This window comes from Paenibacillus sp. FSL L8-0708 (genome assembly GCF_038009325.1).
Classification (GTDB): domain Bacteria; phylum Bacillota; class Bacilli; order Paenibacillales; family Paenibacillaceae; genus Paenibacillus_AQ; species Paenibacillus_AQ odorifer.
The window spans coordinates 115344-173014 of the sequence record NZ_JBBPBC010000002.1 but is presented as its reverse complement, the minus strand read 5'-3'; the positions used below and the strand labels follow the sequence as shown (position 1 = coordinate 173014).

The 57671-nt window shown below is 39.0% G+C and carries 55 protein-coding genes (2 of these 55 cut by a window edge); 13 read left to right on the top strand and 42 right to left on the bottom strand.

Annotated elements, in window-relative coordinates; all coding sequences use genetic code 11:
* The 3 genes from NYE58_RS36820 to NYE58_RS36810 form a co-directional block, all read right to left on the bottom strand.
* Nucleotides 1-221 carry the 5' portion of a heavy-metal-associated domain-containing protein gene (locus NYE58_RS36820; protein ID WP_033827363.1) on the bottom strand. Its footprint begins 13 nt before the window's first position, so only the first 221 of its 234 coding nucleotides appear in the window; its start codon is at nucleotides 219-221; its stop codon lies off the left edge, out of view.
* A gap of 193 nt (nucleotides 222-414) precedes the next feature.
* Nucleotides 415-2268 (bottom strand): heavy metal translocating P-type ATPase, encoded by a 1854-nt coding sequence (locus NYE58_RS36815; RefSeq protein WP_031538010.1) that lies wholly within the window; start codon nucleotides 2266-2268, stop codon nucleotides 415-417.
* 295 nt (nucleotides 2269-2563) lie between these two features.
* Nucleotides 2564-2860, bottom strand: a complete 297-nt coding sequence (locus NYE58_RS36810) for a DUF3231 family protein (protein WP_076179621.1) — start codon at nucleotides 2858-2860, stop codon at nucleotides 2564-2566.
* 259 nt (nucleotides 2861-3119) lie between these two features.
* Here NYE58_RS36810 and NYE58_RS36805 point away from each other — a divergent pair, with 259 nt between their 5' ends.
* Nucleotides 3120-3674, top strand: a complete 555-nt coding sequence (locus NYE58_RS36805) for a recombinase family protein (RefSeq protein WP_076316038.1) — start codon at nucleotides 3120-3122, stop codon at nucleotides 3672-3674.
* Between the two features lie 27 nt (nucleotides 3675-3701).
* Entirely contained in the window at nucleotides 3702-6656 is a 2955-nt protein-coding gene (locus tag NYE58_RS36800; RefSeq protein WP_076179619.1) for a Tn3 family transposase, read from the top strand.
* A gap of 117 nt (nucleotides 6657-6773) precedes the next feature.
* Here the strand turns inward: NYE58_RS36800 and NYE58_RS36795 are convergent, their stop codons facing one another.
* The 4 genes from NYE58_RS36795 to NYE58_RS36780 form a co-directional block, all read right to left on the bottom strand.
* Nucleotides 6774-7358: a phosphotransferase gene (locus NYE58_RS36795; RefSeq protein WP_081383708.1), complete on the bottom strand. Its 585-nt coding sequence runs from the start codon at nucleotides 7356-7358 to the stop codon at nucleotides 6774-6776.
* A 150-nt stretch (nucleotides 7359-7508) separates the two neighbouring features.
* A complete protein-coding gene (locus NYE58_RS36790; RefSeq protein ID WP_076179617.1) occupies nucleotides 7509-8759 on the bottom strand; it encodes a replication initiation protein in 1251 nt (416 codons plus the stop codon).
* Between the two features lie 1362 nt (nucleotides 8760-10121).
* Nucleotides 10122-10289, bottom strand: a complete 168-nt coding sequence (locus NYE58_RS36785) for a hypothetical protein (RefSeq protein WP_179086927.1) — start codon at nucleotides 10287-10289, stop codon at nucleotides 10122-10124.
* 68 nt (nucleotides 10290-10357) lie between these two features.
* Entirely contained in the window at nucleotides 10358-10720 is a 363-nt protein-coding gene (locus NYE58_RS36780; protein ID WP_256715960.1) for a hypothetical protein, read from the bottom strand.
* A 274-nt stretch (nucleotides 10721-10994) separates the two neighbouring features.
* Here NYE58_RS36780 and NYE58_RS36775 point away from each other — a divergent pair, with 274 nt between their 5' ends.
* Nucleotides 10995-11531, top strand: a complete 537-nt coding sequence (locus NYE58_RS36775) for a DUF3267 domain-containing protein (protein WP_076179616.1) — start codon at nucleotides 10995-10997, stop codon at nucleotides 11529-11531.
* A 97-nt stretch (nucleotides 11532-11628) separates the two neighbouring features.
* Here the strand turns inward: NYE58_RS36775 and NYE58_RS36770 are convergent, their stop codons facing one another.
* The 11 genes from NYE58_RS36770 to NYE58_RS36720 form a co-directional block, all read right to left on the bottom strand.
* Nucleotides 11629-14550 (bottom strand): hypothetical protein, encoded by a 2922-nt coding sequence (locus tag NYE58_RS36770; protein ID WP_256715959.1) that lies wholly within the window; start codon nucleotides 14548-14550, stop codon nucleotides 11629-11631.
* A gap of 1 nt (nucleotide 14551) precedes the next feature.
* Entirely contained in the window at nucleotides 14552-15202 is a 651-nt protein-coding gene (locus tag NYE58_RS36765; RefSeq protein ID WP_076179615.1) for a hypothetical protein, read from the bottom strand.
* A gap of 29 nt (nucleotides 15203-15231) precedes the next feature.
* Nucleotides 15232-16278: a DUF6094 domain-containing protein gene (locus tag NYE58_RS36760; protein WP_076179614.1), complete on the bottom strand. Its 1047-nt coding sequence runs from the start codon at nucleotides 16276-16278 to the stop codon at nucleotides 15232-15234.
* 111 nt (nucleotides 16279-16389) lie between these two features.
* The gene (dnaN, locus tag NYE58_RS36755) at nucleotides 16390-17577 is read right to left on the bottom strand and encodes a DNA polymerase III subunit beta (RefSeq protein WP_076179613.1); all 1188 of its coding nucleotides are present in this window, start codon (nucleotides 17575-17577) and stop codon (nucleotides 16390-16392) included.
* Between the two features lie 284 nt (nucleotides 17578-17861).
* Entirely contained in the window at nucleotides 17862-18785 is a 924-nt protein-coding gene (locus tag NYE58_RS36750; protein ID WP_143766590.1) for a hypothetical protein, read from the bottom strand.
* 187 nt (nucleotides 18786-18972) lie between these two features.
* Nucleotides 18973-19383 (bottom strand): hypothetical protein, encoded by a 411-nt coding sequence (locus NYE58_RS36745; protein ID WP_076179611.1) that lies wholly within the window; start codon nucleotides 19381-19383, stop codon nucleotides 18973-18975.
* Nucleotides 19384-19413: 30 nt separating this feature from the next.
* Entirely contained in the window at nucleotides 19414-19701 is a 288-nt protein-coding gene (locus NYE58_RS36740; protein WP_076179610.1) for a hypothetical protein, read from the bottom strand.
* Between the two features lie 87 nt (nucleotides 19702-19788).
* Nucleotides 19789-20082, bottom strand: a complete 294-nt coding sequence (locus tag NYE58_RS36735) for a hypothetical protein (RefSeq protein WP_076179609.1) — start codon at nucleotides 20080-20082, stop codon at nucleotides 19789-19791.
* Nucleotides 20083-20359: 277 nt separating this feature from the next.
* Nucleotides 20360-20824: a single-stranded DNA-binding protein gene (gene ssb / locus NYE58_RS36730; RefSeq protein WP_076179608.1), complete on the bottom strand. Its 465-nt coding sequence runs from the start codon at nucleotides 20822-20824 to the stop codon at nucleotides 20360-20362.
* Nucleotides 20825-20847: 23 nt separating this feature from the next.
* Nucleotides 20848-22104, bottom strand: coding sequence for a hypothetical protein (locus tag NYE58_RS36725; RefSeq protein ID WP_076179607.1), 1257 nt, complete (start codon nucleotides 22102-22104; stop codon nucleotides 20848-20850).
* A 2-nt stretch (nucleotides 22105-22106) separates the two neighbouring features.
* Complete coding sequence (locus NYE58_RS36720; RefSeq protein ID WP_340901292.1) at nucleotides 22107-22292, bottom strand: hypothetical protein; 186 nt, start codon at nucleotides 22290-22292, stop codon at nucleotides 22107-22109.
* A 767-nt stretch (nucleotides 22293-23059) separates the two neighbouring features.
* Here NYE58_RS36720 and NYE58_RS36715 point away from each other — a divergent pair.
* Nucleotides 23060-24052, top strand: coding sequence for a helix-turn-helix domain-containing protein (locus NYE58_RS36715; protein WP_076179604.1), 993 nt, complete (start codon nucleotides 23060-23062; stop codon nucleotides 24050-24052).
* A gap of 114 nt (nucleotides 24053-24166) precedes the next feature.
* On the opposite strand, the gene NYE58_RS36710 is transcribed toward NYE58_RS36715, so the two are convergent.
* From NYE58_RS36710 to NYE58_RS36695, 4 genes are all read right to left on the bottom strand, one after another.
* Complete coding sequence (locus tag NYE58_RS36710; RefSeq protein WP_081383706.1) at nucleotides 24167-25204, bottom strand: protein kinase domain-containing protein; 1038 nt, start codon at nucleotides 25202-25204, stop codon at nucleotides 24167-24169.
* A gap of 682 nt (nucleotides 25205-25886) precedes the next feature.
* On the bottom strand, nucleotides 25887-26054 hold the full coding sequence (locus tag NYE58_RS36705) for an aspartyl-phosphate phosphatase Spo0E family protein (RefSeq protein WP_143766591.1): 168 nt from the start codon (nucleotides 26052-26054) through the stop codon (nucleotides 25887-25889).
* A gap of 53 nt (nucleotides 26055-26107) precedes the next feature.
* Nucleotides 26108-27823, bottom strand: coding sequence for an LPD1 domain-containing protein (locus tag NYE58_RS36700; protein WP_076179602.1), 1716 nt, complete (start codon nucleotides 27821-27823; stop codon nucleotides 26108-26110).
* Nucleotides 27824-27928: 105 nt separating this feature from the next.
* The gene (locus NYE58_RS36695; protein WP_341004419.1) at nucleotides 27929-29794 is read right to left on the bottom strand and encodes a phosphoadenosine phosphosulfate reductase domain-containing protein; all 1866 of its coding nucleotides are present in this window, start codon (nucleotides 29792-29794) and stop codon (nucleotides 27929-27931) included.
* Between the two features lie 888 nt (nucleotides 29795-30682).
* On the opposite strand from NYE58_RS36695, the gene NYE58_RS36690 reads away from it, so the two are divergent.
* On the top strand, nucleotides 30683-31612 hold the full coding sequence (locus NYE58_RS36690; RefSeq protein ID WP_341004418.1) for a hypothetical protein: 930 nt from the start codon (nucleotides 30683-30685) through the stop codon (nucleotides 31610-31612).
* A 757-nt stretch (nucleotides 31613-32369) separates the two neighbouring features.
* Here NYE58_RS36690 and NYE58_RS36685 read toward each other — a convergent pair.
* On the bottom strand, nucleotides 32370-34541 hold the full coding sequence (locus NYE58_RS36685; RefSeq protein ID WP_341004417.1) for a serine hydrolase domain-containing protein: 2172 nt from the start codon (nucleotides 34539-34541) through the stop codon (nucleotides 32370-32372).
* Nucleotides 34542-34951: 410 nt separating this feature from the next.
* Here NYE58_RS36685 and NYE58_RS36680 point away from each other — a divergent pair, with 410 nt between their 5' ends.
* From NYE58_RS36680 to NYE58_RS36670, 3 genes are all read left to right on the top strand, one after another.
* Nucleotides 34952-35563, top strand: a complete 612-nt coding sequence (locus tag NYE58_RS36680) for a DUF2239 family protein (RefSeq protein WP_341004416.1) — start codon at nucleotides 34952-34954, stop codon at nucleotides 35561-35563.
* 156 nt (nucleotides 35564-35719) lie between these two features.
* Nucleotides 35720-36028 carry a hypothetical protein gene (locus NYE58_RS36675; protein WP_341004415.1) on the top strand — a complete coding sequence of 103 codons (309 nt, stop codon included), beginning with the start codon at nucleotides 35720-35722 and terminating at the stop codon, nucleotides 36026-36028.
* A gap of 41 nt (nucleotides 36029-36069) precedes the next feature.
* The gene (locus NYE58_RS36670) at nucleotides 36070-36960 is read left to right on the top strand and encodes an alpha/beta fold hydrolase (RefSeq protein ID WP_341004414.1); all 891 of its coding nucleotides are present in this window, start codon (nucleotides 36070-36072) and stop codon (nucleotides 36958-36960) included.
* Nucleotides 36961-37249: 289 nt separating this feature from the next.
* On the opposite strand, the gene NYE58_RS36665 is transcribed toward NYE58_RS36670, so the two are convergent.
* The 5 genes from NYE58_RS36665 to NYE58_RS36645 form a co-directional block, all read right to left on the bottom strand.
* Nucleotides 37250-38710, bottom strand: coding sequence for a DNA cytosine methyltransferase (locus NYE58_RS36665; protein WP_341004412.1), 1461 nt, complete (start codon nucleotides 38708-38710; stop codon nucleotides 37250-37252).
* A gap of 75 nt (nucleotides 38711-38785) precedes the next feature.
* Nucleotides 38786-39655, bottom strand: coding sequence for an N-6 DNA methylase (locus tag NYE58_RS36660; protein ID WP_341004411.1), 870 nt, complete (start codon nucleotides 39653-39655; stop codon nucleotides 38786-38788).
* Between the two features lie 374 nt (nucleotides 39656-40029).
* The gene (locus NYE58_RS36655) at nucleotides 40030-40710 is read right to left on the bottom strand and encodes a hypothetical protein (protein WP_076179597.1); all 681 of its coding nucleotides are present in this window, start codon (nucleotides 40708-40710) and stop codon (nucleotides 40030-40032) included.
* A gap of 74 nt (nucleotides 40711-40784) precedes the next feature.
* Entirely contained in the window at nucleotides 40785-41771 is a 987-nt protein-coding gene (locus tag NYE58_RS36650) for a DNA cytosine methyltransferase (RefSeq protein ID WP_341004410.1), read from the bottom strand.
* A gap of 206 nt (nucleotides 41772-41977) precedes the next feature.
* Nucleotides 41978-42466 carry a hypothetical protein gene (locus NYE58_RS36645; protein ID WP_076179595.1) on the bottom strand — a complete coding sequence of 163 codons (489 nt, stop codon included), beginning with the start codon at nucleotides 42464-42466 and terminating at the stop codon, nucleotides 41978-41980.
* A 451-nt stretch (nucleotides 42467-42917) separates the two neighbouring features.
* Between NYE58_RS36645 and NYE58_RS36640 the strand changes: the two genes are divergently transcribed.
* The gene (locus NYE58_RS36640) at nucleotides 42918-43364 is read left to right on the top strand and encodes a hypothetical protein (RefSeq protein WP_076179594.1); all 447 of its coding nucleotides are present in this window, start codon (nucleotides 42918-42920) and stop codon (nucleotides 43362-43364) included.
* Between the two features lie 887 nt (nucleotides 43365-44251).
* Here the strand turns inward: NYE58_RS36640 and NYE58_RS36635 are convergent.
* Complete coding sequence (locus NYE58_RS36635) at nucleotides 44252-44431, bottom strand: hypothetical protein (RefSeq protein WP_076179592.1); 180 nt, start codon at nucleotides 44429-44431, stop codon at nucleotides 44252-44254.
* A gap of 176 nt (nucleotides 44432-44607) precedes the next feature.
* Between NYE58_RS36635 and NYE58_RS36630 the strand changes: the two genes are divergently transcribed.
* Together NYE58_RS36630 and NYE58_RS36625 are read left to right on the top strand one after the other, a co-directional pair.
* Nucleotides 44608-44946, top strand: a complete 339-nt coding sequence (locus tag NYE58_RS36630; RefSeq protein ID WP_256720308.1) for a sigma-70 family RNA polymerase sigma factor — start codon at nucleotides 44608-44610, stop codon at nucleotides 44944-44946.
* Entirely contained in the window at nucleotides 44898-45140 is a 243-nt protein-coding gene (locus NYE58_RS36625; protein WP_076179590.1) for a helix-turn-helix domain-containing protein, read from the top strand. Before NYE58_RS36630 ends, NYE58_RS36625 begins: the two co-directional genes overlap by 49 nt.
* Here NYE58_RS36625 and NYE58_RS36620 read toward each other — a convergent pair.
* The 3 genes from NYE58_RS36620 to NYE58_RS36610 all read right to left on the bottom strand — a co-directional run bounded on the left by NYE58_RS36620 (nucleotide 45137) and on the right by NYE58_RS36610 (nucleotide 46329).
* Entirely contained in the window at nucleotides 45137-45409 is a 273-nt protein-coding gene (locus NYE58_RS36620) for a hypothetical protein (protein WP_143766592.1), read from the bottom strand. The genes NYE58_RS36625 and NYE58_RS36620 overlap by 4 nt on opposite strands.
* 427 nt (nucleotides 45410-45836) lie before the next feature.
* On the bottom strand, nucleotides 45837-46091 hold the full coding sequence (locus NYE58_RS36615; RefSeq protein WP_076179588.1) for a hypothetical protein: 255 nt from the start codon (nucleotides 46089-46091) through the stop codon (nucleotides 45837-45839).
* Nucleotides 46084-46329 carry a hypothetical protein gene (locus NYE58_RS36610; RefSeq protein ID WP_076179587.1) on the bottom strand — a complete coding sequence of 82 codons (246 nt, stop codon included), beginning with the start codon at nucleotides 46327-46329 and terminating at the stop codon, nucleotides 46084-46086. Before NYE58_RS36610 ends, NYE58_RS36615 begins: the two co-directional genes overlap by 8 nt.
* A gap of 455 nt (nucleotides 46330-46784) precedes the next feature.
* On the opposite strand from NYE58_RS36610, the gene NYE58_RS36605 reads away from it, so the two are divergent.
* The gene (locus tag NYE58_RS36605) at nucleotides 46785-47936 is read left to right on the top strand and encodes a hypothetical protein (protein WP_341004409.1); all 1152 of its coding nucleotides are present in this window, start codon (nucleotides 46785-46787) and stop codon (nucleotides 47934-47936) included.
* Between the two features lie 80 nt (nucleotides 47937-48016).
* Here NYE58_RS36605 and NYE58_RS36600 read toward each other — a convergent pair whose 3' ends face one another.
* The 8 genes from NYE58_RS36600 to NYE58_RS36565 all read right to left on the bottom strand — a co-directional run bounded on the left by NYE58_RS36600 (nucleotide 48017) and on the right by NYE58_RS36565 (nucleotide 54887).
* The gene (locus NYE58_RS36600) at nucleotides 48017-48892 is read right to left on the bottom strand and encodes a stalk domain-containing protein (protein ID WP_076179585.1); all 876 of its coding nucleotides are present in this window, start codon (nucleotides 48890-48892) and stop codon (nucleotides 48017-48019) included.
* A gap of 205 nt (nucleotides 48893-49097) precedes the next feature.
* A complete protein-coding gene (locus NYE58_RS36595) occupies nucleotides 49098-49235 on the bottom strand; it encodes a hypothetical protein (protein ID WP_179086929.1) in 138 nt (45 codons plus the stop codon).
* Nucleotides 49236-49347: 112 nt separating this feature from the next.
* Complete coding sequence (locus tag NYE58_RS36590; protein ID WP_179086930.1) at nucleotides 49348-49500, bottom strand: hypothetical protein; 153 nt, start codon at nucleotides 49498-49500, stop codon at nucleotides 49348-49350.
* Complete coding sequence (locus NYE58_RS36585; RefSeq protein ID WP_076179584.1) at nucleotides 49478-50608, bottom strand: TMF family protein; 1131 nt, start codon at nucleotides 50606-50608, stop codon at nucleotides 49478-49480. The genes NYE58_RS36590 and NYE58_RS36585 overlap by 23 nt, the downstream gene beginning before the upstream one ends.
* 70 nt (nucleotides 50609-50678) lie before the next feature.
* Nucleotides 50679-51530: a DNA adenine methylase gene (locus NYE58_RS36580; protein ID WP_076179583.1), complete on the bottom strand. Its 852-nt coding sequence runs from the start codon at nucleotides 51528-51530 to the stop codon at nucleotides 50679-50681.
* Nucleotides 51531-51766: 236 nt separating this feature from the next.
* Nucleotides 51767-52654, bottom strand: coding sequence for a hypothetical protein (locus tag NYE58_RS36575; RefSeq protein ID WP_076179582.1), 888 nt, complete (start codon nucleotides 52652-52654; stop codon nucleotides 51767-51769).
* A gap of 112 nt (nucleotides 52655-52766) precedes the next feature.
* The gene (locus tag NYE58_RS36570) at nucleotides 52767-52964 is read right to left on the bottom strand and encodes a hypothetical protein (RefSeq protein ID WP_076179581.1); all 198 of its coding nucleotides are present in this window, start codon (nucleotides 52962-52964) and stop codon (nucleotides 52767-52769) included.
* Nucleotides 52965-54035: 1071 nt separating this feature from the next.
* Nucleotides 54036-54887 carry a GNAT family N-acetyltransferase gene (locus tag NYE58_RS36565; protein WP_341004408.1) on the bottom strand — a complete coding sequence of 284 codons (852 nt, stop codon included), beginning with the start codon at nucleotides 54885-54887 and terminating at the stop codon, nucleotides 54036-54038.
* A 432-nt stretch (nucleotides 54888-55319) separates the two neighbouring features.
* Here NYE58_RS36565 and NYE58_RS36560 point away from each other — a divergent pair, with 432 nt between their 5' ends.
* The gene (locus NYE58_RS36560) at nucleotides 55320-56522 is read left to right on the top strand and encodes an IS110 family transposase (RefSeq protein WP_076121959.1); all 1203 of its coding nucleotides are present in this window, start codon (nucleotides 55320-55322) and stop codon (nucleotides 56520-56522) included.
* 392 nt (nucleotides 56523-56914) lie between these two features.
* Here NYE58_RS36560 and NYE58_RS36555 read toward each other — a convergent pair whose 3' ends face one another.
* Nucleotides 56915-57247 carry a BC1872 family protein gene (locus NYE58_RS36555; RefSeq protein ID WP_341004407.1) on the bottom strand — a complete coding sequence of 111 codons (333 nt, stop codon included), beginning with the start codon at nucleotides 57245-57247 and terminating at the stop codon, nucleotides 56915-56917.
* Between the two features lie 348 nt (nucleotides 57248-57595).
* Nucleotides 57596-57671, bottom strand: partial view of a hypothetical protein gene (locus tag NYE58_RS36550; protein WP_341004406.1) — the end only. Its footprint extends 611 nt past the window's final position; the window shows 76 of its 687 coding nt (coding positions 612-687); its start codon lies off the right edge, out of view; the stop codon is at nucleotides 57596-57598.

Here is a 57671-nt window from a genome sequence, read left to right as displayed (position 1 = left end):
ACTTTTGATTTAACGACGGGGTATCCTAAGTCTTCAATTGCCTTTTTGATATCGTTAATGGTGATCGTTTCTGAATCAAAATCTACTTTTACTTTACTGGCATTGAATAATACTTTTAAGCTATCTTGATTAACCCCGTTTAATCCTTTCACCGCATTTTCAATCTTTTGCATACAAGATGGACAAGATAATGTTTCTAATTGAATAACTGCTTTTTGCATGAATTATTTCTCCTTTCATCTTATCTTTGATTTTTTTGTTTTCCCTCTTCTTCTTTACAATTTAAGTATAGCTCAGGTTCAACGAAATGAAATTGACGCAAATCAAGTTTTAAGAAAAAAGTAGGGGAGTATTTTGTTCTTCCTACCTGAATACTTCCCCTTTATCATTCATCAAGACCGCTTTCTATTAAAATTATTCTCTCAACCGGTATCGAAGCAATCTCATACCATTCAAGATGACTACTAAGATACTTGCTTCGTGAACCAACATCCCGATTGACATATTCATCCATTCACTAAATAGTAGGCTGGCAAGTAAGACTACTACCACACCAACTGCTATGGTAATGTTCTGTTTCATGTTTCTTGAAGTTGATTTTGTCAAGCCTAATGCGTGTGGTAAACGACTAAAGTCAGAATTCATTAAAACGACATCCGATGTTTCAATTGCAACATCTGTTCCACTTCCCATGGCGATTCCGATATCCGCTAAGGCTAATGAAGGACTATCATTCACTCCGTCACCGACAAAGGCAATGATTTGGCCTTTTGCTTGCATTTTTTCAATATATGCTGATTTTCCTTCTGGAAGCATATGACCGTGTGCTTCTGTTAATCCAAGTTCTCGAGCAACTAAATCTACGGTTCCTTGGTTGTCCCCTGAAAGAACGACTAGGTTTTTGACTCCAAGTTTTTTTAGGTTTTGAAGATTTTTTTTAACACCTGGGCGGATTTGATCCCGAATACCCATCAGAACTTTTAATTCTCCGTCGACCGCAGTTAACACAAGAGAATTCCCATTTTTCTCAAAGCGTTCGACATCTTTTTTAGCTTTTTCACTTAATTTCACATTATCTTTTTCCATTAAAGCTACGTTACCAACGGCTATACGATGAACACCTATTTTTGCTACAATTCCGCCACCTTTAACGACTTCGGTTTCTTCAACAGTAGATAAAGTTGTCTCGCCAATATCCTGTAGGACAGCTTTTGCTAGTGGGTGGTCCGATTCACGCTCCACACTTGCTAAGTAACCTAGAACTTCTTCAGTATTGTTTCCGTAAAATTCTTTTTCGGCAACTTCAGGGTTTCCTACTGTCAATGTTCCTGTTTTATCAAAAACGATAGTATCTACTCTGCTAAAGTCATTGATAACTTCACTACCTTTTAGGAGGACACCATTACGTGCACCGTTTCCGATACCGGCAACGTTGGATACAGGAACCCCGATAACTAATGCACCTGGACATCCTAAAACAAGAATCGTGATAGCTAGTTCAATATCTTTTGAGAATAGCCAAACAATAAAACCAAGGACTAAAACAGCTGGTGTATAATATTTAGAGAATCGATCAATAAACCGCTCTGCTTCTGATTTGGAATCCTGTGCTTCTTCAACTAATTCGATAATTCTACCAAATGTTGTATCTTCCCCTACACGGTCAGATTGAATTTGAATCGTTCCATTTTCTAAGATTGTTCCCGCAAATACTTCAGAATCAACCTTTTTGCTTACTGGAACTGACTCTCCGGTAATACTTGCTTCATTGATGTGACCTTCACCTGTTAACACGGTTCCATCTACGGGGACTTTTGCACCCGTTTTGACTAATAAAATGTCACCTTCACCTACATCATCGACATCAACTTCTTCAAATTCTCCATTTTCCATTTGCTTTAAAGCACTTTCTGGTGCCAGCTCTGTTAATTCTTTAATGGCAGAACGTGTTTTGTTCAAGGTACGTTGCTCCAAGTAAGAACCAAATAAGAATAAGAAAGTAACGATGGCTGATTCCTCATAATTTTGAATCAATACTGCCCCAATTACTGCAATGGTAACTAAAACATCAATACTGACAACTTTTACTTTTAATGCCTGATAGGCTAGAATCGCAATTGGTGCTACACCAAGAATAGATGCAATGATGAGCGACCAATTGAAAATGGCCATGTTGTCTAAGGAAAATCGTCCGAAGAATGCAAGTGCAATCAAAATTGCACTGATCAGTGTAATGGAATTCTTTTTACTTAATATATATCTTTGCATGTTGATTCCCTCCAATTTCATTTTCATTTGTATTCCTTGTTGATGACTCTAGTATAGGATGTTTCTATGAAATAAAAATTGATTCGGATCAAGTTCTATTGTAAAAGTGAAAAATTATAAAAGAACAGCAAACTAAAACGCTCAGAAAATATTCTGAGCATCTTTATCTTAATATTTAATTTTTCTTCTTCAACTAAACTGCACCGTTAGTTTAAGTAGAAACCTTCACAATCTCAATAGAGTAAAGACTATTGAGACATATCCAAAATACCTCTAAATTAGGATTTACAATGTCTCATAAGACTTGTATCAAATTGCTTAACGTTGTAAATTCGCATTTTCCTGACGCTACCCCATTTACTGAAAATCCGTCTGGAATGGGATGTTGTTCCTCGGTGAAAATAGATTGTAACTTTTGAACGTGCGCTTGAGAAAGCTGTATTGCAAATTCAAGAATGGAACGAATTTCTGTATCGTCCACATGGGACAAGAAGCTTCCAATTGTGCAGATTGCTGAGGTGTCACTCATATAATTCGACCAAAGGTTCGCAATTTCAGCCGATGTTAATTCTATCTTATGGTTTGTTACCAATACCATAACCTCCCAAAAGCAATTTAATCTTAATTTCCCCTCCCAAAGCATTATTATTCATTTATGTAAATAAGAACATGAGAAGTTACTATTAAATCAAACTTCCCTTTAACGAACGTTTTAGGGATGAATTTTTATTTATCAGTAATTCACTAATTTTTGTTGTTTTACCTTCCCTAAAACCTTCCCTTTAACATCTTCCCTAAAATTGACGATTTATCCGAATTAGGGAATAATTGTTTCAGAAGGAGAGGATAAAATGGGGAAAATTTTTGGGTATGCACGTGTTTCTACTCAAGACCAAAACTTAGATCTTCAAATTGACTCTTTAGAGAAAGCAGGCGCAGCTGTTATTTACAAAGAGAAAATGACCGGAACGAAAAAAGAACGCCCAGAATTAGAGCAACTTCTTAAGGCTATAAGTGAAGGAGATTCTGTGGTCGTTTATAAATTGGACCGTATTTCAAGATCTACAAAGCACCTTATTGAGTTGGCCGAAACCTTTGAAGACAAAAAGGTCAATTTTATTTCTATACAGGATAGCATTGACACATCAACAGCTATGGGACGCTTTTTCTTCCGAACAATGGCGAGCATCGCTGAATTAGAACGGGATATTATCAGTGAACGTACAAAATCCGGATTACAATCTGCAAAAATGCGAGGTCGGAACGGTGGAAGACCCTCAAAGGATCCTAAGTTGGTGGAACGTGCTTTAAAACTACATTCTTCAAATCAATATAGCATCAAAGAAATTACAGATATGACGGGTGTAAGTAAATCTGTTTTGTATCGAGCTTTGGAAAAAATTTAAATCTTTGATGAATAGGGGGCATTTCCTATGTACCTGAGAGCAAGAGAACTACTTACACCTGATCAAAGAAAGGATTTTTTGACAATCCCTTCTACTTTAAGTAATTGGGAACTGGCCTACTACTATACCCTTACACAAGATGATATTGAGGTAATAAGGCGTAGAAGAAGAGATCATAATCGATTGGGATTCGCTATTCAAATCTGTCTTTTTCGTTATCCAGGTTGGACAATTTCAGATATTAAAAGTATTCCTGATAAAGTGATAAACTATGTTGCTAAACAGCTACAAGTAGACCCAAATGAATTTAAACTATATTCCGAACGAGAGCAAACGAAACATGAACATATGGAAGAAATACGAAAATATTATGGCTTTACCAATTTTTCTGTCCATTTATATCGTGTTATTTCACAGACACTGCTCCCCCATGCAATTGAAAATGGTAACTCCATGTTCTTAATAAGGATGACTTTAGAGGAAATGAGAAAGCGAAAAATCATATTGCCAGCTATGACAACGATTGAAAGGTTAGTATGGGAAACACGCCGAAGGGCAGAGGAAAAAGTATACAACTCACTATATAAACCGTTATCTCAATGGCAAAAACAACAATTGGAGAAATTAATTGATACCCCATCTGATAAATCAAAAACTAAGCTTGGATGGCTCAGGGAAATACCAGGTCAATCATCGCCAGATGCCTTTCTAAAAGTAATCGAGAGATTAGAACTTGTCCGTTTATTCAATCTTTCAAAAGGGAGAGAAACTATTCACTCGAATAGGCTTCTTCAGCTTGCTAGGCTGGGCGCGCGATATGAACCTCATTCTTTTCGAAGATTTAATGAGAATAAAAGATACGCTATTCTTGTAGCTCACATTTTAACTCTTAGTCAGGATTTAATCGATCAAGCTATTGAAATTCATGACCGACAAATTATGATCTTACAATCAAAGGGTAGAAAAGCACAAGAAGAACTGCAAAAGCAGAATGGGAAATCTATCAATGAAAAGATATTGCACTTTGCGGATATTGGAGAAGCTTTAGTAAAAGCACGAAATGAAGGGCTAGATCCATTTAAAGTATTAGAGAAGATAATGCCTTGGGAAAAGATCGTTGATTCTATAGAAGAAGCAAAACGTTTAGCTCGTCCTATGGACTACGATTACTTAGATTTGTTAGTCACCCGGTTTACTTACCTTAGAAAGTATACACCTATACTACTTAGCAAATTGGACTTCCATACAACTCAGGCTTCTGAACCTTTATTTCGCGCTATTAATGTCTTACGTGAAATGAACGAAAATAAGAAACGCCATGTTCCCGAAGGCGCACCATTGGATTTTGTACCAAAGAGATGGAAAAAATATGTGTATGATGAAGATGGAAATATTAATCGAAAGTATTATGAATTAGCAGCATTAACCGAATTAAAAAATCATATCCGTTCAGGAGATATATGGGTTGTGGGAAGCAGGTTACATAAGGATTTTGAGGAATACTTGGTCTCCAAAGATAATTGGGATGAAACTAAGAATACAGGCAACAGGTTAGCCGTTGGTATGTCTGCTCAAGAATATATAATTGAGAGAAATGCATCTTTAAATGAAAGATTAGATTATATCCTGGAAAACCTTGATTCTCTTGAGGGGATAAGTATTGACAAATCAAGGATACGGCTAGACCGTTTAGAGAAAGATACACCGGAAGAAGCCAAATCTCTTAGCCAAACTTTATATAACATGTTACCTCGGGTAAAACTTACTGATTTATTGATGGAAGTTTCCAATTGGACAGGATTTGATGAACACCTAACTCATGCATCTAATAACCGCCCTCCTAAGGGGGAAGAAAAGTCTATTGTAATGGCTGCGATTATGGCTATGGGGACGAATATCGGCCTGACTAAAATGGCTGAAGCGACACCGGGAATCACCTATCATCAGTTAGCTAATGCAGCCCAATGGCGATTACATGAGGATTCTTTAAGTAAAGCTCAAGCAACTTTGGTAAATTTTCAACATCACCTTTCTTTATCAAAACATTGGGGAGATGGTACTACCTCTTCTTCAGATGGAATGCGTGTACAAGTTGGCGTTTCTTCTCTTCATGCTGATGCTAACCCACACTATGGAACAGGGAAAGGCACTACTATCTATAGATTCACCAGTGATCAATTTTCTTCTTTTTATACAAAGGTTATTAACACAAACGCTCGAGATGCCGTCCATGTTATAGATGGGTTGCTTCATCATGAATCAGAATTATCCATTGAAGAGCATTATACGGATACAGCTGGTTATACTGATCAGGTTTTTGGATTAAGCCATATATTAGGTTTTCGCTTTGCTCCTAGAATGCGAGATCTATCAGACTCTAAACTTTATGTCATGGATAAATTCAATGATTATTCAAAGATTGATAGCATTCTACGAGGGAAAATCAACATTAAGGTTATTCAAGATAACTATGATGATGTCTTACGATTAGCACATTCCATACGTGAAGGTAAAGTGTCGGCTTCACTTATTTTAGGAAAGTTAGGGTCTTATTCTCGACAAAATAAAATGGCAACAGCATTGCGTGAGATGGGCAGAATTGAAAAAACAATCTTTATATTAGACTATATTTCAAATGAAACCTTACGTCGGCGTGTCCAAAGAGGATTAAATAAGGGCGAAGCTATGAATGGATTGGCAAGAGCCTTATTTTTTGGGAAACGTGGAGAGTTAAGGGAAAGAGGATTGCAAGATCAACTTCAACGGGCTAGTGCCTTAAATATTCTTATAAATGCTATCACAGTTTGGAATACAGTTTATCTCACAGAAGCCACAAAGATATTAAAAGCAAAGGGATTATTAAAAGAGCAGTTATTACCTCACATTTCTCCATTAGGTTGGGAACACATTAATTTGTTAGGAGAATATACATTTGATGAAAAAAAGGTACCTTCAAATGAATTGCGTCCATTAAAGATATAAAGATTCGGCTGATTTTTCCTTAGAGTTGGATAAATCAGCTTTCCATTTCCATTTATTGTCTTACCGTGGGTTTTATGTCAAAATGTTGGCGCTACCCCTTCATCTCCAAAAAATCAATCAGTTGCTCAATAGTATGGTTGGAAATGAGTTATTAATAGCCTCTATGACTTCATGTTTTCTCTCATTAATATTGTTTTTGACCATATCAATCAGTTTTTCTGGCAAAAAATCATTGAAAAAGCAATTATCAATGGGAACATTGTGTATTGTTCTTAAACCTTCTCCTAAAATATAGCCTAGACTTTTATCTCCCTCTTCCTGCTGGTATTCTTCCGCAGTACAACCTTCTATATAGGTCATAACTAAATATTCCTTTCCATTCTCCACCTGATAACTTATTACTTTAGGAGAAGGAATCACATCATTTACCCATTTTAGCCTATCTGCTTCGTCCATTAAACTTCCAGAATCTTTAACGTTTTTTTCTTTCAGCACATATTTTACAGAATTATCAAACTCTAAAATGTACAAAGATTGATAATGTCTTCCTTTTTCAATGATTGTAGTTTTAAGTAATTCTGAATGACTTACTAATTTACTTGGTATTGAGAATAGGTTATTCATCATTTTGTACTCCTCATTTGTGTATCTTGGCGTTATTTCCAATAACGTCTTATTCACAGACTCTATAAATAATTTCATATGTAGGGTATTCGCGAAATTTTTATACTAACCTGCCAGTTAGCTTAATGCTATTCCCATTCTAACAATTAACTCAGACTACTAGTTTATATTCGTTTAACAACAATATTGAGTTCCTTTAAAAAAGACCCCACCACATTGGTAGGGACTCTAAAGTAATATTTGTTCTTCCTTTTCTGATTCTACATATTTAAATACCTCTTTTGCTTTACCATCTGTGAAGTCTTCGATCTGCAAAGGTCTTTTATTGTTCATGGAGCGACGATCTGAAGTGGCCACAATGTCTTCCATAATTTTTTGTCTCATGGAAAGCATCCCTTCAGCTTTCGTCGTGATTTCCTCTCGAATACACTGCTCATAAAAGAATATCGTTTTGCCGATCCTATCATTTAACCATTTCAGCGAAGTGGTTTTATCATCTTCATCTTCCGGATCATACTCACGCTTAGTATCTGCGTAATTATCTTCAATGGCGCGTATTATGTAGCCGGCTAAATTACTTACATCCATATTACGTTTTTTATCGTATACATACTGTACGTTCTCACGTATAAGTACCTCACCATACTTATGGATCAGCTCTTTAGCTGTCTTTTTATTAATTTCAAAACGGGCTAACAAAGCGATGAGATCTTCTTGCGCGATATATTCCGCATCATTTAATCCTTCACGTCCTCCACGAGGGTTCGGGAAGATATGAAACACGATACCAACCACCTTAGCACCTTTTTTGATCTCTTCGAACGTAAATTTTATATCTGTCTTAGCTTCTAGTTCCATTTGAGAGGATAGTAAAATACGATTTTTCAAATGACTGTATTTCACATACTTACCTTCTTCCAGCTCAAGCATATCCCGTAACTGTTCCAGCGTAAATCTTCTCTTTTGGAGCGGGAGATACTGTTTAAGTAGCTTGTACAACTTGGAAGAGTAAAAGCTTTTCAAATAAAGCACATTCCACATTTTAAACTTCGTAAAGTTTTGCTGGAGCTGTAGTAAATAAGGGCGAAGCATTGAAGAAAACTCAAGTTCTATCGTACCTTTACCATGATAGTATCTTGCCGCAGCCAACCAGTGTGCTGACAGAGTGGATTGCATGCTCTTTTCTTCGATTATCACCTTTTTATCCTGTAAACCCTCAACAATATCACGAACGCGTTTATAGAAATTCTTCTCAGTAAGGTCTAGCTTCTCAGCAATATCCTTAACCTTGAAAAAATGAGTCTTAAATTGTGTATCATCTGGATGAATCCTAGATGCTAGTATGTATATTAGTCTCTCTTCGTATAGTGTGAGATTAGTCCTGGCCTCAATTAATGCATTAGATTCCGAAACGATGTAATGATCCGAGATGGCGTCATGTTCGAAATCGAACTCTAACTGCTGCTCTTTCTCTATCATGCGTTACCCTCACTAAACTTTATTTAATATATAGATTGTATTGTACCTTGAAAGTATTATCTACTCCCTTCGATGTGGCATTTTTTTCATGAATCTTACCCACTATCAGAGTTGTAACTCTAATAAATGCCACATCATAAGGAGTCTGAGTACTCAAAATATCAAATTTGATGGTGTTTCTATTAAAGTGCCACATGAAAAGGAGTCCAATGACGTTAAAAGTGGCATATAGTCGACTGTTTACTCCCGCAAGTGTGGCATTTTAACTAAAGTGCCACATGAAAAGGAGTCCAATGACGTTAAAAAGTGGCATATAATCGATTGTTCACTCCCGTAAGTGTGGCATTTAACTAAAGTGCCACATGAAAAGGAGTCCAATGACGTTAAAAGTGGCATATAATCGATTGTTCACTCCCGTAAGTGTGGCATTTTAACTAAAGGCCACATGAAAAGGAGTCAAATGACGTTAAAAGTGGCATATAATCGATTGTTACTCCCATAAGTGTGGCATTCTAACTAAAAGCCTCACTTATGGGAGTACTATAGTAACTTGTTTATTGCTATCTCAATAAACACTCCTTTTTATGTGGCACTTAGGCTAAAATGCTCTTAGAACAGACTTATTTCGGATGTAAATCAAAGGTGATTTCACTCAAATTCATGAAATCACCTTTGATTTTTAGAAAAGCTACAGTACAAAATGCCACACAAAAAGGATTAACTAAACCATATACAGCGGATCTTGTAATGACTCCCTTGTAAGTGGCACCTATACTCCCTTTAATGTGGCATTAGACTCCCTTCTATGTGGTACCTAGTACTCCTTTTTTTGTGGTCATAGACTCCCTTTGATGTGGCATTTAACTCCCTTCTTAGTGGCACTAATCTATGTTTAACCCTTACAGGTACTAGCATTTCAGCCTCTTAAAACAATAAACATATTAATAAAATAAAAGAATATAAACACATTAATAAATAACTATGTATATCACTTAAGAGATTAAGAGAATCTTCATCAATAAATCTCCAATTTTAAACCTTCTCTATACTCTATTCTCCTAGACTCTAATTAAGAACACTGAAACCCTTCATATAGAGTAATTCTAACCTCTAAAAACACAAAAAAAGCAACTTAGCTGGTTTTAAGTTGCTCCTACGCTATCGATAACCAAATGGTTAATTAACAGATACCTCAAACACACTAAACTTCAAAAGATCATTTTATTCAGGTAATAATCCTGATCACAACGATAAATTTTTTTTCATAAATTCTCTCTGAACCAACACTTTATTAATGGTTTGGATCACTTTAAATTGAATTTTATCTTCAGCAATAAATAAACTATCATTTTTTTAAAACTCTTATAAACTCACTAATCGCGACACTGATAAATCCCATAGTTTTCTTTCAATAGCATCACCAATTTCAATGACTCTTTTCCCGCTTCTTCCCACGGATATCTCATGAGAATACACTGAAAGTACATGTTTTCCATCAACCATAAGTTTAGTTTCTGATTCTTCATACATCGGTTAGCCTCACACAATTAATAATATATATATTATTATATTATTTAAGAAATATAATTGTCTGATTATTAATTCTCAGTTTCATTCTTAGAAATAGATCTTTTTATAAAAAAAGAGTTTGCCCATTGTTCCAAAGTAATCCCATGTTTCTCTATAAATTTATCAGTTTCATCTTTCTTATCATAAATAAATAACTCACTATCCTCTTCCTCATCTACTGATTTACCACCTGGTAAACGACCATAATTGTATTCATTAGGCGAAGCATGAAGCAATCGTACATACTCACCAGAAAGAGAACAAGCTCCAGCAAGAGCAGTATTATTAATATTCTCTGGAGCAAGCGCACCATAGATCGCACAATGAGTCATTTCTGCATTAAGCTTGTCACATAATCGGCACGTCGGGTATATTTTCTGTTTCATTATCATTTGGATAAAACCTCCATTATTTGTTCTGTTGAGATTATCATATAACGGAATTTCTAAAACTCAAAATATTTTATTCGTAAAAAGTATACGAATATATATAAGAAATTATCTTATATTCATAACGAAAATAAACAATATTAAACATTGCAGATTTGAAATCGTAGGATAGAACCTACTTAAACCGATCACATATAGCATTTAAAATTAGATAGCCTAGAATATTCAATAAAGGACAAGTTCCCTAATACAAGTCCCACAGAGGAGAGATAAATTTATGTATACTATCAATCAAAAAGAAAAACGGACAAAAGCTATCTATTTTAAGATAGGAGTAGCTTCAATAATTCTTATGTTATTTATGACTTTGGTTGTAATGGGACTTAATAATTTTTGCGAACGGCTTATAGATTTTGATAACATCAATTTGCAAACAATTGTTTTCTTTATTTTGCTCTTAATTGTTCTGCCTCTATTTCATGAAAGTATACACTGGGTTCTACTTAAAAGAGGTAACGAATCAGGAAATATTAAATTCCGTTATAAATCAGTTACTTTTGACGGGAAAGTATCCAAACTAAGATATACCTGTCAGATTATATCTCCGTTCATATGGATATCATTCTTTCTAGCGCTCATTACGTTTTATTCTCCAGGCTATGAAGGGATCTTTGCTTCATTCATCCTTGCTTCACATGCCGCAGGTTGCAATAGTGATTTATACTCTTTTTATATTTCGCTAAAACATTGGAATCAAATTTCTTATGTCACTGATGATGATGATCATGTGTATTTTCATTTTCATGAGGATTAGTAATCAAGCGTTACGCTGCCATTAGCTTAACAACAATAAAAAAGGGAAAGCTATGAATTCAGCTTTCCCTTTTTTTTGTTTCTACATAGTAATTTATCTAAAAATTAAATACCATCTGTCCTTCTGACACATTATATGATTTCTTCCTCTTAGATACCGGCGTTTTCCCTTCAACAAGGAGTTCCAGCTTCCATTCGTTTTCTCTCATAACATTTGATTCAACTGGTTTAGTTGTCAATGCTAACAACCACCGGCGGAAATCGATATCGTTTAACTGTACCTTAGTAGGATCCCAATGCAGTTCATATGGTTCAAGAAATGATGTTCTTGATACAGTTATACCATCGACCCCTAGATCAATGTTATTGGCTACATATATGATCTGTTGTTCAAACCGCCCATGCATGTCTTCTGGAACGATGGAGTGTACCCAAGATACTAACGCGTCTTCCAAAGTTGTTCCAAAATACGTAGAGGTAGTAGGAACTTTATCAATGATATTATCCACTTCCAAATCTGTTATTACTGCTGTAGGAGAAATAGGAACCAAATGTGTAGGCGTAACAGACATCTTGCCCCAAATGGATTCAGCACTCTCTACTCCAGCAATATTGTTCCCTACAAAGCGTTTAGCAAGCTCATTCGCCAAACTTCCTCCGGAACTTTCCGTTAAGGCAGCAAGACCATCCTGACTAAACTGTCCTTCTAAAGCAAGCGCTGTAACCATTTTCGTGGCCATAAGATTGATCGCTAATTCCTGCATCGTACCTTTATAACCGCTATACACAGTTTCACACAGCGCCTGCTGACCAATTCTCCAATGTCGCCGGCTTGCTTGACGAACAATAGATAATCGATAACCCGTTTGATAAAAATAGAGAGACGGGAAATTCAGAAGATCTAAACCTGTACTCACCAAAATTGGATTCGTGAGCATAACTTGAATTCCTTCTTGTTCCCGCTCCGCAATCCAAGCTTCCCGTAGAGGCCCATCTACACTGGATTCTAGAACACCTGTTTTGATTCCGCGCTCCTCAAATAAGGTTTGTAAGCGCTCGAGTGTACCCAGCTTTCCAGTGTACGTAGCATAGACTCCAACTTTCCGTCCCGCTTTGATCCTTGCCCTAGCGAATTTGATCAGCTGCAGTTCTTTTGGATATAACAACCGATCGCTAAGTCGATATCGCGGCGAGACAATCTCTTCTCCTGTGTCAGGATGATAGACACCTTGAAAGTTGAATGGTACATCTGGATAAGATAAAAGTGTATTAAGTAAACTTCCGAGTAAGACAGGTTGTCCACCTGCCTCAATTTCTTTCTGTACAGCTTTACGCAATAGATCAGATACTTCATTCAAGTTCTTTTCCAAATACCACGAGGGAGCCAATAATCGAATACCCTTCTTCACTATTCGTTTAGTTCGTCCTGGCTTTCGGTGAATTCGCGTTGTACAGGATACAAAGGTTCTTTCTCCCCCAAGCTTAACGTTCAAGGGCCCTTCCTGCAGCTCAGGTAAAACTTCGAACATATCAGACATCTGAATAAAGCAGGCGACGTCACTTAGCATGTCCGTGAAAAGCTGAGGTGCAGCTGCCGGCAATTCCTTTACACTAGTTCGAACAGGAGATCCATTACTGGATGAATTCAATGCATTATCCTTACGAATTTTGGTTACCCTTTCTCGTACGCCATAAAGATCGATCCATTTCCCAACATCACCCCAATTAAACCCCATTTGCTTCAATCGCTGTGGAAACATACGAAAAATAAGCTCAAATAGGTTACTAGCATATCCATTGAGCAGTGTCCCCGTCATTGCAATGGACTTCTTCGCACAACCAATTAATACATGAAAAGCATGCGCTTGAGCGCTTCCACCCGTAAGTTCGTGGCATTCATCTCCAATAGCTAGATCAAATTTATTTTTGAAATAACGCTTAAAGAGGTTCGCTGGCGACACTTTACGAGGAGCTGGACCTACTGGCTTTTTCGCTAGCCCTGAGTAGCTGCTTTGATCATGATTCTTCGCCGTCCACAAGGAAGCATTACATTTACGATTTCCCATCTCATAAATAGGTCTCTTTTTAATAGATCCATCCAACTGTGACTCCTCTACATGCCGTGTGGCCTTAACATAAGAAACCAAATTGGAACAATATAGATTATTTTTACGCCGAGTCGGCTTTCCCTGTTTATTAAAGAAATCTTCGTACTCCATCGGTACTAGATCTCTCTCTTCTTCTTTCATGAGTAAACCACCACAGTCCGGACAAACCCATCCCTTAAAGGCTGTTTTTGTAATAGCTTTATCCTCGCTACCTCCCTTTGGGATACAGATATACGTACGATCTACCCACTTAGCTGCAGGAGTATTAACATATCCTAATTTGGCTGTATCCCTTGCAATAATATAGACCTCTATCTTTGTAGGAGCAGTCTCCATTTTTTTGCTATCTCTTAAGTGGATAACATCAACATAATTATTCAAAAACTGGACTTCAAATAACTCTTTATTTAGGAGAAGTCCGACTTCACGCTTTGTTTTCTCAATGAGATGGTTTGGAACCATATATATTACGCGACCTCGACCATGCAGAACTTCTGAGAGCAGTGCGAAAAAGGTAGCAATACTCATAGCCGTTTTACCGGTGCCTGGCTCACCAATAAGGAAAAGATTACGTGATTTACGTAGACCTTTAATCAAAGCAGTTACAAGGTGAGCTTGGGACTTAAACAAAGGCCGCTTAAAATGATTGAGGATCTCAAGTGGTTCATCTCTCCCTGGGTGATGGATCGGCACATACTCTTTATCCAAGCGCCGGATTAAATCCGCTCCGAACATGGATAAATAATCCCCTATGTTTTCAATGTCCATCAGTGTAATGAGTTCTCCCGCTCCTATAACCCCATCTTCTGTCTCAAGCTCTGCTTCGTTTCCCTGCTCTTGAACACCTGACTGCTGATCATTGATCTCTAATAGCTCATCTTGGCTTTTTTCCATAACCGCAGGATAATTCAAATTAGACAACCTCCTGTACTTGTTCATCTTCTGTGAGTATTAATGCGCCAGTCTGAAGACCAAATGAAATACAGCCATCAAGCACATCTTCCTCAACCAGTAATTCATAAACGACCAATTCAGGATTATCATTTGAAAAATCATGTACGTTCAAAGGAACTAAGCCTTTACTTTTTATTAGCTGCTCATAGAGATAAGGTGTCCACTCTTCAAGCAATGGTGTCTCATAATACGAATCAATGGTCCAAAAAAGCTTCTCATGAATGTTCCCATCCCATGCGAATATGATATAGCCATCTTTTTGGCGTTCTAATACCTTTTCACTCACGACTAACCCAGTAACAAAAGTATCATCCTCGCGTAAAGACATATGCTTATATTTTCCGGATGGATATACATAAAGTGAGCTCTTATCATAATCTTTTTCACCAATCCGTGGTGCATGAGATATTCGGAAGAAAACATCACTTTTCTTCCGAGAATGATGAAATTGAGCAAACATCGCCTGCACTCTGGAATCAATATCAATGACGTTTGCATACACCAACTCATTCTGTTGCTTTCGATCTTTCTCATTTACTTCACGGGTTACAATAATAGAAGTATGTGTTTTTACATAAATATCTTTATGCTTAAACTCCATGAATTTCATATTTTCTATTCCTCCAGATTCGTTCTTTTTTAGCTTTGAATAGTACGAATGTTGCCATACCGATCTACAATTTTAAAAGTAATCGTAAACTTTTCACGTTCGGTAATTACGGTTTCATTGTCTGTTACCTCGGTAGTACTAATACTCTCTTTTTTGACAACCCCTTTAAGAACATGAAGAAGTTTCCCACTTCCCACTTTTCCGTTCAGTTTTCCAGAAGCCATTCTAAGTACTCTGTGCATTTCTTTGTCTGGGAGGAGCGGCTGCAGTCGTTCTGCAGGCTTCTTAGGGGTTGACCATTCCATCCCTTTACGAGTGAGTGAAGATAGGCGTGATACCTCTCTCACATGGTCTACGTCGATATGACTCGAGCGAAATAGCTTAGGGCTAATGTTTCCAGGAAACACTTTATATAGTGGGGTCTCTGCCATCGGAATACGTTGTAGTTCGCTTCCCTCAAGCATTAATCCCAAGATTCGCTGTACCTCATTCCTATCAATATATTTAGTAGCCCTCTTTCTTCCGATCGTATACACCTGATTGAAGGTATCATCATGGGAGGCATATACACGGATATCATCCAAGTTGGCCACCAAAATATTCACTATATCTTTGGTCATACGACCACGAGGGATATTAAATATTAGGATTCCATCCACAGCAACATAAGGGAAAAGCTGCCGAAGAAACCGCTTTTCTTTACGCTCCATCTTCGATTCTAACGTCTCGCTATCGTTATCATAGGGAGGATTAAGGTACATGAGTCTAAAGGTATCTCTGCTGATACGACACTCTTCATATCCCCCGTATAGAGCGTAGTTCGCACGTTCTCGAAGTTCGAGATACTTCTCTTCATTTGGCTCAATCCCGAAGGTTACCGCCTCAGTGCCTTCTGTCATGACATTCAATGCATTTCCACTGCCGGCACAAAAGTCGGCTACAGAAAATGCGGATTTCGGAAATTGAAGAAGACTACGAATACACAGCGTATCCTGATCTTTAGTCTCAAAATTGCCCATTCTCACTTTGTTATGAATAACCCGGTCAAACATATCTTTCATCTGATTGGACGACATCTATTTCCCTCCTAATTTTTAGCCAAAAAAAAGAGCTGCAGCATGACGCGCAACTCTTTTAGGCATCCTGTTATAGTAATCCCACACACCATTGCTACTACTAAGCCCTTGTCATAGGCACGGAAGTAAAACTGCAGTTACCGATGGATCACCTTCTAATGTCAGATACCCAGGGCTCTTCGAACCACTCACTCGGATCTGAACATTTTTGGTTTCTCGGTTGCCCAGAAGTAAAGCTTCACGTAGATACTTTCCATTAAATTTCATGACGGGGAAAGAAGCATTAGCATCTAAAATAGCTGTAGGAAATCCTTCTGTCAGTGCACTGTTTTTTGATTGAGTATGAACAACAAATTCTCCTGTTGTATCAACTTCAAGCGTCACACGATTATTTTGAGCATCCAGTGACAAAGCACGATAAAGTGTCTTATCCAGCTCCTCTTTAGATAAAGTAATCGTGATTCCCTGATCTATCCCCTTAAAAGCTACAGAAAGATCTGGAAAAGTCGCATCAATCAATCTACCAAAATAGACAATGTTCTTATCTCTTAGGATTAAGTAAGTACTCGTTACTGCGAGTTGAATCGCAACCGAGTCTTTTAATGAATCCACAATCTGTTTAAAGTTCTGTGCAGGGACAATTGAGGACAGAAACGTTTCCGGAGTATCTATAGGGATGTCCGAAACAAATCTACTAATCCGATGACGATCCGTTGCTTGGAATCCTAATTTCCCCTCATGATTATAGATATGTATACCATTCAGTGCGGGTGTTTTTTCATCCGTAGCTGTAAAAAGTGATGTAACAGCAGCTCTTCGAAGAGTCTCTAATGAAATAGGGATCATATCTGTTTTCCCCAAGACGGGAAGCGCAGGGAATTCATCAGAGTCTAAGACACTAAGATTAGCCTTACCACTCTTTCCATATTGAACATGCACTGATGATTCCTTTCTTGTCAGCGTCAAACTACCAGCAGGCAACCGCTTAATAAGTTCGATCCCTTCTTTTGCTGGGAACAAATAACTCCCCTTTACCCCGCCTGTATTTTTCACCTCCATCATCTGCAGCACGGATTGACTAACGTCTACAGCCGTGATGAACAGAGTATCACCATTCAAGTCAAACTTTATCGTTTGCATGATAGGGATAGCGCTCGATTTAGGTATAACCTTCCCGCAGATTGTTAGTGCATTCATGAGGGCACCGTGATCTACTACAAAAGCCATCTCACTCGTTACCGCTACTTCTTCTTTTTCATCCACATGATTTTCATGACGCTGCTCCAAAAGTATTTCCATTAGTATCTTCCTCCCAGTTTTTAGGCACAAAAAAAGCCATGGAAAATAAAAAAAACATACCTGTGGCATGCTTCTTAATCTCCATGGCAAATTCTATGCCTGTTATTTTTTATCCGTTAACCGGATATACTCCTTCACTCGCCGAAAAGGTAGACGGCGGTGAAAATAAATACCTTTCGTAATATCCGTATTATAACAGTTCAACGTCTTTACAATCAATATAAATGGTTCTCATACCTATAAAATAAAGATACCCTCTTTTTGAAGAAGGTATCTTTATTAATTTATGAGTTACCAATGATTCTCTTGGGTAGTTCTAATCCTTCCGGAATCGAAATGTAACAGCGCGTTAGAAGAAATCCAATACAATTGACCTGCATGCCTTCTAACAGACTGTACCCATTTTTAGTAGATACCAGTGAATATACATGATATTCTTTGAACTCTTCGAGAATCATTTTTAAATGTTGCTGTGTTAAGCCAGTCCATACATTCCCGAAAAAACTTTGATCGTAACTCACCCGCTTCACGAAAAGTGGATGTGTCACCGCTGTTTTGTTCGAAGATGGAGGTATGACTACGCTAGCTTTGTTAATGAATGTGTCAAAATGGTACTCGATAACCAACTCTTGTATCAAGGATTCTGTCATTTCCCCATAAAAGTTGAATAACCTTCCATGACAATACTCAGTTAATACAGTGATACCATCCATAGTACACCAGATCATAACATTCTCACTAACCTCTAAACCTCTTGACCGGAGCATCCCCTCACATATAAATCCAAAACGTCCTAACTCGAATCCAGAAGAGACTTGTGAAGCAAAATCGATCAGTTGACGCTTGGAATCATCGGCGGCTTGCTGGACACTGAGTGGATCAGTAGAGCGAGGTAGATATAGCGTGATTTCACTTTCACTTTCATTCTCTTTAATATCATAGTAGATATTTAATTTTTGACAGAGAGCACGAACGGCATGAACTGAAGGATCATCTATACCATAATCTATATGGCAAATCGACCAGTCCCCTTCGTGATAGGCAGAAACAAATGTTGTGAGAATGTCAGCTACATCTTCATCTACAATATCAAATCCGAATTTAAAATCAGCTGATAGGAACATTCTTTCTAATTGCTTTATATGTTCTTTACTTATATAAGTCTTGGGTAACTCTTTAATTTCTATATTTTCTATGGTCATTGACACTATTATCACTCCTGCTTCTTTTTATCACTCCAGCTTAAATCTCGTTTACAGATTCTTTTCCATTTCCCTCCGAAATACAGCTACTCGAAGTGCCTGTAACTCTTGACGAGAAATGTAATCAGGGATTGCCTGAGGAAGGGCGTTTGATTACCAACGCCTCTCCATAGGGGGAAAGTTAAGATGAAATCTAATAAAACTCAATCACTCTTAGTTCATTCACTACCAGTTTAATTTTTCTATCTCGAATAATAAGACGATACTTAAGCATCGAAGTTGAGCTATGCTCAGTGTTGTCGCCAACTTCATATTCCCAGAATCCATCTTCATGCTCGCTTATGGTTCTAAAAATATCTTTCACTACATCCTTTTCCTTAATTAATTTTTTCAGTCTGGATATAGACAACGGATATCTAACAATCACGGGATGCACTCTCGAGAATGGAACTAAATCCTTTATTAAGGTATTAGCATTTTCTAGTCCTACGTTATGAGCTGTATTGGTTTCCTGTGAGATATTAGAGCATAAACCCCGTTCTACCCTTTTATTTTTATCTGAGCTAATGCCAACAATCTTCATGACCATATTCAAAAGTGTCATCAGCGTTCACATCCTTTCATATTTACTATTTCAGTTGAGATCAATTGCACTCTTATCACTCCATGAACCCCAGCTATGCAAAAGCGCTACCGGTCCATATGTACTCTTTCCGTCAATTCCCATATACAGCAGATATCGAATTCCTTCTACGGTACCTTTATAGTCACTCGGCTGTTTCTCATATTCTGAGTACAACATGATGGGTTTGATTTGTAGATCTTCAACCTGGTTATTCATGTTCATCTCTTGAGCTGCTGCAGTTCCTACGCAGATATCAATAATCTCTCCATATGTACTAACTAAAGCATAGATATACATGTTTTCCCCCTAGAATGTTCGATTATTTAATCCAGCAGCAAAAATTATTTGCTTGTCACAGAAGTAGCTTCTGATCCTTTTTATTCATTAACTCCAATCATTACGAAGCTTTTGTAATGATTCTGAAAAGGACTCAATCCCATCGAAAGCGTACGCCCATATTTCTTCACTAAACACTAATACCTCTCCGTCAACGGCTAAATGATAAAGGGTGGCGGATCCATCCTCGGTTGTATATTCACTACTCTCTTCATCCAAGGAACCATGCTCTTTAAGATAATTGGTAATGATGATTTCAACAGTGGATGTGAAAGGAATGAGTTCTAACCCATGAACAGTACAACGAGCAATACCACCATCGATGATTTGCAAAAGAAACATTTATATTCCTCCTATGACAAGCCCCTTTCACCGCGGGGACTGTCTTATACTTCCCCGCGGCAGGGAACAACAAAAAGAAGTGATTGCTTAGCAATTCACTCCTCTTTATCTCCTATCAGATGAGGTTAATTGACCCTCAACCTTATCTTTAATAGTCCACTTTAGCGGGGATCGTTAAATGATCTCTCTAATCAGGACTGTAAAAGTTGTTTATTAGTCAAAACGTACCGATTAAACTTTGGAACAAGTTGACTACTCCAGATTCAAGCTTTATCTCTTAAAATGGCAGGTCATCGTCAGATATTTCGATCGGTTTACCATCTCCACTAAATGGATCCATCGTATAGTCATCAGATCTGCTACCAGAAGATGAGTTATTCTGATTCGCTTGCCGACCGGCAGAGTTCCCTCCGGAACTGTTATTAGCAGATTCTAAGAAACGAACGTTATCAGCGACAACTTCGGTCACATACACACGTTTACCCTCTCTATTCTCATAGTTCCGTACTTGAATACGGCCTTCTACAGCGCATAAACGGCCCTTTTTCAAATAATTAGCACATGTTTCTGCAAGCTGTCTCCAGGTCACGACAGGTATGAAATCTGCTTCACGTTCACCATTTGGTCCAGTGAAATTACGATCAACAGCAAGGGTAAAGGTCGTTGTTGCTACACCGGATGGGGTGTATCTGAGTTCCGGATCCCGAGTGAGTCTACCAATAAGAATTATTCTGTTTAACATTATCTATCAGCTCCTAATTCAATTTATTCAATCATCGCGGTCAACTGAGGCAAATAGCCATTGTCAACGAGATCGTCGATTCCCTTGCCTAAAGTTATATCCCACATAGCCAGGCTTAAAGACATATCTGTGTTCTTTGCAAAAAATTCTGCGCATAGTCCTAGTGTCTGTTGTACCTGTGGTGTGGTAACAATGTCGGCATCAAATGCAATCACTATATGTTTGCATCCCAGCTCTTTCAATACATCCAAGATCAAACTGTAGGTTCCTATCCCGGGAAGTCCTATAAAAGGTTTAAGTAAAGCTTCAGCCCCTTTATCAGCTTTTATCGGACCTTCAGTTATCCATACTTCAGAGCAATCTATAATGTCGGTTGGCATTTCTCCAATGTTCCAGTACGGAAGACATGGGGTCGGCAAGGCTAGATGATAAGGGAGCGGATTACCAATAGAGGAACCGTTTTTCTTGGAACCGCTACTCCACCACCAGTACCGCAGACCTTGCTTAAGTACAACACTGAATACAAATTGCTTCGATTTTGAATAACATTCTTTCTTGTCCTTCTCTGTAAGGATGACTTCTAGCTCTTTACCCTGAACATAGAGTCTGCATCTAGCACGCCGCATCCCGAATTGATTAGGTTCTAGTTCCTTCATGATTTCGCCCTTAATCGCACCTGCCATAACGAGTTCAAGCGGTGGATCATCTACACGAATCTGCCAGCCTGTAATTTCATTTGTTATTGATCGGAACGGAATCATTAGCCCAGCAGCTCCAGCCATAGTCCAATAAGAACCATAGGTTCCTTCTTTAGCGAAAAAACCAGGAACGCCTAATAAATCATTCTGATCACTCACACGATTGATTACAGCTTTAGCAATTTTATGTCTATTCATATTTGGCATCGTCCGGTATTGTCTTAGCTGGATCTCCTTATCAGAGAACTGGCGGACATTACGTAGATGGTAGAGATGATCACTCGACAAAGACATTTCTTCGATCATCGTGCGATAAACCTCATTCAGGTGAGAATTAGATTTTTTGTCTATCGACTCATCATACATAATCTCCACATTCGTCTTAGGAAGTGCATCCGGATCAAGATAATGCTTATACTGACGACCCATAGTCGTATCAATATAATCATCAGAAGGTACCCGCATACAGCGCACGATGGTCTGTTCATGGTTAATGGCACACCATCCTTCATGGCCGCAGATCGGACATACCGACTGTATCTCATACCATCCAGGTTGCCTACGAAGGCTACGTAATTTCATTTTTATGTTCCCCTCCTATTTTTATATTCAATTCCTGTTGTCTTTCTATCACTAATATTTTTGCCTTCAGAGAGTACACCGTAATCCGCTGCCTCTCCCGCCAAGAGAGATAGAGCTTTCATACAGAGTAAGAATCTAAGATTAACCCCCAGTTTTAGATTTATAACGTTTTCCAGGATTGCATCCAAAGGTCTGGAAAGCATAAAAAAAAGACACATTTCATAAGAAATGTGTCTTCAGGTTCATAACGGGCATCAAAAAAAGGACATACTTATAGCGTATGGCCTTATAGCGTCCATTATTTTACCTATCGCCTCTCGGCATCCCACTCTTCGCTGATATCGGACTGCGAAGAAAATAAATTGATTTCGTAATGTTTAGATTATAGCACCAGATCAGATTCGGGTAAACAGATAATACTAGGGCAAAAAAAAGAGCACCCCAACTTCGGAAGGTTTCCTAAGCTGGGGTGCTCATTGCGTGCATATAAGGTTTGATCAAATTTTAGCATAACATCACACTCATAGCAAGTGGCGCCATTCGATTAATTCTTCCAAAATTCTCTTTACTGAAAAAAAATATTATGCTATATTCGAAGTGCGTGCAAGACTAGGGATAGGTCTATCCATTTATAAAAAATGGAAGATTTTTAACCCTTTATTTTGTCGCACACAATTTTAATTGTGTGTTTTTTCAGTTTAACCAGAGTATCAATTTTTGATGAAAATGATTTAGCTGCTACCAAATATATGAGTAAAATAAATAGAAAAAAAGTCCCTATCGCGAGTACATTTAATCTCTGCGGCCGCCAAGCGTCGAGAATAAATGTTAGAGGAATAGGAACTTCACTTATTAGTATTTGTGATTTTATTCTATCACAGACTTTTTGAAAAGTGAAGTGCCTACTCTTCTTCAATGTTGCCTTTTTTTAGGGACGTAAAAGGAGAGTTTTTTTATGCTTGAAAGGAACCTTAAGGGTACGAATTATAAGCTAAGCTACTATCGTTATCGTCAAACAGGTGCTGAAGAATCTAAAATTCGTAGAGTTGGAAATGCTGATCAAATCTATATGCAAAAAGAGATTGAAAAGATCTATATCACTGAAGATGAAGTAAGACGATTTTCATTGGATAAACACGGTCAAGCTATCCCCTATGTAGATGGTCACATGACAATTATAAGTAACTACATATTTGATTACTGGGGGCATTTTTTATCTGCAGAAGGTATCGCACTCTATGGGCATCTCAAACGTTATTGTTATGGTGACAAGGATTACTGTTGGCCAGACCTCAACCTCATCTCTCAAAAGATGAATAAAAGCCGGAATACAGTAAAAAAATATATGACTATCCTTGAAAACTATGGTTTTGTTCTCATGTTTAACGTTCAGAATGCAGACAAGAACAATATGGAAGAAAGCCCTCTGTTCAAGGTGAGAAAAAAGGTCCCCTTCCTCCCTATGGATCTTTATGAGCAGCTGCCGGCAGAATTAAAGCTTGATCACGATCGATACATGCAATCCATTATAGAGCAGTTTGATCAAATTCTTAATCTGGATCCATCTATCGATTATAGCGAGGTATATGAGGATGTAATTAGTACTGGAACTGTCGTACGAAAACGAAAAACTCCCCTTGAGCTGGATAATGAGATGCAAATCCAGATTAAGATGCTAGAGAAGACTATAACTGAAGATGATAAGCTTATTTGGAACACAGCACTTGAGATAATGAGTAAGAGAATGACAAAACCATCATATGATACGTGGCTTAAAGGTTCCTTCTGTATCAAAAAGGGATTATCGTACACGGTGTATGCTCAGAACGAATTTGTATCTAACTGGATGAAAGACCAATTACATACAATGATTCTAGAAGCTCTACAGCAGGCTGGAGCTGACTTTGAAAACATTGAATACAGGTATATCACTTCTGATGAAGTGTAAATGAAAGAAGAACTCTTGATATTTAAAGAGTTCTTCTTTTTTGATTCGAAATATTCAAGCCACAAACAGTAGATTAAGAATACAGATGGGCATTCTAGCAGAGGAGTCTTTTACCTATTCAGATATTAGGAGCGAGGGAAAAACCTTTCCAACCAATTCCTCCCTCATTTCATCTACACTAGTAAACCTAGTTTCTTTATTTGGTGAAATTGCTCTTGATATGAAATTATTCAGCGCTTCATCATTTTCCCGATGAAAACGGCTAGTTCGACCAGTAATTATGAAATAAATCACTTTTCCAAGTGCGTATGTCTCATGTCTTATTTCATAATTTTCAAAACCAATTGATTCCAAATCGGTGTAGTCATTAATTGCTCCTTTTGTTTCTGTTCCCAGTCGTGTTAGCGTACTATTAGGGCGTTTAACCAAACCAAAATCCGAGACTTTTAATAACGTCGAACCGTCTTCAAAATGTTTTACTAAAATATTCGTATAGCTGATGTCTCTATGTAGTAATCCTTTTGAATGGATATATTCAAAAGCACGAAGTAATTGTACTACCAATCCCCTTCGTTTTTTGAAATGCAATGTGTTGTTAATCCTACTAATATAGTTGCTTAATGTTTCGTCTGCGAACTCCATTACATATTCATTTTCTTCTTCTTTATAACTGTACGCTTTGATAATGAATGGACTGTTGAGGTTTTTAAGATCATTAAACTCATTCTTGAACCGCTCCAGCTCATCGTGTCGCAAGCCAGGTTCTGCTCTTTTTACAGCGAAGTAACAATTATAAAAATCGTCTTTGTACTTAAATACTTTTGCGTAGGATCCCTCACCTATAAGTCGCATTTTCGCTAATATTTTTCCTTTATCGCCCAGAATAGTCATTGTTTCCGAGAGTATGAAAATGGGTTGATCTTCAATGATAGCAATTGAAGGGAAATCATCCGGGATTGGACTTCCCCCGCTTTTTTCTAAAAAAGATACGCATTTCCTAATTAATTCCTCATAATAGTTATTTATCTCAAATGCAAGTTCATTTTTAAGTGTTGATTGAACCAAACTGACTGTCTCAATTAGATCATTGAGTGCTCTACTTTGTGGCGCATTATAATGACCACCGCCGCTTGGGTGGCGCTTCTCATTCATAAATGAAAATAAATGATTGAAAAATTCGTGATAAATTGAAAATAGTTCCTTTAATCTTATGTCAGTAATATCTTCATAAAATCCACGGAATAGTGCTACTTTATCTGAATTACGAATTGAGGAGATTTGATCTAGTTTTAGTTGTAGAAAATTTGATTGATTAGTAGAAATTGAGATCCCTCCGTTATTCTATTTAATTTAGCAATAACATTATATCACTTCCATATCCTATCAATTGACTGAAATTCTCTTCCATATTTCACAATCTTGAAGAAAGAACAAGAAATCTAAAGGAGCTGCCTTATTGTTCAGGATTTATCAAATTCTGATTTCAAATCACATCTCATTTGCGCCTCTCAAATTTTGAGATACTGACTATGAAACATTGAAACGCCGCCTATCAATAATTGAGAATCGACGTATTTCAAAATTTGAGAGGCGGAATATCAATAGATTTCCCGCCTCTCAAATTTTGAAAGGCTGTGTCCCATTATTTTATAAGCGATCATGCTTCTCAAAGTCTGAGATACCCTCTTTCAAAATCTGAGATAGCCCTTCTCAAATATTGAGTTACCCCCTCTCAAATATTGAGAAGAAATAATAAGAACTAAATAAGACTTATTTATTAATCCTTATAAATAAGAAGATCATTAAAAGAGTCATCCACAAAAAAAACGCACGGCTATTCAGCCGTACGTTTCAATTTATTATATTGATTAAGCAAATTATCTAAGTCTTTAGACTTCTCTAGCACCTCATCCGAATCTAGTCCAGTTTCCAACCCTATTCTATTTAGTTCAGTTCTTTCATCCTCAATAATTGCTTTTAAAAGATTCAATGATTCATTCACCACTGAGTTTTCCCTCCCAGAATTAATGTCCTTGATAAATAGTCAAAGCAACTTTAATTCCAAAACTCTTTATTATGGAGAATCTCAGAGTCACTGAGAACTTTCCACCACTTTCGAAAAGCATCATTGATTGACTTTCGTTCATCGTTCATTGGATATGGGCCTCCAAAACGGGTGCCTGTAACCAAATAGGAATTTGATATTCCACGTTCTTCTAACTCATCCTCAATCCAAGATTCAAAGGCTCGTGCAAATAATTCGTGATCCCGCTTCCAGTAAGCTCCCCGTTCACATGCGTCCAGATAAAAAGAGCTATAGTTAGTAGGAATGAAATATTCGGTTGGAACTTCCCTTCCTTCTTGTATGAGCATGTTGCAGTACATGATTCCGATTTCTTTCCAATCTTTTAAATGAATTCGATAACGACTACTACTATTAAGATTTAACATCGTTTTGTTAATGTCGTAACTGTTTCTTACTAGGTAATCTTTGATACCTTGAACATAATTTGTTTTATTAACGGGTAAGGGATTAGGTACTTCAAAACGCATCAAGCCCTTTCCCTCTTTCATCGTAGTCATCAAGTTAGCAAAAGCATAACTGATATTATCAGGTAGGAATTTACCTGGCTGATTTCCGGATAAGGCCATTTGCTTACCATTCATATAATCATGAGAGTACGAATAGAGATTGAAGTCCAAGGCATGTGCCCATTCGTGGCACTGAGATCCTCCACCTCTGAATTTTGTTAAATTCATCAAATTCTCTTTAGGTTCGAAATGAGCACTCGCGTTCCCACTTCCTCTAGCCCCAAATGCTAACCCTAACTTTCCATATAAAGATATTGATTTGCGCGGAATCTGAAGAATAGCAGCCAAGTCCGCCCAAGCATTTCCGCTACTAAGAACATGGTAACGACCAGCTGCGTCCTCCATCCAGTTACCAAACTGAATCCCTCTAAATCCATATTCCTCTATTAAGTCCTCTGGTTTTCGCACTCCTGACGGTTCATTAGAGAGTCTTACAACCTCTTCCGGTACTTTTCGCTCCCATTGATTCTTTGTCTTTGACGTATCCTTATTGCCTTTTTTCTTATTAGCCCAGTTCCACTCTTTACCTTCTTCCGAAGAAAAGGCTTTGTCCAACAGCTTCTCATAAGGTTTTGCGGCAGAATAGCCGATGAAAAGTGATCTAATCCGTTTTCCTAAAGAAAGCCAAAATCGATAATTCATTAATTCTGGATCAATCCCTACTTTACGTGGATTAGTTGAGTAAGCTGCCTTCCAGAACTCTCGCTTGATCTGATCAACTGTATCTCTAAACAATTGTTCTGTAGTTGCTTTAGAAAGACGTAATTTCAGCTCCTCAACCGCTTGGATAAAATTCCTCCGTTGGTTGATGTCATCTTCTGGGCGCTGACTCACCATACCCCATAGTAGCTTTACTCCGTATGCAGCCTCAGACGTAAACCCTACCTCTTTTAAGTTTTCTGCTTTGAAATTATCCAACAGTTCATCTTTAGACACCAACTGATAGGCTTGAGCCGGATCTTGCTCAATGACTTTTTGCCACTCGCCTGAGAATTTAACAAGAGCCGATAGATGCTTCTTAGCTCCTTGAAGCTCTTCTCCACAATCGTAGGCATATTCCTTGCTTCTACCACCTGCAGGGCTTGTAGAGGGTTGTACAAGGTTTAAAGTATGGGCCTTTTCTATTGATGAACCGAAAGAATCCTGAGAGAAATAATCAAAGAGTGATAGTTGTTGCATTTCTATAAAACCTCCATAGGTCTCCCCGCCGTATGCGGGGAGATGTGATTTTTATCTGCTCCGCATGAGCAAGGAAAACTATGAACGTGGGTATGATTCGAACTGTTATTTCAAGGACGACAACTTACTCTTTTTATCTGCCATAATACGCTGAATAATCGCCGCGTCTTCCGATGTGAACTGGTCGATACCGGTTCCATAGGGATCAAATACCGGATTGCAAAGAAGACGTTGAAAACCTGATCTTTTCAGGTTAAGCAGTGCGTAGATCGCATCCCTAAAGCGTTGGGTGACAGGGAATCCTTCCACGGATTCACGCTGCTGAACCATGTGATAGGCGGTTAAGATTTCACTTTCACGCCACTCAATCTGTAGCCGCTTCATTGCTTGAAGTATGTGAGTCCTACAGTCGATGGTGAGATCACCGATTCCGCGGCCGATTTTAGCCGGCAACATTGAAGCTGCTGATCCTCCTTTTCTTTGCATTCCTACGATCCCTCCGTAGCGAATATCCTGTGCAATATTTTTAACAATGGAACGGAAACGATAGTATTTCTCGTACTCTGGATGCGTACCTTTAATTAAGTTCCCCATGCTTTTATCGTTACCGAGCGTACAAAGGTAGCAACCCATCCTTGAATTTTTACCACAGGCCATGATTGCATCGTTATCATTGACTACAGCAGCTCCTAAAGGGCATTCTGTACCTGCAGCTCCGCTATAAAAAGAGAGTAACTCAGTATTACGAGCTCCTTTTCGCCATGGTGCCCTGTGGTACGTAAGATACGTAACCACTTCCTGTCTCGTCCAGTCTCTGATAGGGCTGGCTGTACGAATGCTACTGACAGGATGACTACCGTAGAAGTCATCACCGAAAAATTTGGTGAGACTTCTTTTTCTTGTCCCGCTTTCATTGTCACGACTACCCAGCACCAAACATGTCTCCTCTGATCCTTCCGTAACAAATACATTTTCCAAAAATACGCGTGCTGGATTGATCTTCAATCTTCGTACACAATATTTGAAATTTACGGATGGACTTTGGTAACCACGTCCGATCAAACACACCATTAGCGTTTCATCTTCTTTTGGTTCAACAATGTGATATTCGATCCAAGGGAAGTTTGCTCTTAGTGTATCGCGCAACTCATGAATGATTTTTAAGACACCAGGATTCTCAACTAGTGTATCGGCAGATATGACCCATATTTTCTTTGTCGGATCTGGATTCTTCAGAGCATGCTCAAGCATGAGCTGAAGTGTCAGTCTCGAATCTATCCCTCCGGAGTGCAGTAGACCAATAAGTGTGTGCTCATCATAGATTTTTTTAACTCTCTCACGCGTAGCTGCCAGTAAATCCTCATCCACCTTTTCCAGAACGTCCAAGCTCTCTCCCTCAGGAAGTGTTCTCTTATTTTTTTTAGTGTCTGTAATAAGAACATCTAAATCGAAAATAAGCTGACAACGATCCTCTGGATATTGGATTGATTCATAGTGTGCTCCATAGGGTGGGATGGTCTGTTGCAGATAAAGTTCTACCAGCAGACTGCATCGGTCCTGGAAGCAGTAGATTTGGAATTTGTGCTTTGGACTCTGTAAACTACTGTCCATATCACCATCGAGAAAAGCATCGATGGCAGCTTGCTCCGGTATAAAGATGCGAAATTTGTTTGACTCCATAAATGAAAAGAGTTTTCCTGCTACAGTGTCCCTTTTGAACAGCTTATCCCATGTGATTCCGCTGTCTGGAGGAATACAATCCTCTTGTGGTTGATCATCATTTAGAAAATGATGAAAAACATAATAGAATCCGTGAAAGAAAACCCCTGTCCATTCGCGAATCACTCCATGAAATAAAAAGCCTTCTTTTTCTAGGTAATCCCACACATCTGTAGCTGTCCCATTGTAATGCTTGAGTCTTTCGTTAACTGCTACCTTGATTTGATTTTCTGTAAACTCATAATGCTCCATAAGTTCTCCTTTTTTAGGGCATAAAAAAGAGACCTAAATACATCACACAAATCCCGTGTGGTATTTAAGTCTCCAATATTACCCGTTATTTATATTGCTAAATGAAACTAGCGAGCTCCAACTTTACCGAAATAGTTAACGGTAAAGAAAATTAATATCTTTCTAAGTACCATTAGTATATCTCAAAAAGGTAAGAAATGTAAACTATCACCGTATATCACTTACTGAGTGAACCTCTTTCTTATATCAAATGCAACCCACCGTGAGTAGTATTTAAACAAATAGAATTATTTCATATCAAATCCATAGTGTTAATACCCTTATTTTATACATGTATTCATATGTATATTAGCATACAATATGTATACATTTTATATTTCGCTTAATTTCATAACCTTTTTGGATCTCAAATTGAGACAGACTTATATAAATAGTGCAAGCGATCAGGGAGCCATCCCTGCTGCTTGCGCTATTTTGTGTTCTAGGCGACCGACATTAGGTGTGCCCTTTGCTGAAGATCTTCTTAGTATGATTGAATGTTAGTTTCCTAATTATCCGCATTCGCCCTATACCCATTCGTAGGCATTGTCATAAGATACAGCATCCAATGTCAAGAGGTGAGGAACATTTGCATAAGATAGTCGCTAGTCGTAGGTTTCTTGGAAAGAGGAAACCACAACTAGGTTCTCTGGTTCGTTCTAAAAAATTCAGGATAAGCCAAAATACCCCATCAAAGATGAAGGCCATTTATGAAGATATAAGAGCTTGTCTTCTTCCGGATGATAATGGCGCAACAAGTAAATGGATAATAGTAGAATATCCTTGGAATTCAACACCACAAGTTAACGGTTCTTTTTTTTACGAGTTGATAAATTTAATGAGACATCAGTGACAGGAAAAAGGGTAAGTCATCATTTTACAAAAAACGCTGGTAAGGATGTAACCAATTATCCTGATGATTACGTGACATTTCCATTAAGTGATGTGAATATAGTATTTTGCGCTACAACTGTTGCCAACCCGACCATCGTTTGTATTAGTGGATTTGCTGGTGGTAATGACAATGGTATGACACACTTAGTTAGTACCTTACAAAAACGGCTTAAATCAACTTATGGTTTTAACACTTCCGATGTTATCCATATGCAATGGAACACAGAAAATAAAAATCCAACCCTGCAACCACAAACAGACCGAATATCGAAAGTAATAAATGAGCGATTATTTTCAGCTGGTAATTATTTAGCCATTATTGGGCACTCCTTTGGAGGATGGGCAGCATGTAGAGTATCACAAAAAACTAATATCCAACCTGATTTTGTAGGGCTGATCGATCCTGTATTTGGTCCGGGAAATATTATTAAATCAGTTGATATACCAAGAGGAAAAAAGATTTTTAATTGGTTCCAAAATAATGGAATTACAGGGACTCAATGCCCAGCGAAAACGATAGTTCCATGTTCTTCAGCTGCTGAAGGAATTGCCTGTGGTCATCAATTAATCCCAGGAGTTACTAAGGCTACTAAAGTTATGTATTTAAAGAAGTGGAATAAAAAGTTTAGAACGTGTTCAGGTAGCAAGGTTAGGCTTCGGGCTTATCACACCAATATAGATGATGATCAGGGAATTCATCGACAAATATATGATCAAATAAGTAGTGATCTAGAGAATAGACTCCAAGTAGATATTTACGGTATTAAACAGATAAAGAAACGAATTCATTCAACAACTCGATTAAGATATGGTTATACAGGTAGGTCGAAGCGTTTAAATTCCAAATGTAAGCGTCACGGAAGCCGTAAGACACAATTAGTATAGGGTGAAGTTCAAACAATATTAACAATGACTCACTAAATAAACACGGAATCCAGTACCTGGGGTGGATACTGCATGACAAGCGTAGCTAACCGCCAGCGACGCCGGTGTTGCGTTTGGCGAACTAAGCTGCTCTTACCGTCGTCACTTCCGGTTTCACCAGAAGCAATCCGGTGCGGAACATCGGCCGTCAGCACGCTTACAACTAAAAACACTAAAGTTTTTAATATAATATGAAAAGAAAATAAAGTGTTAGACTGTATTTGTTGGTTTAACACGGTTTCTGAGTTTGCTAATCGTCAACTTTTAATTAATAAGTTTTAGACTGACTCATTAAAAGAAGCAGCGGCAGAACAAGACTTGATAAATAAGTCTTAGACTGCCGCGGTTGTTAGTAACTAACGTATCCAATTAGTTCGCAAGTAAAAATTTACATTTACTTAAACTACCCTCGTTAACCAAACGAAGCTGCCGAAAATCATGCGCTAATCCCGATATGAAATAAACTACGTATGGTTAATATTTTTGATCATTTTGTTTACGCTAGCCTGCCCGTTAGTTGAAAAGGCAGCCGATCCATTGACCGGCTGCCTTTGTGTCGTTATTGAGCTATCGTTTCCCGTTAGTTGAATGTTCACCTATTAGAATGAATCAAGGCACTTTTTATGGATGTTTTTAGTTTATCCAACTTTTCTTGAGGAATCTACTTTCTTATAGGCAGGACTATATCTTGACTCGTTATGAAATGCCTATTGCGAAGTTACTGAGTGGAAATCTCGAACTTTGTACCAGCATCTCCGGCGAAAACAATAGATCCTCCCGCGGGCAGTTCGACCTGATCCTTGCCACCGATGACACTGAAGTAGATGCATTTTCCCCTGTCATTATAAACAGCGAAGGAAGCGTTCGGGGACATGCTCACCTTTACGATCTTCCCCCCCTCCTTGTCGCTTATCCCATACCATTGGGCATATCCGTCGGGCGGAATCGTAACGGTTGACATCTTAGTGAAGTTAAAAGGCTTCACGGCATCCTCGTTCACTAAGAGAATTTCACCCATCTTTAAGTACTCAACGCCGTCTTGTGTAAAGAACGTAAGACCTAAAAGATCCCGCCCGCTCATTCCCGGTATTTGCAATTCGGAGACGGCCGTATTCGGGCCGGTTATTCGCTTATCCAACACGTATCCAGGCAGTTGTTTCGACACATTCAAGTTGATGGTTACCGATGTCAAATAAGAAATCGACGTATACTTCCCATTCAGCAGATAATACTTTTTGCCGTCGCGCTGCATCCATGCTTTTTTTGTCTTTGTCGAAAGATCTTGAGGCTGGAGCTTCTCCGCGTTGTACTCTGACAGAGCCGTCTGCCCAAGAGCTGGCACCGAAACGTATTGACGAATCCATAAGTAAGTGCGGTCATTCTCCTTCGTTACAAAGCTGATCATCACTTTCCCATCCGCACTCTTAAACGTGCCGTCCGCGGAATACTCGTAGATCTGGACCGGGTTATCGGATGGCTGCTCCGAAGTAATGGACATGACGCCGCCTTCGTTAATATCGATGTTAAACGTTCCTATATAAGCACCATAGATTCCCGAATACTGCAGCATGGATTGTGGCATATCAGCCTTTACCGGCACGCCGTAAGACTTCTCAGGCTTGATTTCAGCAATTATACCTTTCTCCTTCAGCGCCTGAAGTAGGATTTCGTTCGCCAAAAGCTGGTCGAACGTGCTGCTCCCACCGGAAGAGACAACAGCTACCGCCATCTCCTGCTCTGGAAGCACAACGAGCGACGCGTGATAGAGAGTGATGTCCCCGCCTTTGGTCAACGCCTTTATTCCGTATTCGCTGAACGGATACAGATTGACGCTGTCCCAGCCTAGACCGTATTCGATTGAGTTGTCCGCATCGTCAGGCCACAAAGGCATCTTGTACTCGTCTTGCGCCATGGCCGCAGCCGATTTAGCAGATAAGACTTCTTCCGCTTTCCCCGTGAAAATTGTTGAGAATCGAGCCAAATCCTCTGCCGTGGAATAGATACCTCCAGATCCTATCATGTTGATCGTCTGGTTGGGAAGTTGTCCTATATAGGTAGGATAATAGAGTCCCGCCATCTTCGCCGTGTCCGGAGTATCGAGCGGCGTCACCGTATTAGCCATACCCAGAGGTTCTGTAATATATCGATGGATATATGAGGTAAAGTCCATGCCACTGACCTGCTCGACCAAAATCTCGGCCAGCGTAAATCCGTCATTGCAGTAAACCGAATAAGCGCCCGGGTCTGCTTTCAAGGTCTGCTCGGACAGTTGCCTCAGCAGTGTGTCGTGGGCATAAGTGTCGTTATCTTCGAATAAATCGGCGTTCGTCACCGATGATCCGTTCAGACCGGAAGAATGATTCAGTAGCATGCGCGGTGTAATCTGCTTATAGCGTGCATCCTTCATCGTAAACTCGGGGATATACTGGACGACCGGCGTATCAAGATCGATTTTCCCTTGATCGACCAACTGCATAACGGAAACCGTGGTAAACATTTTACTCGTCGAGGCGATCCCATACATCGTGTCTTTCGTGAGCGGCCTCTGTCCCTGCTCATCATTTCTGCCGGATTGGCCAGATACAACGATGTTGCCATGATCGATAAGGGCGTACTGCACACTGTTCGTATCATAACCTTTCGTGAGGAGATCAGCTTTCTCATTTGCAGCTTTCATGGTTAATTCGTAGGTGAGCCCAGCTTCGTTAGAAGGCGAATCCACTGTAATCGTTGACACGGTTATCGGAACAGCACTTGACTCGATCACCTCAGACGTATTCAGTCCTACTGCTATGTTCTGCGTCTCTGTCGGTGCTTTGTTGACGTCGCAGGAGGTTAACAGCAGAAGCAGACATAGCACAGCTAGCATTATCCATCGACTTTTCATCATTTGAACTCCCCTTCCGGAGTTTTGGTAGATATGAACCTAAATTGGTATATTTATATATTAATGAAAAATTAGTATTTACGCAAAACTGCCCGTTAGCTTAACGAAAACAAGTAGCAACTGCCGTGGCAAACTGCTACTTGTTTGATTCAACTAACGTGTCCCGTTAGTTGAATAGTGGTAGCTGCGACTGCCGTTTTTTAGTTGCTCAACTAACGGACAGTTTGCGACAAAACACAGCATGTACAACATAATGCAACACTAGCCCTCAACAGCGCGGTTTCTCTTAGACCGCGACTTTTGCATTTATTCCCTCTATAACGAATACAAAAAATATATTTTACCCGGGTAATATTGACTTCTTCTTTTTACCCGGGTAAAATTATTAAGGTATTCAAAGGAGGATGTACAGAATGAGAGATGATCAAACGAGCGTTTACTGTACGGCATTTTTGGGTGTGAGAGTCGTCGCCAGCGGTACGTTACGGCACGTTGTTTCTACAGTGAAGGATGATCTGGATGACAGAGACCTCACACAGCTGCTTATATTTGACGATACCACGGGGAAACAAATAGATGTTGATTTTCGTGGGGAGACAAATGACGTGCTCTTACGATTAGGAGAACAGTTTGGTGACTTGTCCGGTACCGAAATGAATCATCAACCTACACGGCGGGTCGGTCGACCTAAGCTGGGGGTTGTATCCGGTGAGGTTACATTATTGCCACAGGATTGGGAATGGCTAAAGAGTCAACCTGGAGGATCATCGGTAACATTACGAAGACTCGTTGGTGAGGCTCGCCGTGCTGGAGGAGAACAGAGTAAGATACGAGAGTCACAAGAAGCAACATATAACTTTATGACAGCTATGGCTGGGAACTTCCATCAATATGAAGAAGCTCTGCGTGCACTGTATGCTGGTGATTTGGATCGTTTTTACCACTTCATCGATGACTGGACACCTGATATCACAAACCATATCAAAAAATTAGCCTCTAATGCATTCTCTAAAGGGGACTTATAAAAGAAAGCATGTATAGACGTATAGAAATTAATTTGGAATAATAAGGAAAATTAAAAGGGCTTCACTATGACAGAGTTTAAATCTATTCGCTATATCTAACCATCACAACACGCCGGTAAGAGGTTTATACAGCGAGGCATTGAGGGCAGCATCGTTATGTTGAACCTGATGTGTTTTCGTGATGTTGCCGATTACACAGCCAATCCTGAACTAACACCGGAGGTCCCAATCAGCGGTGCCGAAGCTTTCAACCGCTATATCGAGCACACCCTCCCATTTCTCCGTGAAAGCGGAGGTGAAATCATGTTTCTTGGCGATGGCGGAGAGTTTCTTATCGGACCCGAAGACGAAAGATGGGATCTTGTCATGATGATCCGCCAGAGCAGCGCGCAGTCGTTTCTTGCTTCATGGCCGGTATCGGACATCGGACTGCAGCGATCGAAGATTCACGCCTTCTGCCTATGACAGAACTTACAATACCGAATTAATTGGAGGAGAACATAATCATGACCATTCTGAAAGTCAAAAGCGTCGAATTGGCCTATGACAGTTTTGGTAACGAAAATGACGAGGCTATTATCCTAATCGCCGGGCTTGGAACCCAGATGATCCGATGGACGGATTCGTTTTGTCGGATATTAGCAGCGCGGGGCTTTCGCGTAATTCGCTTTGACAATCGCGACGTAGGTTGCTCGACGCATTTTAGCCATTATCCGATGCTGGATTTTGACGAACTGGCGACTGCTCTCATGTCGGGAAAGCAACCGGACATCCCTTACACTCTCGATGACATGTCCAACGACGCTATCGGACTACTCGATGCCCTTTCAATTGACCGGGCACATTTCGTTGGCAGGTCGATGGGCGGAATGATTGCCCAAATTACTGCCAGTGAGTACCCTGAACGGGTTTTATCACTCACCTCCATTATGTCCAGTTCCGGTAATCCCACACTTCCGCAAACTTCCCCGGATGTCATGGCGATGATGACTAAATCAGCGCCGAACCCATTTGAGGATGAAGCAGGATTTTTGGCGCACAGCGTCTCTTTTGCCAAACGCATCGCCGGCACCGGCTATCCGTTTGAAGAGGACGCATATCGAACGCTCATTCTGGAGGAAGTCCAGCGAGCCTACGATCCAGGCAGTGTTGGACGACAAATTGCTGCGATCGCTGTCTCCGGTGATCGTCGTCCGCGGCTGGCAACCATAAAAGTACCAACACTTGTCATTCATGGGGTGGACGATCCCCTGTTCGTCCCATCGTGTGGCGAGGACACGGCTTCTGCCATTCCGGGCGCTGAGCTAATGTTGGTTGACGGCATGGGACACGACTTACCGCACCAACTGTACAAAGTAATCGCTGATGGCATAGAGCGAACGGCTCGTCGCAATTGACACGTGCTTCCTGAATAGCAACGAGCTGGAGTCCAGCGGTGCCCAATAGTGCTGAGTAGGCCAGGGGCGCAGCGCTTATTCATTGAACTATACGGGACACGATAGTTAAAAATAAAGGGTTCTACATATTAGTTATGCATAATATGTAGAACCCTTTATTTTATTTGATTTCATTAAGTTTAGGTCTTGATAATGAAAAGTCTAATATGTTATTTTCTTTGGACATATAAAACAGGCATCCCAGAAAATAGGGATGCCTGCAATTAATAATAAAATATATTTATTTTGATTAAAAAGCAAAACTAAACTGCCCATCTTGATCTCTCGCCAGTCCATACTCTGTCTTCTGCTTTTTCAAGCCGGAATGCCGCCTAAAGAACATTGCACAAATCTCGTTTGCGTAAGCGCTTATGACGCGTCCGCACACACTCTGACCAATCATTTCATAGATTCGATACTCTGGAATATGCTTGGGAAACCTAAACCAAGCTGGGATGCTGAAAATCTTACGAAGTTCAGTTATGGTTAAGAACCTCCACTGATCTCCCGCTTCATTAAGTACATAAGAGTTACTTGCACTATGAGATCGGTATCGTCTTGGGATGCATTGTAATTCTACGTCATCTGCACTCACAAATGTTTTATTCGTACTACGCTCCGCCCATGAGTTGTTCTTTTTTACTTTTTTAGAAAAGGTTTCAAACCAGGCGTCAACTGACTTCCAAATGTGCTGCGTTCCAGCTGGATCTAAATAATGAGATAGCTTATGACGCCGGAATATTGGTGCCTTTGGCTCTCTGAATTGTTCGAAGTCTTCCTGATCCTGAAGAAATAGGGAGTACGTCCGTTTTCGTAGAGCGATACTACCAAAATCATAACTGTTAATTTGTGAAGGACCGATGAAATACGGATATTTCGGAGTTAGGAGTTCTCTTAAATCATTAAAACTAGGTGATTCATAAAAACCCGGTACGTTCTCAAAGAAAACAACCCTCGGTTCTGCTGCCTCTAATATCTTGTACGTACCTAATATAAGATTATTAAAATATCCCTGATCACCAGGACCTATACTGCTATGTGAGGAGCAATCTAGCGATACGAACGCTACATCAGCCTTTGCAACGGTGTGACAATCCTTCAGATCTCCTTGAAACAAAAAGGAGTATGGGAAATTATGTTTGATAACTTCCGCGCTATCCTCTTCTAGCTCGATCTCCTGTACTGCTGTGTAGTAGCCAGAATCTACAAACATTGAAGTTCCTATTCCTGCTCCCGCGCATACAGACAGAAGGCGAATACGCTCGTCTGAAGGGGATTCAAAGGTGTCACTCTCAAACAGACGGAATCTTAAGGGACGAACAATGATTTGAGAAAAATCCCCGTGCTTATATACACTGACTTCTATTTTATCCTGGATACAAAGAATGGATGAATATTTGGATCCACACGTATCAACAAGTGGCCGTGGCTCCCCACTGATACGATTAACCCTTGATGATACACTGACTTCATGAATATTGTCAGATTCCTCAAAGACTCGATTCTGAATGACAATCATTTTCTCATTCTCATCGATGCGGACAAATAAATCCATACCGTGCTCTAGTCCTGCAGTTTCACAAACAAAGTTTTGTAGAAATAATCGTGGTGAATTATGTTTTTTACTCACTGTATAAACTTTTCGTAACAACAGGTTAGCTTTATTCATAGGATCGCCCACAAACCGTGGTGGAGGGAGCCCCCACCACAATCAGGGACTTCCTCCTCTCCAGTTTTAAATTATGAAATTCCTATTCCACAGGCTGATTTAACCTGTTAACAGTCTTTAAAATGAAAAAGCAAGTTGACCTTCAGAAATCTTTCGCCCTGGCTCCGCTAAGACTAGCTGGATGGGTTGACTAATAAGATCATAACCCTCAACATTTCCTGGTCGAGCATACCAAGGGGCATAAAAGTAAAACTGAATGGTACATAGTTTCACGGCAATCGCCGATATATCCTGACCGTAGCCCCTTAAAAAATAATTAGAAGCCGGTAGCAATGTTGCACCGCAGCCTACACATGAATCTAGTACTGACTGCCTTTTCATATGTTCTGGGTCCCCATCAGCGTGGCATATCTCAACCATCATCCGAGTTATATTAAACGGTGTTGGATAATATCCAAGACCTGATTTATACCCTTTGCCCGTCTCATCACAGAGAACATAGGATAAATAATCCGTGGGATTATCGAGAACCAGGAATAAATCAAACTCCTTGTAATAATGTTCGTTTAAGCTTTCTGAGATCCGCGGTGCTTCTATGCTTCCTGCCATCCCCCACAGTAGCCAATCTGCAAAAGTATCGATATTAGAGTCATAATGCTGAAGACACTTAGCAAACATCTTTTTAGTTGCCTCTGCTTGATGGGAGGATGTATCTTTCCACTCTATTTGAGGGATCGGACCACTACCTTCAATCGTTCCTTTTTGCAAAATATCTGTCCAGTATCTCCACCTGCCCCATAGAAGGTCATCATAGGCGAATAAAAATGGCAATAGCCATCCTCTCTTCTCAAACACTTCGGAATGATGCTGTGGTAGCCCGCCAATCGCTTGTGCGTATCCAGCTATTTCATGGGGTAAACGAGCGAGCTGTTCAACTGAAAAGCGATCGATCCGATATAGATGTTTTTTATCTTGTGGTTTAGACATGGTATCTTGTCTCCTTAGAATCCTCCCCTTCTGCACAGGAGGTAGTGTTGATCCCTGTGCAGAGGGTAGAACATATAAGGTTGGAAATAAATCAAACCACGTTTCTTAGTTGAGGTGTATACGTTTTGTATACCGCCATTTTTCTAAGCTGGATTTCTTCGATATTCAGTACAATGGCGATCCACATTTGACCTATCCATTTGGATCTATACCGGTTCGTATGATTTTTGCGTAACGACCCCTTTCTGGACCGTCAGCTAAAATATTTACAATATCGGATGCCTGTATCTGGATCTTCTTTTCCATACGAATCAAATATCCCCTTTACGCTTTGTTGATAAGTAGCGGAAGTAATCTTGATCAATTAAATAATGTTAGTTGGCTGATAAGGCGTCGCTCATAAACTGTTCAAAGGTTTTATCTGCTTCAAACAAAACTTGTAGAATTGTGTGGCCATCTACTAGTTCGAATTTACGGAGTGCCCACATCAGCGTTACCTGTTTTGATCGAATCTCTTCTGTTACAAAGCGTAGAAGCCTCTCATAGGAATTATTCTTTATATTTGTAGGAGCGGGATCACTGAAAACATATGTACTAAGCGATGTACCATTTTTTTGGTCATGGTCGCGAAGACAGTTGCAGAATACGGCATTATAGATCCCAATGGCAATTTGATTGGCCATCATATCCAGGTCGTATTGCTCAATATTAGGATATTTACGTAGATGCTTAATCAAATCGTTTATTTCTGGATAATGGGAATGCATTCTTCTTAACTCTTCAAATATTTCTATTCGAAAGGTTAACGACTGTAGCTCGGATTTTTCAGACACTTCGCCATGTTCATCTAAAAAAAACAAAATGCAGGTGAGATGTCCGTTGTCCATTTTTTTGAGTATGCATTTACCAATATCACTCTCATTGATTTTTACAATGTACATGATGCCTATTTCCATCTCTGAATAGGAGATATTCTCTATCGGGACAATACAAGTCCCTTCCTGTAAGTTCTTAATAAACATATATTTACTGGTAATCATTTTTATAGCCTCCATTAGAACTCCCCCTATCTGCACGGGAAGAGTTGATTTAACCCCGTGCAGTGGGGATGTTCGTATAGAGAAATCTATTAGCCTGTTTTCTGAATACTCCCAAACTGGATTTGCTGGTACATTGCTTTCGCGAGTGCTGAAGCAACTGGGAAAGCAACGCAGTTACCAACACATCGATACTGTGCAGAAAGTGGAACGTCTGCAGGGAGTGTAAAACTGTCCGGAAATCCGGATAGCCGCAGCGCTTCACGTACTGTGATACGGCGATTTTCAGAAGGGTGCAAAAACTCCCTTCCGTCTTTAGCAATATGTGCCGTAATCGTTGGGCTTGGCTTATCCCATTCTAGTCTTCGCATCCCGCGGTGTTGATTTCGTGGATGCTGAATTACGTCAAATAACCGCTCAGGTGTCGGACTTTCCCATGTGGCCGTATGATTGGGGGTAATCCCTAGAACTCGTTCTCTCGCCCCTATAGTTTCTGCAGTAGGCAGATCACCAATCGCTTGTCGAACAGTTCTCTTCACGTATGAAGGAGTTGGAAAACTAAAATGGAACCCCAAATCCTTTCTAATACCAGCGACAAACACGCGGTTTCTCTCTTGCGCTACACCGAAATGCGCAGCATTTAGGAGCGCCCAGGTAACGTTAAATCCCATGTCCTTATAATTATCAATTAGATGGTAAAAGGATTGGGAGTGTCTTGTCAGTAAGCCCTCTACATTTTCAAACAGAAAAAAATCGGGCATCATTCTTCGGATTATTTCTTGATAAACTATTGCTAATTTTCCGTGATCCCCTTCAATTCCACGATTGACTCCAGCAGAGCTGAAATCGATGCAACTGGGTCCTCCAATAAATCCGTTAGACTTCGGAATAATGCTTAGTGGCACCTTTGTAATATCTCCTACTCGAATATGCCTACCAATGTTTTCTTCGTAACAGTGTGCAGCGTGTGGATTGAATTCATTCGCCCATTGAATGTCGAACAATTCATTAAATCCTAAATCAAGTCCACCCATACCAGAGAAAAACGAAGTAATTGTCGGTTTTCTAGAACATTGCATTTGTTAGCCCTCAATTCGCTGTGAAGCTCACAGCTACGAGAGGACAACCGATATGAGAAATGCTGGGCCATTATCTCCTCACTTGCAAGAAGGGGTTCCTAAGCCCTAACCCCTTCGCTAGAGACGGTTTTATGAGGTACATTAAAGAACCGGTAACGCCCAAGTTTACTTACTGTGGCAGGGGCGTAGCGTATCCCTCAACCCTTTTAGGGAAATGCAAGACGTTTTCGTTCCTTTTTAGCTTCTCTCTGCAAAGAAAACCAGGAATCCTCACGGTATTTATCACGATCATCTTCCGCACATCGAAATTCATTACGAAAGCAATCAGGAGTACCGTAATATTTGCAATCCTGGCAAACCGATTTGGTGAATCGCTCTACTTCACGACAGAAAAGAAGAAATGTGCGGTTTAGCGGTATGTTGCCTATCAGCTCTCGGTTGTTAATTTTGTGAGAAAACTCAGTTGACGAGAAGGCAAGAACCTCCGTTACTCCAGAGCAGTTCTCATAGGATTGCTCGAGTGCCACTGATAATTTTCTACCATCTACATATCCTTTGTTATATAGGTCTGTTTTTAACCTTCCATTCAAAGGAATGAAAACATACCCTGCAGAGCTATGAATCATTTCTTGCAACTTGTATTTCTTTTTTCCTGTACTGTTCACATGAACAGGAACCGGCTTGGGTTTTGACAATAATTTTATCCCTCCTATTTTGGCACAAAAAAAGGAGACGCAAAAAAGATATACATTAACTTGTATATCTCTATGGTCTCCATGATCTGAACCTTATGTATGAGCTGCAGTTGCAGCATACTCCTTCCCTGCAAAATAAAAAGATCGCAAGGGAAAATTAATTAAATCGTATTGGAACAATTATATCGTTATCTCTATCATCTGGGAAGTCTAAGCTTATTCTTTTGTCCGTTCTTCTTTTCCGTGAACTATAGAGATATTATGTACTTCATTTATTTACCATATGAATGTCGCTATAATTTTTTTGAAAAAAATAAGAATAATTAGTTGTTTTTAATAAGCCGATTTTACCCTTTATAATGAGAGGCAATAACAGAGTAAGTGAGATTGGGAATATCTTATGCTCTCTGATTCCCTTAGTGCCCTCATTAAAACTAAAGGAGGATTTACAATGTCAGAACATCAACAATCCGTAGTAAATAGTGTTGCTCCTGGTCCGTTTGTCCGTTCAACAGAAAGCATTTATTTTACCAAAGATCAAATTAATGCCATGATTGAAAGTAGCGTGGGTCAAAGCGTATCTGGGCTTGGCTGGGCTATTGCGTCCTTTGGCTATGGTCGTATTAAACAAATTCTTGCAGCTAAACTTCCGCCTCAAGTTGCTTCGCTATTATCTTTAGCAGTAGTTGTTGTGAGTGCTGTGAAATTGGTTGAACAGATTGCTAACTACACTGAGGAAAACAGACTATCTGAAATTCTGCATACCTTGGTTGATAATTCAGGAACATTCGGAAGAATCAAGGTTACCGTTACTACTTGGGAAAAGTTAGTAGTTAATCCTACTAACAGCTACTGGACCTACTACACCACTACTTCCTATGAAGCTGTAGGATATTAATTAAAAGAAAAAGCGTCGTGCAGTTAGCTGCACGACGCTTTTTCTTTACCTCAAGATTAAAAATATTTCTTTGGTTTTATTATGTGTATTTTTGTACTGAATTTAGGAAATGGGAGGGAATTAAACATAGAGTAGGATATCTGACAAGATATAAAGGGTTTAAATGGTGGAAAGTTAATAACCCTCCTACTTGGATCCTCCCTCATCCTGGTTTCTCAAACTCATTTTAAGCTGGATTACTTCAGCATAAGTGACCGCAATCTGTACAATAAAAAAGAAAATTTGATTGAACAGGCCCATTGATGAATATAGAATTACAAAAAACGTGATTAAACCAGTCAAAAGTGCTAAGAGAGATAATGTAAAGTTTAAGGAACGTTTTTGCGTTGAGATATTTGAACACTGAAGAAAGAGAGCTTGAGCCAAGATACAGTTCATAAACAACCAAAAATGTGACCATATTAGTGAATTTAAATAATCACCAAATATGTTTATAAGTAAAATTGAAATCAATAGAACAATCAAAGAAAATCGGTCTTTTTTGCTGATCAACAATAAGACCCCCTTTCTGATGAATTTGATCTATATTTAATTTTAACATTATTTTGGAATTAATGATACAAACCTGGGTATTCATCCATTTTCAAGTTAAAGTACATTGTTAGCCTACAAAAGGGCGCATCAGAAGCCATTTATGAACAGTAACCCATAAGATAAACACTTAAAGAAAGTGAGTATCTTATGGGTTACTGTTCAAGATTCGGCTATCGGGGGTGCCCCTTTTTAATTATGAATGTTCATATCCAGTAAATTAATCATGAAAGTGATTATATTTCTTGATTTTTATAAAGCTTCAATTTTGACAGGAACAACTTCAGACTGAATTTTTATTTTTCTTTGTCTTGTTGTTTAATGGATTGGATTGCTAGTGTAAGTTGGTTTAATGAGCTATCTAACTTGTCTATTTTCTCCCCCATATTTTGCAACACGTAGCGAACTAGAATAAAACATAATGTTACTGGAAATCCAACATTTGTGACCAGTGAAATTATATCAGTTACCTCCATATTTTAACCTCTCCCTCCTTTTACGCTTCTATCTAATAAGGAAATTAATGACTCGAATTCACAACCATTCCATTCAAAAAAATGGTATAATAAGAACAAATGTTCCTGTTTTGGTTGTTAAAAACATCCTGTTTTTTCCCTATAGATATAACAGTCATAAAAGGAGAGATTCTATTATGGAAATGCAGCCAACTGTCTACGAACGTTATAAAACAGAAATATATCGAATTGGATGGAGATTACAGTATCAAGCAAAAAAAATCAGAAACCGTGAAAGCTCACTTTACGACAGTGATTATTCTAGCTCCAGTTTCACATCTTCTTCTGAAGATAAAATGTTGATTCAACAGCTTATGAATACCTTGCCCCCGCAGGGAAAGGTAATTATATATAAACTTTATATTCAAGATCTGACCGAATCTGAAGTAGCAAACGAACTTAAAATCAGTCAACAGGCGGTGAATAAATGGAAAAGAAAGATGATACAGAAATTATCCCAGATGGTGAGTTCTTAGAGTTAGTTCGTGCAGCTAAGAAAAAGGATCCAGATGCAATGCTACGACTCATTCAACTCTATAAAGAAGATATTGTAAAATTAAGCAAGTTCATTCATTTACCACAAGAAGACGCTGTTTCTCAAATCGTTCTTGAATTTTTGGAATGTATACTTCGTAATGAAGTGTCAGAAAACAATGGAAATATAGACTAAAACATAGTTTGCTTTAACTGATTTCGACATTCACTAACAATCAAAATATGGTAAATGTTATGATGACTCTCAACCATTGTGTAAAGAAATAATCTATTCTTCCAATCACTTGAATCAGCTCTAAAAATAAAGTTTGAATAACTGATGAAAGTAATTTCTGCTGGAAATGCTGCTCCCATCAAAAAAACCTTGAAAGGCATAAAGCCAATCAAGGTTTTGTTATTTAAGGGGGTCACTATGCCTTCTATCGTCACCCATGATTCTATCAATAATATGCTCCGCTTCCCAAACAGCTGCAATTTCTAAACCTTCGCATTCTAGCTTAGTAGCCTTGCTCATCTCTCCCTTATAATAAATTGAATATTCACCAGACAATATATCTATTACACACGCAGGAGGTGGCCATGTTTCCTCTTCATTAGAAAATGGCCGATTCTCAATAACCGGCCATTGACCGGATTTTAATATATCATCGTAGACACCTACAATAAATAGATAATTTTCTTTGGATTATCATTTTAAACGTTTTTAAACATTTACAATACACGCTCCCTTTCATTGAAACTTTGTATTCTTGAAACAAAGTCACTCTGTCTTCCGACTATCCCGATAGGTAGTATCTTTTATAAATGAACATGCCAGAAATTTCATGTTACTGTAAAATCTCTACTACCGTTTCTGTATGACTAAGTTCATTCACTTTCTCAAGGTGAATATACCTAGAAATGCCATCTTTTTCAAAGCGGTTCTTGCATGTAATCTCGATCGTTCACTCGTACTGAGTATTTCTATTGACGATAATGATTGTACCGCTATGTTTAGGGCTTTTTCTTTTTCTTCTAAGAGTGTTAAACAGCAGCCTATGATATGAGTACTTTCATCATATACTCTGCGTTTTTCACATAACTTTAGGTATTTTTTTGCTATTTCAATCTCGCTTAGTTCATTCATGAGATTTCTCCTTAAGGTTGCCACTATCGCTAGTTGATTCGGTCGGATCGAGGGATCCAACCCCCTTAGCCCACTTAGCAAAATCCATCGCCCATACACCGGTTGTTGATTTGCTGGTCGGCTTGTTTTTGTACATCACCATCCCTCCAACTCCGACAACGTAGCGGCTTCTTTTACTACCATTGTTGAACCACTTTTCTCCGTTTGCGATGTGTAATAGGAACTCTTCGATCTTCATTTTCTTCATCCTCTCACTTTTATGTGTTCTTCGGTTTGCAAAACTACTTTCTATGTCCCTGTAGCACCTATCCACAAATATACAATTAAGCATCAGATATCAATAGTAGTATATTAATATTGTAATATATTAATATACTACTATTGATATCTGATTTAGAAAATACAATATTTATAGATTTATAGAAACTTCCTAAGTTTTATAGTAATAAACCCTACGCATAGAAAAACCCTCAGGAATTCCTGAGGGTTTTTCTTATAGATTTGCTTTGCCTTTCTACCCTACTCGTTCGCAAGAAAAACTCAACCGAGAGGTTGTAATTCGTTCTCTTATATTGCCTATACAAGTGAGGGGGACAAATTCTCCTAACGTCCAGCCTTGCAGTACAGTTTGTGTAACGTTCTACTCGTTGTGAGGGATACACACAAGTAGAGAATATCCCAACAAGCTGAAAAATGATGAAAAGAGGGATTTATATAACTTGTAATCAAACACCTAAAACTATCGTTAGTTTCCCAAAACCACCTGCAACACCGGCTCCCGTTGGTTTAACAGGCTCGCAATCAGCTGTAGGGACTCGTTTTCTTATTTCGGACAATCCAGAGACGATCAACTCCACTACTACCACATTTACGAACGGCTTCGCTACATTGTGGAGCGATACTTCCACTGGTAACTCCACTGTACGTTACAGAGCTTTCTTGTGGCATTATAATAACACAGGTGCTTCAATTAAAGTAGGGATCACATTGGGGAATGCTGGTGCTTCTTCCTACTCGATTCATAACTTGAATAACGCTATTCAGGTAGTTCCTATTGGTCAGATTTCGTCGCTTGGAATCTGTGCTGCTGCTGCTTTGGTAGGAGGGACTATGGATAGTATTGCACCAACTAATTCTTCCGTAGCAGCGGGTCAAATTGGTGTTGTAAAAGAATGGACGGTAGGAAACGGGGAGATTGTAGGTGGTGTCATTGAATTTTCCATCAGTAACACCGTTGCTAACGTTGCCATGAATTACAGAGTCCGTACCGTAGCAGCAAATAGCGTAAGTGCAAATCTAAGTCAAAACCAAACGGCGGTTGTTAATTACTATACCAATCCGGCAAATAATTCCACGCATCCCCGCGGTTCATGGGGCTTTGCCGATATTGCGAGCTCAGTTAGTTATAAAGCTGGAAGCGGATGGGCATATTACAACGCTAGTAACGGCAATCTAGATAACCTAATGACAGCAAGTAATTCGTATAAAATTTCTGGCGCTCCAGCATCTCAGGGACCAGCAGACAGTGATAAAGGACATTATGGAGTCAAATACAATCTTACTGTCACTCTTAGTAATGATACTGGCTCTGAAAAGAAAGTTAAGATTTATGTTGGTGCTCGTGGTACAGAATATTATGCAGGTGCAGTTAAGTGGAGCGGTGATGGTGTGACTTACAAAATCCCTGCGCTTAAATCCTACTTGGATACTTCAGGAACTAATCAAGAAGGGGTTGAGGTAGTAACGGTAACGGTCGCACCTGGAGCCGTAATCACTCGTATAATTACTTTATCAACTGCGGGAGCAGCATCTACCCCGGCACTTATTGCTTTTCAGACTTTGTAATTAATGAACAAAACAAAGAAGCCCTTCTTAGGAGGGCTTCTTTGTTTTTTATTAATCAAATATTCGGTGACTTTATATAGTTATTGAGGGTGAAAATCTGAGAACCCTGAGATTAGTACCCTCGACCCCTTGCTGACACTATCGACCTTCCATACACCATTCGTAAATACGAGATTGATCGTACGATCCTCGGCATATTGATCTTCTCCTGTTAGACCATTTGCCAATATAACCGATTGGGAAAGCGTGGCTGAAGTCTTGTTAATGTATACTGGCAACGAGGCAGGCGCTTCATAGGTACTAGCTGTATTCAAGCCTTTATTTTGAACGATAGACTTAATTAATTTATCTGTAAAGTACGGTTTGAAGTAGGAACTAATATTTTTAATTGAAGAGACATCAGCTGCTTGATTTAATTTATCGGAAAGTAGTTTTAACCGTGAATCCATAATTTTCTGTTTATCAGGGATTTGAACAGACGGCTGCTCCATGTTGACAACGAGTCCCTTACCGCCCAATGTCAGTGTCGCCTGCTTAGACTGTTGGTTCCATAAGACATTCGCACCTAACGATTGCCCGACAAAGCGTAGCGGAACATAGGTTGTTCCTTTAATGACCTGCGTGGCAGTATCCAAATCAATATATTCCTGGTGCGGAATATCCGGATTATCTGTAGTCGGCGGTGATACAATAATTGCACGTTTGAAATTTGCAGCAAGCCAGATGGTCGAGTCGCCATTTTTAATCTTTACCTCTTTCTCCGCTTGAAACCATTCCACACTCGCGCCTAAATTTTCTGAAACAGCTCGTAACGGAATGAGAACTCGACCGTTATTAATCTGACCGTTGTTTATGGTCGTGGGTTTGGCTGTATCCGCCGCAAAGCTAAGCACCGGTATTGCTGGAAGCACAAGTAAAGCTGAGGCAAATAAGGAAATCGTCAATTTTTTCATCATAATAAAACCTCCCATAATAGATTCATCTTAACAATAGACGCTTTTCTCCCTTATTTTGTTTCATTTGTTTTATTACCCAAATTCTTATAGGGTTATCCAATATTTATACACTATTACTTGCAATCAATCCAGAGAACTTAATGAGCTATAATATCAATCTATAATTTTAAATTTGTTCTTGGTCAGATGCTTGCGAGTATCTCTCTTATTTTTTGTTTTTTTTCAGATTATTTAATAGTTCATTTCTTTTTTCTTTTCTCTCATTCATTATCTCTGCTTGTGTACGATCGATAATTTTGGTTGCTTTTTTTTGGAATGTAATAAGCTTCCCCTTTTTATTCATACTATTACTTCCCTTCAATTAGAGATTCATAGTATGTATTCTTCTCAAGTTTCATAGTTATAAACCTATGCACAAAAAAACCCCCGGGAACTCCCGAGGGTTTTTCTTATAGTTATGCTCTAAGCAATACCTTCTCAGCTTTCTCTTCCGTAACGGCTACTCTTTCACCAAGTTGCTTTAACATTTCGTTACGCAGCTGACGCCGTTTATTCAAAATTTCTTCCTGAGATTTATCCTCTACCTTAATTGGCCTGTTCTGCAGCATCTTGGGTAGCCTCCTTTTTTGAGATCATGTTTTTGTGTAGTATCAGACAAAAAGCATGAATAAGTCTTCTAATTTGTCTTGACTCTATTATATCATTGGAAATTACTAGAGACAAGGCGCGCTTGTCTGACTCATCAAAGTGGAAGCACCACACCCAACGTTCATTATTCAGCATCTTCATTGAGAAAGCGACGACTACTTTTCCTGGATATGGGTAGCTAATGAATGAATCGTTAGATTTTGCTTTCGCTGCAGACACAGCTGCATATTCGAATTCCTGGAAAACAGATAAATCTATCTCACTCACACTTCCTCCAGAAGTGCCTTTGTCGAGAATTTTTGTTAGTTTATTTTCCTTTACGGCATAAATAGTAAATGGAGAGACGAATCTTAGATCATCAAAATCAAGAATGCCATTGGTTAATCGATATATGTTGGTGTTGACTGCTTTAAGTAAATTAACCAAATAGGAAATACTATTTTCTGAATTATCTATATCTTCAGCAAGCCCATCTACTGATCTTTCTAACTCTTCTATTCGATCTCTTAACTCCTGGATGGTTTCCTCCAATACTTCCTCCCTACCTATAGAATATTGCAGTACTGACTCAATACTGCCGTCTTTAATAGGGACGAGTAATGTATTGAAAGCATCGTATAGACCATTAAAAGTGAAGTGATCCTTTTGAATAAAAGTATTCCAAACAGCATATTCCACAGGACGTCTGGCCTTCAAAGCTTCAACGTGGAATTCAGGCGACCCTAGGGTTGCCATCTTGTCTATGTATCGTTTTACATAAAAAAAGTAATAGATAACAAATAGCAAGACTACACTGCCTAGAATAATAGACCATAATGGTAAATGCTTATACCAACCTGTCAAAATGACTATTGCTTGTCCTAAAAGAGGTAGTGAGCTCCATTTTATCGCTGAAACTATTTTAGCATGTTTAAAATATCCTAACACTTGTTTAATAGGACCTTTCCAAGCAATGCCTACCCATTTTTCGTTTTTCTGCTGTCTCATCTTTTTTATGATTGGATCGAAAGTTCCTTTTATTTCATCAATATAGCTATGATAGTTTTTCATTATGTCAGATTGGTCCATGAAATATTTCCCTCCCCTTTCATTACTATTCCACAATTGTGGCGGAGATCCTTCCTTAAACTACTTACTTTCAAATGTCATTAACAACAGGAAAATCAAATGACAACTGATCCATGGATTCAGGTTTATAATTCATAAAAACATATTCTTTCTCTATTCTTCGGGTTTGTCCTAGTTCAGCCTTGGCTACTGTGCCTACCTTTGATTCGAATGTCTCACAATGCCAATCCTTATAAAGATCTAGAATTAACGGATCGCCATAATACGTGACCATGCATTTGCCTTGAATATTATGAAGCATTGTAGCAAGTTCCACATGTTCATCAAAAGCGAATTTGTAATAGTGCTCACGGTGAACATATGGAGGATCGACAAATAGGAAAGTACCCGGAGAATCATATCGCTGTATCATATTTTTATAGTCAAGGCATTCAATCATGACTCGACTAAACCGCTCTTCAAAAGCTTCGAGTTTTGCCAAAGAGTTTTGAAAATCACTAGCGGTGTTCTTAATCTTTCCAGATCGCCATCCACTTTTAATACCGTTTGCGGGTATTATGCAGTTTCGGAGTAAATAGTACCACCTAACTGCTCGTTCAAGAGAATCTTTAGGAAGCTCCTCACGTTGCCATTTTTCGAAAAGGTAGCGGCTTGTCGGTAAAGTAGATAATGAACTTATCAACTCATCCCGTCTCTCTCTCAGAGTTAGAAGAAAATTGATCAGATCATGATCCTTATCATTAAAAACCTCTACCTTACTTCTTCTTTTAGCCACAGTCATGTGACCTCCGCCTCCAAAAACATCCGCCCAGCAGTGGTGTTCAGGAATTAAAGGAACCAAGTCACGAGACAGAAAATGCTTTCCTCCAAACCACCTAATTACACTACTTACGCTATTTTCATCAACATAATTTGTCGTCATATCCATCTCTCCTGTTTCCGATATCGTATTTAGTCGATATGGAAATAGGCAGGACTCTATCTGTCCTCTCACGCATTCTCGAACGATTTGCGTAAGTGCTACATATCCCAATTGGGAGCTCGCTGAAGGGGGCTACAATGAACCTCAATACGGTTTATTCCGTACCTTCGTCGCACCTGATATTAGAGAGTATGGAATCGCATTTTTAACATTTCATTCATATGAAACACCATTCCTTATTTGATAAGTGCGATTTGTGTCCGGAGTAACGCTGCACTAATTTTATTTTCACTCTGCAGTACATAGCTCTGTTTGATCAGACACAACGTAAATTTTGCTAGGCACTTACCATATTTGTTTTTAATACTCTCAAAGTTGGAATCTGCATGGAGTTCCGCAAGTGAACCTTTTGCCTGTAGAAAGGATGCGAGCTCACCGTTTTGGTCTTCTTCTTGAAGCAACTGTTCCATTTCTCCTAAGGCATTTTTAACGTCTTTCCGCTTCTGGTTGTAATTTCCGAGGAGCTCCTTTAGTTCTTCTAGATTTCGCTCGATGCCGTAAAGATGAGCGTTATTACTAAAACTAGTAATAACCTCACTAGCTTCTTGGGGAGTCTGCAACCGAATCATTGAAGTGATCTGCCATTTCTCACGTTGAATTTCCTTGAGTTTTCGCTTGTTCAGCTCCTCCTCAATTAAATCACCGTAATAATTTGGTTTACTTCCAAGTGGTATTCCAGATCCATATACGCGATAAGAAACGTTATACTCATCAAGCAGTTGCTTAAGCGGATCTGAGAAGGTTCGACCTGCATGAATTTCTACAAAAGGCAATGATTCCATACGGAGAATCAGATTCATGACCTTATGGGCTAACTCAATCGCTTCATTTTTTCGTGGATGATATTTTTGCTTAGGATACGGCTCGACTAATTCCTTATAGCCAATAACTCGCTGCTCATAATGACTCAAAAAGAAGATGTCTTCATGAGGAAAGTCACGGATTTCCATGTACTTGATGACTGAATTAACCCATCGACTTTGCGTTCCTTGGAAGAACTTGTGAGCCGGCATAGCTTCATCTGGTCTTGCTGAAGATTCTGTTATAAAAGCAATTCTTCGCATTATTCCACCTCAAGTCTAATTTTTATTTCTCTGATTAATGCTTAGGGGTAATGTATACACCCATTTCTCCAGGATTAAATCCTCGGGATACAGTCTAATACATTGGCCACAATCATTCACCTAATCGCGTCTCAAGTAAAACTCCTTCATTCCCGAAGCAATCACATACTTGAATCATCGCAGGATGTACTTCACCACAGCTTGAGCAAACAGGTTCTTTGCAGGCTATTTCGAAGTGATCATTTAAAGGATTTTCGCTGGTATGACGCCATGTTTGTTCTTTTTTACAGCAAGCTGTTAAAAGGCTCATCCTAATTCCTCCTCTTTTTTTGGGCATAAAAAAGGAGACAAAAAAAAAGAATATACGTGTCCCGTATACCTTTTTGTCTCCATAATTTAAACCCTATTTTATTTCTGCTATGCAGAAGTCCCCTTCTCTGCATGAATTATAGTTCTGCAGAGAAAATAAATGTGTTTCGTAATAGATCTAGTATATTATCTCTTAGGTAATTTGGAAAGAAAAAGAAGGTGAACTGAATGTAGTTATGTGTTCTTGACCTCTATTTTCCGTACCTTGCGGAATGCCCCAAAAAATGATTTACTAGTTAGTAAGCAGTAAGCAGTAAGCAGTAAGCAGTAAGCAGTAAGCAGTAAGCAGTAAGCAGTAAGCAGTAAGCAGTAAGCAGTAAGCAGTAAGCAGTAAGCAGTAAGCAGTAAGCAGTAAGCAGTAAGCAATTGCCAATCAAAAATCAAATATGCTAAATAATTCGGAAGCACCGATAAATTCTTAAACCATGAGCAATCACGTTCATGGTTTAGAATCTATCGGTGCTTTTTTATTTAATTTAAGGAGGTATATACAAGAGCTTCTGCTTACAGTGCTGCCAGATATTAATAAATGAATAAATCAAAGGAGAGGATTAATGAATGATAGATAGTACACTAATGTCAATAATATTGAGAGTAATTGTTGGTGGTTCAATGATGTTTGCAAATCGGAGTATATATCATTTATATGCTCAGGATTTTTTACACAAGTCACCTTGGCAAATTCTTCATTATGTCATATTTTTTATACTTATGTGTTTCTCTGGTTCCTTATCCCTTATGCAACTTGGAAAGGAAATAGTGCGGGATCTTTATCGAGTTTGGAAAAGACGGTAATTATATTGGGAATTTTTATGTTTTATAAATTACACACTTATTTTAATTAAATTGGCGTACCTTCGTTTAGCAACTCCAGCTGTTAGCAGAATAAAGAATTAGACTGAACCTAGTAAAATTGAAACAGCGACAGCCAAGGACAAGAAAATAAAGTCCTAGACTGTCGCTGTTTTATTGAACTAACGTGTCCCGTTAGCTTAACAACAAACTCCTTGTGCTAATCAATTAAATGGTTTGCATAATTGAATCTTTGCAAATAATCACTTATTACACTTTGATCCTGATGCCACCATAACATTGGATAATTATTGTTCTTTACAAACCCTAACTTAGTCGCTAACCGGATCGATCGTTGATTACCTGCGTCACAATTATAATTCGGCACTAATTTATGGTTCAAACAATGTTCGATAAAAGCTGTACCCGTATATGTTGCAAATCCTTGATTCCGGTAATTCTCCACGGTTACAATATCGAGATCTGCGTACCCTCTACCAACAAAAAAAGAATTGCAAACACTAGCAAAATGATCATCCTTCAGAACGCAATAACCAAACCCTCGATCCACAAACTGTTGCGCTGAACTCCATAACGAGTCATACGAAGAGTCCATTTCTTTCTTATATTTATCGAACAGCGTGTCATCCATTCGTTCCATTACAAATTGTTCTGGCAATGCGTTGAGGTTTGTTAGAAGCAGGAATCTCGATAGATCGAATGTAAAAGAAGATCGGTGTAATAATACCGTCTTTCCCGCTAATCTTTCGCTAATTTGAAATAATAGTTCTGGTGTTGATGCATAAAGATCGTAATAATTTAAATGGTTTTGATCATTTAGCAAAAAAACAACTACATCATTCTTGAAGCATTCATTGTCTCCACTCCCGGCCAAAAAATATTGTCCATATGAATTGATAATAAGAGTGCAGGTAGGATTTACATTGGAATCAACAAACACTTTTCCAGATTGATTTTGGTCAATAACGGAATATGCGAACACGGGTTCATACGCTAGATTTTTCAGCAGTGGCATAACATTAGCGTACTCTTCTATAGATAATTCTATCATATCATCAACTCCCTCTAGCTAAGGTATTTGATACAACTAATTATTTGTGTAAAAAAATTTTATCAACTATAAATAGTCGTAAGACGCTAAGAACTCTTGGGCATAAGCAGTTAAGAGTAGAATCCTATTGGTTTATTTTAACATATGTATGGAGGTAAAGTATGAATATAACTAAACTATCCTGCCCGTTCGTATTATGAGGTCACCAGATCTTTCTGGTCGACCTTTTTTTTGTATGGTCGTAAGATAGCGGTAGCCGGGGATCGAACGTTTCTGCCCGTGGGACTTGGATCCCGAGAGCTATTCTGTTCATCCCCCCTACTTGTTCAACCATGGTTAGGCTGGTTGGGACGTTGATCCCGTATCACATGCGATAGTGTGGAAGACAAGAAGGTTAGGGGTTGCCGGTGAAAATACTACAGGAGTGATGTCATGAATCCAGTCATTGGTTTGGATGTGTCCAAGGGAGAGAGCCATGCACAAGCTTTTTTAGACCGTGGAGTACCTCATGGGAAGATCTTTAAATTTAATCATGATCTAGAGGGATTATCGTCTTTTCTTAATTATGTTAGAGCAGTGGAATCAGCTGCTGGGGTGAGCCCTTGCATTGTAATGGAGGCAACAGGTCATTATCATAGCCCTGTTGTTCAGTTTCTGGATGAGCACCAGTATCTATACATCGTCATTAATCCGTTAATCTCATATGAGGCCAAAAAAACTAATTTAAGACGGGTCAAGACGGATGCTGCTGATGCCTATCAACTTGGGGCACTGTTCTATAAAGAAGAGTTTGAACCCATCAAAAAACGGGGTCAGCATCTCATGAATTTACGCTATCTAACACGACAGTATGAATCCCTAACGGGTATGTATGTTCAAGCAAAACTACAATTCCAGGCCATTCTGGATCAAGTTTTTCCCGAATACCATGGCGTGTTTGGTGACCTTTATTCGAAAGTTTCACTTCGATTTCTAGCCTTACACCCGACGTCTAAAGAAGTCCTGGGTATGACTGTGGAAGAGATTACAACAACAATCCAACGTCTTACTGGACGCGGAAGATCCGTCTCATGGTGTTTGGAACGCGCTCAAATCCTAGCGGCTGCAGCAAGGCGAAATCCCTTTAAGGAGACGGCTTTTCCAAGTCATTTGATCTCCATGCAGCTGCTCATCAAATTACTTCTTCAATACCAGGACCATCTATCAGACCTTGATAAATCGATAGAGACCCTGGCTGAAGAGTTACTTGAATATGATTTAATCCAATCGATACCCGGTATCGGCACGAAAATTGCTGCAACAATTTTGGCTGAGATTGGAGAAATCGATCGGTTCGATCACGCAAAGAAGCTGGTGGCCTTTGCTGGTGTTGATCCCAGTGTATTTGCTTCAGGTAAGTTTGTGGCAACCCAAAATCGAATCACGAAACATGGCTCGAGAAGGCTTCGTACAGCCCTGTATCAAGCTGTGCGCTGTGGTATTCGTAGTAATAGAAACAAGAAATTAAGAGCTTACTACGATAAAAAGCGTGCGGAAGGAAAGCTGTTCAAAGTAGCGGTAATTGCTTGTGTAAACAAACTCATCCACTGGATTTTTGCCATCTTAACTTCAAAAGAAGCATTTCGTCTAGAATGAGCAGCATGAAATAGAAAAAGATGAAATATATTCCTGTGCCGAAGGGGACGGTTATTTGTCATATCTTTTTTTAAGTATACCACTTCAGGAATCGGCCATTAATAATTAAATATTGACAAGCTATTAGCTGGAATAGCGTAATGGGACGTTACCAGTCTAATACTTTATTTTCTTAGTCTATAACTTTATTTTTCAGTCTAATACTTTATTTTCTTTTAACACCTAGACTGCTGGCTTTATTGAACTAACTGGATACGTTAGCTCAATGTACAACTGACCCAAAATGAGAAACTTGAAAAACAGAAATAAGACCGATCAAAGGATCGGTCTTATTAAGTATTTAAATTCAAAGTCTTGCAGTATCGTCTTTATAGAACGCTTCATTCAATTCATTATGCTGCATTTATTTTATACAGCAGCACATCATTTATAACGAGCGCATATTTACAAATAGCCATCTGTGGTGTTTTCCCAGCCCCAATATATATATCTTCATAGTAGATACTCCAAAAGAGTCCAGCTCCAGAACCGCAAGGTACAAGCCTAGTCTTATCTGCGATAAGGGTATACTCAAACACTTGCAAGGCATGATTCATGTCTTGGGAAGGTTTGAATGAGCCCCTACAATAATGCTCGTGAGATAAAAATGCCGGCACCTCAAACGTATGTGGCTCCCATCCCATTACTTCTGTAGTAATGACGTGATCTCGCTCTTCCGAAGTCATCTTATCAAATCTGAGGATCTGAGGATCTGCGGCTCACAGAGAAGTCTGGAATTCCTTAGATCCTCCTTAGTTATTTTTTTCAGATATTTAGAGCGTGCCAATTCATATGCTTCAATTTGTTTCTGAATATTAGTGTCCATAATTTTGTCAATCGGACCACCCTTCATAACATTCTTTGCATAAGCCATTAGTCGAATCTTCTCCCAATGAACCCTGACACCAATTACAAAACTTAATTTTTTTCTCTTGAAACTGTATTTGCGTGGTTTTTTTCTTCTTAAATTTCATTAATAGGCTTATCAAAATCAAGCACGCTCCTGTTTTCTGTAAATTCTATCGTTTAACCATCTACGCAAAAGATGGTTCCGTATTTAAGATCTCCTGTTTTTGTTTCGATTTTTCCCCGCTTCCGCCGCATAAAAAA

Bases quoted from the DNA above. Each gene is read 5' to 3' on its own strand.
- NYE58_RS36815 (WP_031538010.1), bottom strand. From the start codon at position 2,268: ATGCAAAGATATATATTAAGTAAAAAGAATTCCATTACACTGATCAGT.
- NYE58_RS36805 (WP_076316038.1), top strand. From the start codon at position 3,120: ATGGGGAAAATTTTTGGGTATGCACGTGTTTCTACTCAAGACCAAAAC.
- NYE58_RS36800 (WP_076179619.1), top strand. From the start codon at position 3,702: ATGTACCTGAGAGCAAGAGAACTACTTACACCTGATCAAAGAAAGGAT.
- NYE58_RS36795 (WP_081383708.1), bottom strand. From the start codon at position 7,358: ATGAAATTATTTATAGAGTCTGTGAATAAGACGTTATTGGAAATAACG.
- NYE58_RS36790 (WP_076179617.1), bottom strand. From the start codon at position 8,759: ATGATAGAGAAAGAGCAGCAGTTAGAGTTCGATTTCGAACATGACGCC.
- NYE58_RS36785 (WP_179086927.1), bottom strand. From the start codon at position 10,289: ATGTATGAAGAATCAGAAACTAAACTTATGGTTGATGGAAAACATGTA.
- NYE58_RS36780 (WP_256715960.1), bottom strand. From the start codon at position 10,720: ATGATAATGAAACAGAAAATATACCCGACGTGCCGATTATGTGACAAG.
- NYE58_RS36775 (WP_076179616.1), top strand. From the start codon at position 10,995: ATGTATACTATCAATCAAAAAGAAAAACGGACAAAAGCTATCTATTTT.
- NYE58_RS36765 (WP_076179615.1), bottom strand. From the start codon at position 15,202: ATGAAATTCATGGAGTTTAAGCATAAAGATATTTATGTAAAAACACAT.
- NYE58_RS36760 (WP_076179614.1), bottom strand. From the start codon at position 16,278: ATGTCGTCCAATCAGATGAAAGATATGTTTGACCGGGTTATTCATAAC.
- dnaN (WP_076179613.1), bottom strand. From the start codon at position 17,577: ATGGAAATACTTTTGGAGCAGCGTCATGAAAATCATGTGGATGAAAAA.
- NYE58_RS36745 (WP_076179611.1), bottom strand. From the start codon at position 19,383: ATGACACTTTTGAATATGGTCATGAAGATTGTTGGCATTAGCTCAGAT.
- NYE58_RS36740 (WP_076179610.1), bottom strand. From the start codon at position 19,701: ATGTATATCTATGCTTTAGTTAGTACATATGGAGAGATTATTGATATC.
- NYE58_RS36735 (WP_076179609.1), bottom strand. From the start codon at position 20,082: ATGTTTCTTTTGCAAATCATCGATGGTGGTATTGCTCGTTGTACTGTT.
- ssb (WP_076179608.1), bottom strand. From the start codon at position 20,824: ATGTTAAACAGAATAATTCTTATTGGTAGACTCACTCGGGATCCGGAA.
- NYE58_RS36725 (WP_076179607.1), bottom strand. From the start codon at position 22,104: ATGAAATTACGTAGCCTTCGTAGGCAACCTGGATGGTATGAGATACAG.
- NYE58_RS36715 (WP_076179604.1), top strand. From the start codon at position 23,060: ATGCTTGAAAGGAACCTTAAGGGTACGAATTATAAGCTAAGCTACTAT.
- NYE58_RS36710 (WP_081383706.1), bottom strand. From the start codon at position 25,204: ATGAATGAGAAGCGCCACCCAAGCGGCGGTGGTCATTATAATGCGCCA.
- NYE58_RS36700 (WP_076179602.1), bottom strand. From the start codon at position 27,823: ATGCAACAACTATCACTCTTTGATTATTTCTCTCAGGATTCTTTCGGT.
- NYE58_RS36695 (WP_341004419.1), bottom strand. From the start codon at position 29,794: ATGGAGCATTATGAGTTTACAGAAAATCAAATCAAGGTAGCAGTTAAC.
- NYE58_RS36685 (WP_341004417.1), bottom strand. From the start codon at position 34,541: ATGATGAAAAGTCGATGGATAATGCTAGCTGTGCTATGTCTGCTTCTG.
- NYE58_RS36680 (WP_341004416.1), top strand. From the start codon at position 34,952: ATGAGAGATGATCAAACGAGCGTTTACTGTACGGCATTTTTGGGTGTG.
- NYE58_RS36675 (WP_341004415.1), top strand. From the start codon at position 35,720: ATGTTGAACCTGATGTGTTTTCGTGATGTTGCCGATTACACAGCCAAT.
- NYE58_RS36670 (WP_341004414.1), top strand. From the start codon at position 36,070: ATGACCATTCTGAAAGTCAAAAGCGTCGAATTGGCCTATGACAGTTTT.
- NYE58_RS36660 (WP_341004411.1), bottom strand. From the start codon at position 39,655: ATGTCTAAACCACAAGATAAAAAACATCTATATCGGATCGATCGCTTT.
- NYE58_RS36655 (WP_076179597.1), bottom strand. From the start codon at position 40,710: ATGGAGGCTATAAAAATGATTACCAGTAAATATATGTTTATTAAGAAC.
- NYE58_RS36650 (WP_341004410.1), bottom strand. From the start codon at position 41,771: ATGCAATGTTCTAGAAAACCGACAATTACTTCGTTTTTCTCTGGTATG.
- NYE58_RS36640 (WP_076179594.1), top strand. From the start codon at position 42,918: ATGTCAGAACATCAACAATCCGTAGTAAATAGTGTTGCTCCTGGTCCG.
- NYE58_RS36635 (WP_076179592.1), bottom strand. From the start codon at position 44,431: ATGGAGGTAACTGATATAATTTCACTGGTCACAAATGTTGGATTTCCA.
- NYE58_RS36630 (WP_256720308.1), top strand. From the start codon at position 44,608: ATGGAAATGCAGCCAACTGTCTACGAACGTTATAAAACAGAAATATAT.
- NYE58_RS36625 (WP_076179590.1), top strand. From the start codon at position 44,898: ATGGAAAAGAAAGATGATACAGAAATTATCCCAGATGGTGAGTTCTTA.
- NYE58_RS36615 (WP_076179588.1), bottom strand. From the start codon at position 46,091: ATGAATGAACTAAGCGAGATTGAAATAGCAAAAAAATACCTAAAGTTA.
- NYE58_RS36610 (WP_076179587.1), bottom strand. From the start codon at position 46,329: ATGAAGATCGAAGAGTTCCTATTACACATCGCAAACGGAGAAAAGTGG.
- NYE58_RS36605 (WP_341004409.1), top strand. From the start codon at position 46,785: ATGATGAAAAGAGGGATTTATATAACTTGTAATCAAACACCTAAAACT.
- NYE58_RS36600 (WP_076179585.1), bottom strand. From the start codon at position 48,892: ATGATGAAAAAATTGACGATTTCCTTATTTGCCTCAGCTTTACTTGTG.
- NYE58_RS36595 (WP_179086929.1), bottom strand. From the start codon at position 49,235: ATGAATAAAAAGGGGAAGCTTATTACATTCCAAAAAAAAGCAACCAAA.
- NYE58_RS36590 (WP_179086930.1), bottom strand. From the start codon at position 49,500: ATGCTGCAGAACAGGCCAATTAAGGTAGAGGATAAATCTCAGGAAGAA.
- NYE58_RS36585 (WP_076179584.1), bottom strand. From the start codon at position 50,608: ATGGACCAATCTGACATAATGAAAAACTATCATAGCTATATTGATGAA.
- NYE58_RS36580 (WP_076179583.1), bottom strand. From the start codon at position 51,530: ATGACGACAAATTATGTTGATGAAAATAGCGTAAGTAGTGTAATTAGG.
- NYE58_RS36575 (WP_076179582.1), bottom strand. From the start codon at position 52,654: ATGCGAAGAATTGCTTTTATAACAGAATCTTCAGCAAGACCAGATGAA.
- NYE58_RS36570 (WP_076179581.1), bottom strand. From the start codon at position 52,964: ATGAGCCTTTTAACAGCTTGCTGTAAAAAAGAACAAACATGGCGTCAT.
- NYE58_RS36565 (WP_341004408.1), bottom strand. From the start codon at position 54,887: ATGATAGAATTATCTATAGAAGAGTACGCTAATGTTATGCCACTGCTG.
- NYE58_RS36560 (WP_076121959.1), top strand. From the start codon at position 55,320: ATGAATCCAGTCATTGGTTTGGATGTGTCCAAGGGAGAGAGCCATGCA.
- NYE58_RS36555 (WP_341004407.1), bottom strand. From the start codon at position 57,247: ATGACTTCGGAAGAGCGAGATCACGTCATTACTACAGAAGTAATGGGA.